Annotated in this window: 45 protein-coding genes and 1 pseudogene (1 of these 46 running past the window's edge); 23 read left to right on the top strand and 23 right to left on the bottom strand. The window is 41.9% G+C overall.

Translation table 11 applies throughout. The annotated features are described in order from the left end of the window. On the top strand, positions 1-2,579 hold the 3' portion of the coding sequence (locus HWQ42_RS25390; protein ID WP_292817001.1) for a chloride channel protein. The gene continues 49 nt to the left of window position 1, outside the view; 2,579 of the gene's 2,628 nt are visible here — the last part of the coding sequence; its start codon lies beyond the left edge, outside the window; its stop codon occupies positions 2,577-2,579. A gap of 78 nt (positions 2,580-2,657) precedes the next feature. Here HWQ42_RS25390 and HWQ42_RS25385 read toward each other — a convergent pair whose 3' ends face one another. The 4 genes from HWQ42_RS25385 to HWQ42_RS25370 all read right to left on the bottom strand — a co-directional run bounded on the left by HWQ42_RS25385 (position 2,658) and on the right by HWQ42_RS25370 (position 8,217). Next, positions 2,658-3,173: an ester cyclase gene (locus tag HWQ42_RS25385; protein WP_292817000.1), complete on the bottom strand. Its 516-nt coding sequence runs from the start codon at positions 3,171-3,173 to the stop codon at positions 2,658-2,660. A 310-nt stretch (positions 3,174-3,483) separates the two neighbouring features. Further along, complete coding sequence (locus tag HWQ42_RS25380; RefSeq protein ID WP_292816999.1) at positions 3,484-4,629, bottom strand: glycosyltransferase family 4 protein; 1,146 nt, start codon at positions 4,627-4,629, stop codon at positions 3,484-3,486. Continuing rightward, positions 4,626-5,888: an O-antigen ligase family protein gene (locus HWQ42_RS25375; protein WP_292816998.1), complete on the bottom strand. Its 1,263-nt coding sequence runs from the start codon at positions 5,886-5,888 to the stop codon at positions 4,626-4,628. The genes HWQ42_RS25380 and HWQ42_RS25375 overlap by 4 nt, the downstream gene beginning before the upstream one ends. Before the next feature lie 256 nt (positions 5,889-6,144). Then, a complete protein-coding gene (locus HWQ42_RS25370) occupies positions 6,145-8,217 on the bottom strand; it encodes a serine/threonine-protein kinase (RefSeq protein WP_292816997.1) in 2,073 nt (690 codons plus the stop codon). 556 nt (positions 8,218-8,773) lie between these two features. Between HWQ42_RS25370 and HWQ42_RS25365 the strand changes: the two genes are divergently transcribed. Further along, positions 8,774-10,012, top strand: a complete 1,239-nt coding sequence (locus HWQ42_RS25365; protein ID WP_292816996.1) for a peptidase — start codon at positions 8,774-8,776, stop codon at positions 10,010-10,012. Positions 10,013-10,124: 112 nt separating this feature from the next. Here HWQ42_RS25365 and HWQ42_RS25360 read toward each other — a convergent pair whose 3' ends face one another. Then, a complete protein-coding gene (locus tag HWQ42_RS25360; protein ID WP_292816995.1) occupies positions 10,125-10,466 on the bottom strand; it encodes a hypothetical protein in 342 nt (113 codons plus the stop codon). Between the two features lie 14 nt (positions 10,467-10,480). Between HWQ42_RS25360 and HWQ42_RS25355 the strand changes: the two genes are divergently transcribed. Next, positions 10,481-10,696, top strand: a complete 216-nt coding sequence (locus HWQ42_RS25355; RefSeq protein ID WP_292816994.1) for a hypothetical protein — start codon at positions 10,481-10,483, stop codon at positions 10,694-10,696. Positions 10,697-10,858: 162 nt separating this feature from the next. Continuing rightward, a complete protein-coding gene (locus HWQ42_RS25350) occupies positions 10,859-11,845 on the top strand; it encodes a methyltransferase domain-containing protein (RefSeq protein WP_292816993.1) in 987 nt (328 codons plus the stop codon). Positions 11,846-11,910: 65 nt separating this feature from the next. On the opposite strand, the pseudogene HWQ42_RS25345 reads toward HWQ42_RS25350, so the two are convergent. The 8 genes and pseudogenes from HWQ42_RS25345 to HWQ42_RS25310 form a co-directional block, all read right to left on the bottom strand. Beyond that, positions 11,911-12,000: pseudogene (locus tag HWQ42_RS25345) on the bottom strand (winged helix-turn-helix domain-containing protein); the annotation flags it as partial. A gap of 143 nt (positions 12,001-12,143) precedes the next feature. Beyond that, positions 12,144-12,353, bottom strand: a complete 210-nt coding sequence (locus HWQ42_RS25340) for a hypothetical protein (protein WP_292816992.1) — start codon at positions 12,351-12,353, stop codon at positions 12,144-12,146. Next, the gene (locus tag HWQ42_RS25335; protein WP_292816991.1) at positions 12,313-14,337 is read right to left on the bottom strand and encodes a serine/threonine-protein kinase; all 2,025 of its coding nucleotides are present in this window, start codon (positions 14,335-14,337) and stop codon (positions 12,313-12,315) included. Before HWQ42_RS25335 ends, HWQ42_RS25340 begins: the two co-directional genes overlap by 41 nt. 539 nt (positions 14,338-14,876) lie before the next feature. Further along, positions 14,877-15,956 (bottom strand): serine/threonine-protein kinase, encoded by a 1,080-nt coding sequence (locus HWQ42_RS25330; protein ID WP_292816990.1) that lies wholly within the window; start codon positions 15,954-15,956, stop codon positions 14,877-14,879. Positions 15,957-16,379: 423 nt separating this feature from the next. After that, positions 16,380-16,940 (bottom strand): hypothetical protein, encoded by a 561-nt coding sequence (locus HWQ42_RS25325; protein ID WP_292816989.1) that lies wholly within the window; start codon positions 16,938-16,940, stop codon positions 16,380-16,382. Positions 16,941-17,061: 121 nt separating this feature from the next. Beyond that, positions 17,062-18,285: a type II secretion system F family protein gene (locus tag HWQ42_RS25320; protein WP_292816988.1), complete on the bottom strand. Its 1,224-nt coding sequence runs from the start codon at positions 18,283-18,285 to the stop codon at positions 17,062-17,064. A 75-nt stretch (positions 18,286-18,360) separates the two neighbouring features. Then, a complete protein-coding gene (locus HWQ42_RS25315) occupies positions 18,361-19,488 on the bottom strand; it encodes a type IV pilus twitching motility protein PilT (RefSeq protein WP_292730152.1) in 1,128 nt (375 codons plus the stop codon). Positions 19,489-19,567: 79 nt separating this feature from the next. Next, positions 19,568-21,574: a type II/IV secretion system protein gene (locus HWQ42_RS25310; RefSeq protein ID WP_292816987.1), complete on the bottom strand. Its 2,007-nt coding sequence runs from the start codon at positions 21,572-21,574 to the stop codon at positions 19,568-19,570. Positions 21,575-21,943: 369 nt separating this feature from the next. Between HWQ42_RS25310 and grpE the strand changes: the two genes are divergently transcribed. Both grpE and dnaK read left to right on the top strand, forming a co-directional pair. Further along, on the top strand, positions 21,944-22,693 hold the full coding sequence (gene grpE, locus HWQ42_RS25305; RefSeq protein ID WP_292816986.1) for a nucleotide exchange factor GrpE: 750 nt from the start codon (positions 21,944-21,946) through the stop codon (positions 22,691-22,693). 227 nt (positions 22,694-22,920) lie between these two features. Next, entirely contained in the window at positions 22,921-24,879 is a 1,959-nt protein-coding gene (gene dnaK, locus HWQ42_RS25300) for a molecular chaperone DnaK (RefSeq protein WP_292730160.1), read from the top strand. 253 nt (positions 24,880-25,132) lie between these two features. Here the strand turns inward: dnaK and HWQ42_RS25295 are convergent, their stop codons facing one another. Further along, positions 25,133-25,411: a hypothetical protein gene (locus tag HWQ42_RS25295; protein ID WP_292816985.1), complete on the bottom strand. Its 279-nt coding sequence runs from the start codon at positions 25,409-25,411 to the stop codon at positions 25,133-25,135. Positions 25,412-25,578: 167 nt separating this feature from the next. On the opposite strand from HWQ42_RS25295, the gene dnaJ reads away from it, so the two are divergent. The 8 genes from dnaJ to HWQ42_RS25255 all read left to right on the top strand — a co-directional run bounded on the left by dnaJ (position 25,579) and on the right by HWQ42_RS25255 (position 32,196). Then, the gene (dnaJ, locus tag HWQ42_RS25290) at positions 25,579-26,709 is read left to right on the top strand and encodes a molecular chaperone DnaJ (protein ID WP_292730165.1); all 1,131 of its coding nucleotides are present in this window, start codon (positions 25,579-25,581) and stop codon (positions 26,707-26,709) included. Then, positions 26,709-26,966, top strand: a complete 258-nt coding sequence (locus tag HWQ42_RS25285; protein ID WP_292730168.1) for a sulfurtransferase TusA family protein — start codon at positions 26,709-26,711, stop codon at positions 26,964-26,966. The genes dnaJ and HWQ42_RS25285 overlap by 1 nt, the downstream gene beginning before the upstream one ends. Then, positions 26,963-28,084 (top strand): small ribosomal subunit biogenesis GTPase RsgA, encoded by a 1,122-nt coding sequence (rsgA, locus tag HWQ42_RS25280; RefSeq protein WP_292816984.1) that lies wholly within the window; start codon positions 26,963-26,965, stop codon positions 28,082-28,084. The genes HWQ42_RS25285 and rsgA overlap by 4 nt, the downstream gene beginning before the upstream one ends. Before the next feature lie 124 nt (positions 28,085-28,208). Further along, entirely contained in the window at positions 28,209-28,949 is a 741-nt protein-coding gene (locus HWQ42_RS25275; RefSeq protein ID WP_292730175.1) for a Uma2 family endonuclease, read from the top strand. Positions 28,950-28,993: 44 nt separating this feature from the next. Beyond that, complete coding sequence (locus HWQ42_RS25270) at positions 28,994-29,563, top strand: Uma2 family endonuclease (RefSeq protein ID WP_292733945.1); 570 nt, start codon at positions 28,994-28,996, stop codon at positions 29,561-29,563. A 601-nt stretch (positions 29,564-30,164) separates the two neighbouring features. Then, positions 30,165-31,754, top strand: a complete 1,590-nt coding sequence (locus HWQ42_RS25265) for a glycoside hydrolase family 57 protein (RefSeq protein WP_292816983.1) — start codon at positions 30,165-30,167, stop codon at positions 31,752-31,754. Positions 31,755-31,871: 117 nt separating this feature from the next. Further along, positions 31,872-32,015, top strand: a complete 144-nt coding sequence (locus tag HWQ42_RS25260; RefSeq protein WP_292697847.1) for a hypothetical protein — start codon at positions 31,872-31,874, stop codon at positions 32,013-32,015. Further along, the gene (locus HWQ42_RS25255) at positions 31,999-32,196 is read left to right on the top strand and encodes a hypothetical protein (RefSeq protein WP_292816982.1); all 198 of its coding nucleotides are present in this window, start codon (positions 31,999-32,001) and stop codon (positions 32,194-32,196) included. The genes HWQ42_RS25260 and HWQ42_RS25255 overlap by 17 nt, the downstream gene beginning before the upstream one ends. A 315-nt stretch (positions 32,197-32,511) precedes the next feature. On the opposite strand, the gene HWQ42_RS25250 is transcribed toward HWQ42_RS25255, so the two are convergent. The 3 genes from HWQ42_RS25250 to petC all read right to left on the bottom strand — a co-directional run bounded on the left by HWQ42_RS25250 (position 32,512) and on the right by petC (position 35,511). Continuing rightward, a complete protein-coding gene (locus tag HWQ42_RS25250; RefSeq protein ID WP_292816981.1) occupies positions 32,512-33,579 on the bottom strand; it encodes an SDR family oxidoreductase in 1,068 nt (355 codons plus the stop codon). Between the two features lie 292 nt (positions 33,580-33,871). Beyond that, positions 33,872-34,873 (bottom strand): cytochrome f, encoded by a 1,002-nt coding sequence (gene petA / locus HWQ42_RS25245; RefSeq protein WP_292817010.1) that lies wholly within the window; start codon positions 34,871-34,873, stop codon positions 33,872-33,874. A 98-nt stretch (positions 34,874-34,971) separates the two neighbouring features. After that, positions 34,972-35,511: a cytochrome b6-f complex iron-sulfur subunit gene (petC, locus tag HWQ42_RS25240; protein ID WP_292816980.1), complete on the bottom strand. Its 540-nt coding sequence runs from the start codon at positions 35,509-35,511 to the stop codon at positions 34,972-34,974. A gap of 229 nt (positions 35,512-35,740) precedes the next feature. On the opposite strand from petC, the gene HWQ42_RS25235 reads away from it, so the two are divergent. From HWQ42_RS25235 to HWQ42_RS25220, 4 genes are all read left to right on the top strand, one after another. After that, positions 35,741-36,049 (top strand): DUF3067 family protein, encoded by a 309-nt coding sequence (locus tag HWQ42_RS25235; protein WP_179063611.1) that lies wholly within the window; start codon positions 35,741-35,743, stop codon positions 36,047-36,049. 130 nt (positions 36,050-36,179) lie between these two features. Continuing rightward, entirely contained in the window at positions 36,180-39,257 is a 3,078-nt protein-coding gene (locus HWQ42_RS25230; RefSeq protein ID WP_292816979.1) for a response regulator, read from the top strand. Positions 39,258-39,310: 53 nt separating this feature from the next. Continuing rightward, entirely contained in the window at positions 39,311-40,099 is a 789-nt protein-coding gene (locus HWQ42_RS25225; RefSeq protein ID WP_292816978.1) for a DUF4058 family protein, read from the top strand. 23 nt (positions 40,100-40,122) lie between these two features. Next, entirely contained in the window at positions 40,123-41,085 is a 963-nt protein-coding gene (locus tag HWQ42_RS25220) for a diguanylate cyclase (RefSeq protein WP_292816977.1), read from the top strand. A 114-nt stretch (positions 41,086-41,199) separates the two neighbouring features. Here the strand turns inward: HWQ42_RS25220 and tatC are convergent, their stop codons facing one another. Next, entirely contained in the window at positions 41,200-41,994 is a 795-nt protein-coding gene (gene tatC / locus HWQ42_RS25215; protein WP_292816976.1) for a twin-arginine translocase subunit TatC, read from the bottom strand. A gap of 525 nt (positions 41,995-42,519) precedes the next feature. Here tatC and HWQ42_RS25210 point away from each other — a divergent pair. From HWQ42_RS25210 to HWQ42_RS25190, 5 genes are all read left to right on the top strand, one after another. Then, positions 42,520-42,750, top strand: a complete 231-nt coding sequence (locus HWQ42_RS25210) for a hypothetical protein (protein ID WP_292816975.1) — start codon at positions 42,520-42,522, stop codon at positions 42,748-42,750. A 50-nt stretch (positions 42,751-42,800) separates the two neighbouring features. Then, on the top strand, positions 42,801-43,658 hold the full coding sequence (locus tag HWQ42_RS25205) for an SDR family NAD(P)-dependent oxidoreductase (RefSeq protein WP_292816974.1): 858 nt from the start codon (positions 42,801-42,803) through the stop codon (positions 43,656-43,658). A 610-nt stretch (positions 43,659-44,268) separates the two neighbouring features. After that, positions 44,269-45,600 (top strand): P-loop NTPase fold protein, encoded by a 1,332-nt coding sequence (locus tag HWQ42_RS25200; RefSeq protein ID WP_292816973.1) that lies wholly within the window; start codon positions 44,269-44,271, stop codon positions 45,598-45,600. Continuing rightward, positions 45,576-50,831 (top strand): hypothetical protein, encoded by a 5,256-nt coding sequence (locus HWQ42_RS25195; protein WP_292816972.1) that lies wholly within the window; start codon positions 45,576-45,578, stop codon positions 50,829-50,831. The genes HWQ42_RS25200 and HWQ42_RS25195 overlap by 25 nt, the downstream gene beginning before the upstream one ends. A 273-nt stretch (positions 50,832-51,104) precedes the next feature. Beyond that, complete coding sequence (locus HWQ42_RS25190; protein WP_292816971.1) at positions 51,105-51,872, top strand: Uma2 family endonuclease; 768 nt, start codon at positions 51,105-51,107, stop codon at positions 51,870-51,872. Positions 51,873-52,005: 133 nt separating this feature from the next. On the opposite strand, the gene HWQ42_RS25185 is transcribed toward HWQ42_RS25190, so the two are convergent. The 5 genes from HWQ42_RS25185 to HWQ42_RS25165 all read right to left on the bottom strand — a co-directional run. Continuing rightward, complete coding sequence (locus HWQ42_RS25185; protein WP_292816970.1) at positions 52,006-54,339, bottom strand: dynamin family protein; 2,334 nt, start codon at positions 54,337-54,339, stop codon at positions 52,006-52,008. Positions 54,340-54,350: 11 nt separating this feature from the next. Beyond that, complete coding sequence (locus HWQ42_RS25180; RefSeq protein ID WP_292816969.1) at positions 54,351-54,551, bottom strand: hypothetical protein; 201 nt, start codon at positions 54,549-54,551, stop codon at positions 54,351-54,353. A 102-nt stretch (positions 54,552-54,653) separates the two neighbouring features. Then, the gene (locus HWQ42_RS25175) at positions 54,654-55,112 is read right to left on the bottom strand and encodes a hypothetical protein (protein WP_292816968.1); all 459 of its coding nucleotides are present in this window, start codon (positions 55,110-55,112) and stop codon (positions 54,654-54,656) included. A gap of 324 nt (positions 55,113-55,436) precedes the next feature. Beyond that, complete coding sequence (locus HWQ42_RS25170) at positions 55,437-56,246, bottom strand: hypothetical protein (RefSeq protein ID WP_292816967.1); 810 nt, start codon at positions 56,244-56,246, stop codon at positions 55,437-55,439. Between the two features lie 621 nt (positions 56,247-56,867). Then, on the bottom strand, positions 56,868-57,671 hold an 804-nt coding region (locus HWQ42_RS25165), incomplete at its 5' end, for a dynamin family protein (RefSeq protein ID WP_292816966.1).

The raw sequence follows: 57,671 nt of genomic DNA, 5'->3' as shown, positions 1-57,671 counted from the left end.
TCGCCGAAGCCTGTATTATCGGTCTGGTTGCTGCCCTCTCTGCGGTTTTCCTGAAAGTCGGATCGGGATGGCTGGGGACATGGCGAGTGCATACTACCCACCTTTTGCCCGCATGGCTGGTACTACCTGCAATTGGTCTTGTTCTGGGATTTCTGGCTGGATGGTTGGTGGATAGATTAGCACCAGAGGCTTCTGGTAGTGGTATTCCGCAAGTCAAAGCTTCTCTAGCTAATGTGCCTGTGAATTTATCTTGGCGGGTAGCAGGTGTGAAGTTATTCAGTGCCATCATCGCCATCGGTTCTGGCATGACTCTGGGACGGCAAGGCCCTACTGTCCAAGTAGGGGCTGGTTTGGCAGCAGGAATGAGTCGTTGGGTTCCCACTTCTCCAGATCATCGACGGCAGATGATTGCAGCTGGTGCGGGTGCGGGTTTGGCTGCTGCTTTCAATGCCCCGATCGCAGGTGTATTATTTATCGTTGAAGAGTTACTCCAAGATTTATCAGGATTGACTCTCGGAACTGCCATTATCGCCTCCTTTATTGGTGGCGTGATCTCCCGACTTTTGGGTGGTGGCTCTCTTGACCTTAACTTGCAATTAGTAAAATCTTCCAGCCAATTCTCCATCCCAGAAATTCCCTTTTTCATCCTGTTAGGTATTTTGGCAGGCTTGTTTGGTGCATTGTTTAATCGCGGCTTAATATTTAGTATTAAATTTTATCAAAGATTACACATCAGCTTACCGTTGCGGGTGGCTTTAGCTGGATTTATCTCTGGTGTTGTCGTCGCCATGCTCCCTCCATCCTTCCGTGATAATACGGGATTACGGGAGTCATTGATTACTGGAGGTTCCCATCCTAGCGTCGCAGCGATCGCCTTTGCGGCCCAGTTTATCCTCACACTGATTGCATTTGGTTCGGGAGCGCCGGGGGGATTATTCGCTCCCAGTCTGATTTTGGGTTCTTGCTTAGGACACATCATCGGTGTATCTGAGTTATATATCACCGGAGTTGGTTCTCCTACGACTTACGCCCTAGCAGGTATGGGTGGATTTTTTAGCGCCGTTTCCAAAGTGCCAATCACAGCCATTGTGATTGTCTTTGAGATGACTACAGATTTCAACCTGGTGCTACCTTTGATGATTGTTTCTGTTGCAGCTTACCTGGTTGCGGATAAGGTAGTGCCTGGTTCGCTTTATGAGAAACTTTTGGAGTTAAAAGGTATTAGTCTCACCAAAGAAGTTGCGATGGAAGGAGCATTAAGCAAGTTAACTGCAAAAGATGTGATGCAAGAACGGGTAGAAACTCTAGATGCAGAGATGAGCTTGGAAGAAGCAATGCAAGCTTTTGCTCATTCCCATCATCGCGGTTTCCCTGTGGTAGAAGATAGCAAGTTAGTGGGGATTGTAACGCAATCAGACTTGTTAAAAATCCGCGAGATTACAAACCACACACTTAGCGATCGCAATTTAGCCGATATTTTCTTAAAAGAAATTATGACATCTGTCCCGATGACAGTATCACCAATTCACACCCTCAGTAATGTACTATATTTACTCGATCGCTATCAAATCAGTCGCTTACCGGTGGTAGATAGACGAAAACTGATTGGGATTATTACCCGTGCAGATATTATTCGGGCAGAAGCAGATCATCTCAATGGTGAAAATGCGACACCGAAACTGCGACCAGAACCTTCATACATAGTTTACCAAACGCGATCGCCTAGCATTGGTAGAGGTAGATTATTAGTACCCGTAGCAAATCCCGAAACAGCAGGTGTTTTATTACTGATGGCAGCAGCTATTGCCCGCGATCGCCATTATGAAATAGATTGCGTGCAAGTGATGCTGATACCCCGCCACAGTTCCCCATCAGAAACACAGGTAAGAACGGCGAAAAGTCGCCGCTTGCTAAGACAGGCAGAAGTCTTAGCAAAAAAGTGGAAAATTCCCTTGCACACGCAGATTCGAGTTACCCACGATGTGGCGCAGGCAATTTTGGAGACAATCAACGAACAACACATCGACCTAATTTTAATGGGATGGAAAGGTAACACATCTACCCCTGGTCGGATTTTTGGCAGCGTTGTTGACACCATAATTCGCCAAGCCACCTGTGAAGTTGTATTAGTCAAATTAGGCACTACTCCCCACTCAGCACTCCCCACTCAGCACTCATTTAACAGTTGGCTAGTCCCAGTGGCTGGTGGCCCCAATTCACCACTGGCAATTAAATTGCTACCAGCTTTAATTACATTGGGAAAGGATCCGAAAATTCGCCTGACACAGGTGTTTAACCCATCTGAACTCAAGCCAGATATGTCAATTTCAGAACAAGCCATCCGCCATTTGATGCGTCGCCGCAAATTGTCGAGTACTGTAATTGCTCTCCCCATACAAGCTAATTCAGTCGCTGAAGGTGTGATTAAGCTAGTGCAAACCGAAGGTTACGACGTTGTAGTTTTGGGAGCTTCCCGCGAGGGATTGCTACAGCAAGCGATTCAAGGTAATATTCCCGAAGCGATCGCTTCGGGTGTCGAAAGTACAGTTATTTTAGTTAGGGGTGCGATTAATAAATAAACTCAGATCAATTGGCATCTTCTTGCGAGCGCTGTTACAAAACTAGTAGTTTCATAACATTGGTGTTAAGAATAAATATCATACTCCTAAGTTATTAATTCCTATTGGCTTGTTCAACAGCTTGGATAAAAGACTTTTAAAAATATGCGGAAAAAGGGCAGGCCCTGGTAAAAAGATAATACCCAACTGTTGCATTAATCCAAATGCATCGCCTTGCCCCCAATGCTCTACAATTTTGCCGTTTTCAACGCGATCAATATGCATGATTGATAACTTAATTTCTTTACCTGTTGAAGGAAGACCTTGAAATTCACCTAGATGCCTAGCTGTAAATGTTCCACAAGTAACAACTTTATCTCCTTTAACAAGCACTTGATCAAATGTATGTTGACTGTTGGTAAAGGCTAAGTAAAAAGCCATACCAAACTGTTTAAAACCTTCACCATCAAGAGGAGCAGGTGTACCAGCGATATGAGCAATAAAATTGGGTGCGAGAAGCGCCAAGGCTTGGCTAATATTCCGGCTATCGAAAGCTCCATAGAACTGAAGAACGATATTTTTATTTTGTTCAGTTGGACTTATTTCTCTACACATACAATCTGACAAATAGCTTATTTAAGTAATTTATTGTCCCATTCATTGTCCATCTATTATGCTGTTTTGCCCAGCGATCGCCCATTTTACCTATGGTAAAATACACCAATAATCAGAGTAAAAATTATTGGTATTAAGATGGGAATAGCAACTATAAGTCCCCACTTACCAAACTTAATTTCCTCACCCTCAGATTTTAGAAACGCAATCCAACCTACAACTCCCATCAAAACCCAAAGAAACCCAAAGGCAAGAAATATCACAAACACTGAATCGTCCATTATTTTTACCAAATTTTCTTAAATTGTAACTAATTTCCACTAAATAACTTTGCTAAACTTGCACAAAACTGGCTAAAATCAAAAGCTTCAATAGTTTTTTTTTGTAAATATTTGGGTTGGTAAATTACTGGATTAGAGCAATTACCTTGCAGGATTTGAATTAGATTATCGGCAATTTCTTCAACATTATCAGGATCGACCAAACATCCCAACTTCCCGTCAGCTAAGGGATCTATAGAACCATCTTGATTACCCGCCAATACAGGTTTACCACAAGCTAAAGCTTCTAGAAAAACAATCCCAAATCCTTCTCCTTTACTAGGCAGAGCAAAAACATCGCAGAGATTGTAATGATCGCACAATTCTTTATCTGGAACAAATCCGGCAATTGTCACACAATCTTGTAGATTTAAGTTGGTAACTAAAGTTTTAATTCGAGGTATATCATCTCCTTTCCCTGCAAGAATGAAGTGAACATTAGGGAGATACAACCGCACCTTAACTAAAGCATGAAGCATTTGGTCATAACCCTTGTATTTTGCCGTGCTTCCTAACCGTGTTACTGTTAAAATTACAGGCTGTTCATCTGTTAAATTATATCGCTTCAGTAAGTAGCTAGGTTTAGAATTAATTGAAAAATTACTCGCATCAAATGTATTAGGTAAAATAACTATTTTTTCGGAATCAATATTTGTATCTTGAAGCAAGCGCTGGCGAGTATAATTACTAACACTAATGATTTTATCTGCTTTTTCTAAAGCTAATTTTGTTGCCTTGTTTTCGATATTCCAAACTTCTAAGCCATGAGCAACTACCCAGTAAGGAATTCCAGTGAAAAGTTTTAAAATATAACAAACAATAGCATAGTTAACATGAGTGGAAATGACTATAATAGGATGTTGAAGAATAGCTAAAATAATTATTTTTGTGGCAAATAAAATTGGTTGTAGTAACTTTGGTAAATCTCCAAAATAATGAAATATTGTCGAACTTAAAAACTGCAATTTACCTGGCTGCTTTAAACTATACTTATCATATTTTAGAAACACATCATAATCGGCTTCAGGATATATATATTGTAAAGCTTGCAGCAAAAATTTTGAGTAAACTTGAATACCTCCCTTGAAATCAAATATATTCGGAAATATTAAGTAAAGACGAGGTTTAGCACTCATAGTTTTTTGGCATTTTCAATAATTTCAGGTTTTAATTGGGTGACAACATCTTTTCGAGAATTGATAGCCGCTGCTATAAAATAAAACTCAATAGTTGTAAAAGTATAGTCTTCAGTAAAAACATCTGGAATTTGAGACACTAAAAACATAATAATTGGAACAGTAATTAAAGGATTAGCATACTTAACTTTCAATGCTATTTTCGCTAAAAAATTAGTAAATAGCAATAATCCAGGAATTCCTTGTTCTGCTGACACATTTAAAAATATATTATGTGCGTGATAACTTTTCTTTCCCCAAACTTTCACTCCTATCTGGTCTGGAAAAACTCCTATACCTATACCAGTAAATGGTCTTTTAATAGTTTCATTAATAGCTGCCTGCCACATTTCAAACCTTGTAACACCTGTTCCTACAAGAGTAATAATCTTTTTACCATGTGGATTTAATAAATTTGAATTTTCTGTAAATACATTAGTTAATGGAAATATTTTACTATCTGCCAAACCAATTCGCCGTGTAGAAACAGGTACAGTTACAATGAATAAAAACAACAAGCTGATTAGATAAATCATTTTTCTAAAACTAATAATTTTATATATCAACAAAAGAAACATACCAATTATGAAAATTACCCAACCATTCCCGCTGGCAGATAAAGCTAAGGGAATTACAAAAATTAATTCGCTTATATGTAATTCAATTTTAGAAATATTATTCTGTTTTTCTAAAATCAGGCTTAAACATAATCCAATGGCGACTATGACCCCAAACTGATTAGGGTTTTGCATAATTGAACCAATCTCAGGATAAAAGCTGGGGAACTTTAATGATTTAAAAATCCAGTTGTTGGGAAGTAAAACCTCTAAAAAACCCAAACCTGCAATTATCTGTAGCAAGTATAATATGCAACGATAATAGAATGTTAGAAATAGTGTTGTTATATTTTTAAAGGTTAATACTAAAAAAGCAAAAAATAATATGTAATAAGTTGAGTATTTTAGACTATAAGTAATAGCAATATTTGGAAACTCGCTCATTAATGAGGACAGGCACATCCACAAATACATGAGACTTATAGATATCAAAATTATTTTATGCTTCTTAACAACTTCTGGTAGAGATTTGAAAGATAAACTAATGATCCCAAAACTAAATGCAGGAAGTAATAAATAATGAATGCCAATATTTATTCCTGGAAATTTAATTCGCCCTAAAAGTGAAGAAAATAATATAAGCAGAAAAAATATATTAATCATAAACTTTTGTTTAAAGATATTTTTTTGACAAAAGAAAACCTATATAAACCTACTTTTGCAGGTTTAGGGATAGATTTTGATATTTTTTTTCAAGTTATAATCCTGAGTACGTAGAGAATATTAGCATAATACAGTCTTCGCCAATATCATCTTTTTAAGCTAGGATTAATTTGAGATTTTTGCACAGCTAAATATTCTTTCTGAGTAGAACCCGAAAAAGTCGCAATCTATTCCGAATGTACATTATCAGATATTTTTAATTAATCATCTGCCAAATTTTGAGAATGTTCTCACCACTTCCACCACCGGCAATGGTTTGTCCATCTGGGCTAATGGCAACGGCATAAATATATCCAGAACCTGTCTCCAAAGTGCGGATTTCCTTTCCTGTGACTGGGTTCCAAAGTTTGATTGTCTTGTCACTACTGCCACTTACAAGGGTGATACCATTTGAACCTACCCTTGGCAAAAAGGCGACAGAATTAACCTTATCATTATGTCCTTTTAAGGTGTGGATTAACTTTCCTGTTTTCAAATTCCACAATTTAATTGTCTTGTCTTTACTACCACTGGCAAGGATGACGCCATCGGGAGCAAAAGCGACTGAAAGAATCGATTCTGGATTTCCCTCTAAGGTGCGGATTAACTTTCCTGTTCCCAGATTCCACAATTTAATTGTTTTATCCCAGCTACCACTGGCAAGGGTTTTACCATCAGGACTGAAAACTACAGATGCAACACCACTCGTATGTCCCTCTAAGGTGCGGATTAACTTTCCTGTCTCCAGATTCCATATTTTGATTTTCATATCCTTACTAGCACAGCCACTGGCAAGGGTTTTGCCATCAGGACTGAAAGCTACAGAAGTAACTCCGTCGCTATTTCCCTCCAAGGTACGGATTAACTTTCCTGTCTCCAGATTCCACAATTTAATTGTCTTGTCCGCACTGCCACTAGCGAGGATTTTGCTATCAGGACTGAAAGCTATAGTCCAAATCCAATTGGAATGTCCTTCTAAAGTGCGGATTTCTTGTCCACCCGTCAGATTCCATAGCTTGATTGTCTTATCATCACTGGCACTGCCAAGGGTTGTACCATCAGGACTGAAAGCTACGGAATTCACGTCACTAGAATGCCCCTTGAAGGGTTTGGGTAGATAAGAATTTTCTGAGACGTTTTTTTGGGGCTGAATAGGCTGAGAAATAGGCTGAGAAATAGGTTCAGGAACCTCGCTGACTGTCTGGGGACGAGACTGAAAATACCAAACTCCCCCTAATCCCAACACTAAAATGCTAGAACCTAACAGCAGTTGACTTTTCAGATTGTTATTTGATTTTGGTGAAACTGGCACCTTGTTTGCTGGGGTAGCTGCAAATGTTGGTGTCAGTATAGTTGGGGGTACTGATGACAATGGTGGTAGTTGAGGTCTCAAGTCATTGATGACTTCATCGGCCGATTGATAACGCTTTTGGATGTCTAGTTGCAACAGCTTATCCAAAACTTCACCCAACTCTACAGATATTGAAATTCCGTCTCTACCTGAACTGGTTAAATGTTGCCGCCAAGATGCAACCCAACCATAACCCTGGTGTATCCACAGTTGAGATGGGCGAACCCCAGTCAGGAGATGAAAACAAGTAGCCCCCAAACTGAATAAATCACTGGCTGGGTAAGCTTTTCCCTCTTGCATCTGTTCAAGTGCAGTGTAACCGTGTGAGCCAATCACAGTGCCCATTTTAGTCTGCACTGTTGCTGTCAGCAGCTTGGAAGCTCCAAAATCAATGAGGATTAATCGCCCATCACTTTGACGACGAATAATATTCTGTGGCTTAATATCCCGGTGAATCACTCCCCGCAGATGGATAAACTTCAGTACCGGCAGTAAATCTAGTAAAAGTTGGCGAATCTCTGTTTCGTTATAGTTTGCCCGCGTTTCCGATTCTTTGAGCAAGTTTTGCCCATCGATAAACTGCTGCACCAAAAAAAGATAACTATTTTGCTCAAAATAAGCCAATAAAGTTGGAATTTGCGGATGTTCTGCCAGTTCTTGCAGTCGGCTCGCTTCTTGTTTAAATAGTTCAACGGCCTTGGTTAGCGGCCCAGTTCCCTGAAGTTTTGGCGCGAATTGCTTAACAACACAGCATTCATTCAGTTTGTGTACATCTTTGGCTAGATAGGTTCTACCAAATCCACCTTCGTCTGATAAAACCTGAGTAGGACGATAGCGACCTCCTAGCAGGGGTATCAATTCCGCTCTACAACTGTGGCAATAGTTGTTTTTATCAGGATTTAAGGGTTTTTCGCAATCGGGATTCACACAACAGAGCATACTGGGAATCCATTTCAGTTGGGGTATATATTCATCTTAAGTCATGCAGTATAATCTCTCTTGTTAGTAAATATCACTGAGACACCATACAAATCCCCAATTTCCTTACCTCATCAGGTATTGAACAATTTAGATAACTTGAGATAACTTGCAAAAAATTGTGTTTGAGCGATGCCTTTTGACTAATTGATGGGCGTCAGGTTTGCTTGTGTATTACATCTGTGTGAGCCACTTAGTCAGGTTTTCAAAAATATCTGGGCAAAAATCCGAAAAGCAGCAATCTAAGTTTGTAGCTCAGTATATACTTACGAAATTGAGATTTTCTTTAGTAGTCTAAATTGAAAATATAATTTTTCCGATTTGATTGTGGCAAACATTTGGGTATGTAGGATATACGAATTCATTTGATTACAGGCGATGCCTTTAGCAAACCGCTAAGGTATATACGCTAAATTCCCCTTTCAATTTAAATAACTGCTGCGGTTAAAACAGCAACTAGTATTAATTTTGTCTTTCAATAATAGACAAAATTATCAGCAAAATTAGGAGCGTAATTATGCTATTAGACAACAAAAACTATCGTCGCAAATTAAGTCATGTTTTAATTGGTTGCGTGAGTAGTAGTTTGTTAATCACAAGTAATGTGCTGCCTATAAGTGCTTTGGTAAAATCTCAAAGTTCTCAAGACTTCATAATTGCTAAATCACCAGATGAGAGACAACCAGAAGCAGTAAAAAAAGGAATTGAGCAAATTCCTCCTTCTCAGGCATCAATATCTCCAAGACGGAAGATATCTATTGAGTCACCAGTACAGCAAACTCCTCGCGTATCGTCTAATACAGAAAATTCTCAGCGAGCTTCCAGCGTTTCAGATAATAGCTCTACTCCTAGATCGTCTAGACGTAGGACTTATAACTCCAATTCTAATCGTTCCAATAGTGGTGGTGCATCTAGATCCTCTGGAACTAGAACTGCAAATTCAAACGCCAATCGTTCTAATGGTGGTTCCAGGAGAGTTCGCAAGCCAAGTTCTAATGTCGCTACAACTGGGAACCAAAATCTCGATAATTCAGCGATTTCTTCACCTGCAACACCAACTTACAAAGAGATTAACTTTGTAGATGTTGCATTAGGGATTTTAAGTAAGAGTGACTTTCAATCTGAAGGTAGATATTTTCATTTCTATGAGTTTGAGGGCAGAGAAAATCAATTAGTTCAAATTAGACTGATTGGCAGTAATGATACACGCAGATATAATAACTTGAGTTTAAAACCCTTGTTGTTTCTGCACGATCCTGATAACAATATTATTGTCAAAAAAGGCGCTTTGGATAAAAGCAGTGGTGGCGATGATGCATTTATTTTTGCGCGACTGCCTAAGAATGGCATTTACAAGATTGCTGTTACTAGTCAAGATCCTGGAGATACAGGCCGCTATAGCTTGGCTCTGAGGAATGATAGAGCTAGCTATACTTTAGATGAATCAGACCAATTAACTGCCAAAAGCTCAACCCTGAAACAAAATGGAGGCGCTTACAATGTTTCTAATTTCCAAGGTAAAAAAAATCAGCTGATAAGTATTCGTGTTGATAGTGTTGATGAAGAGTTTTCTCCTTATGTAGCTTTGCTAAATTCTAAAGGACAGACGATCGCGATTGATAAAGACAAAGACAAAAGTGGTGTCTACAGTGCTTTAATTGACCGAGCTAGGTTGCCTGAAGATGATACATACTATATAGTTATTACTTCCAAAAATCCACAGGAACGCGGTAAATATAGATTGACTATTTTCTGAAGTAATTACCGATTCTGGTATCGAGACTATTGCTATGAGTAGGATATAGCCCGGAATGTTTTTTTATTTACCGTAATAGTCTCGATGCCATTGTACAAAGTTCATTTAAGGGTTATTGGTGTAGATAATTGGTCTTTAAAGACGCGATAAATCGCGTCTCTACATGACGATCCTCTTGGGAATTTACCGCAGATTTCAAGGCATATATTGCGCTGTAACGTCCACTTAAGTGCAGTAATTCTTGATGCGTACCTTGCTCTAAAATCTGTCCGTCTTCGATGTAGAGAATTAAATCGGCTTGTTCTACGGCTCTAAGATTATGAGAAACTACAAAGGTAGTGCATTTTTGAGTCAAGCGATCGCTAATATAGTAATTTAATTTTCTTTCAAGAGCGATCGCTATTTTCTCCAGCCACAGGGGATTTTGCCCACAGGTGAGAACTGAATCGCTCACGCTGCGAAACAATTATGGTTATTTCTGCTTTATTCATGGTTCAAATTCTGTTTTTACAAAATGAATTCCTCTCTTCTCTCTGTGTTCTCTGCGCCTCTGCGGTTAATTATTTATTTAACCGCAGAGACACAGAGGGCGCAGAGAGAGAAAAAAAGAGTTTTGACGTTCTCTATACGAAATATATTTCGCCTAACAAACCTGCATTAGATATCCCTAAGACTCGTTGGTAAACATTCATCCAGTTTTGATATTCCACTGATGAGCTATTTTCAGGTAAATAGACCACGCGGTAGGGGCACAAGGCCTTGCGCCCCTACTTCGGTGAGAAAATTGGACAGCTTGCAGTCTAACAATTGGATAAACTTGTTAGAAAACATTAAGGGTTTATTTCCATGAGTTGGTTTTTTTCGACGTTAGGAGTTTTGCTGGCACTAATAACACTCTTGCTAGGGTTGTATCTAATTACTGCTAGGCCTTATCAATCATCTAACTCTGTAGCCAATTCCTATGACGAATGGACTGAAGACGGTATTTTGGAATTCTACTGGGGTGAACATATCCACTTAGGTCATTATGGTTCGCCACCACAACGAAAGGATTTTCTGACTGCTAAATCTGACTTTGTGCATGAAATGGTACGTTGGGGTGGTTTAGATAAATTACCCCCTGGCACGACTCTCTTAGATGTTGGCTGTGGAATTGGAGGTAGCAGTCGCATCTTGGCACGAGATTACGGTTTTGCAGTCACGGGTATTACCATTAGTCCCCAACAAGTCCAACGCGCCCAGCAGTTAACCCAAGAGGAACTTAATGTGCGGTTTCTTGTGGATGATGCGATGGCACTTTCTTTCCCAGATGCTAGTTTTGATGTAGTTTGGTCGATTGAAGCTGGGCCACACATGCCAGATAAAGCCATTTTTGCTAGAGAGTTGATACGGGTGCTAAAACCGGGTGGAGTGATGGTTTTAGCCGATTGGAATCAGAGAGACGATCGCCAAAAACCGCTCAATTTTTGGGAGAAACGGGTAATGCGGCAACTATTAGATCAGTGGTCGCATCCGGCTTTTTCCAGTATTGAAGGCTTTTCCGAGCTTTTGGCAGCAACGGGATTAGTTGAGGGGGAAGTAATAACGACAGACTGGACGGAACAAACACTTCCTTCTTGGCTAGATTCCATCTGGCAAGGAGTGACTCGACCAGAGGGATTGGTGCGTTTTGGTCTATCTGGTTTCATTAAATCTCTGCGAGAAGTACCTACTCTCCTACTGATGCGGCTAGCATTCAGCGCGGGTCTGTGCCGATTCGGAATGTTCCGCGCAATCAGAGCTAACTCGTTGCAGAAATCAACTAAGCAGTATAGTTTAGTTAGCAATTCCTGATCGCCTCGTTAGTTTTAGAGGTTGCGAATTCATTCGCTAGGGCAAACTAATTGACGCGATTGGTATTAGGTTCGCAAGCGATAACCCATTCCTCTAACGGTTTCAATGATGTTACTGCCTAGTTTCTTGCGGAGATAACCAACATAGACAAGCAAGTACCAGAGCAAAATCCGGGTGCGTGCTTCTCCAAATACTTGCTGCCAACCTGAAAACAGCTTTGTTATTTTAATTCCAAACCTGCGATCGCGGCGATGGTTGGGAATGCTGCTCATTATCACCCCTCCCCATTTGAGACAGTTCATCGTAATTGGGGATCGTGGGCTGGAGACTGGGGAATGGTTTGAGATTCAAAGGTGGATTCATCCAGTCCAAAGGTGGATGAACGAGTATTTGATCTGGATTCATCCAGTCCAAAGGTGGATGAACGAGATTCTAACTCTCCTTCATCCTCAATCCCTAATCCCCACTCACTGAGACAACCGCCAAATCTTAATCGTGTTATCTTCACTACCGCTAACAAGGCTTTTGCCATCAGGAGTGAAGGTAACAGATGTGACGGTGTTGGTGTGCCCCGCCAATGTGAGAATTTCTTCTCCTGTTGCTGTATTCCACAGTTTGATAGTGCGATCGCGGCTACCACTAGCAACAATTTTACCATCGGCACTGAAGGCTACGGATGTGACAGTGTTGCCATGTCCCGCTAGGGTGCGAAGTTCTCTTCCGGTAGCTAAATTCCAAAGTTTGATGGTGCGATCGCGGCTAGCAGTGGCTAAAGTTTTACCATTTGGGCTAATAGCCACAGTTGTCACTGTTTGAGAATTTCCTTCTAGTGTGCGGATTGGGTATCCTTTTGCTAGATTCCAGATTTTGATCGTCTTGTCAAAACTGCCACTGGCCAAAAGCACGCCATTAGGACTGATAGCTACTGACCGCACCCAGAATGTATGCCCTGCTAGTGTCCGAATTTGCTCTCCTGTTGCCAAATCCCAGATTTTAATCGTATTGTCATCACTGCCAGTAACTAGAGTCTCACTATCAGCACTGATGGCTAGGGCATGAACTGAGTCAGAATGCCCTATAAGAGTGCGAATTTGTTTGCGTGTTGCCAGATTCCAGATTTTAATGGTGTTGTCATCACTGGCACTAACCAGAAGTTTGCCATCTGGACTAATTACCACGACATTCACCTGCTGAAAATGCCCGTTGAGTGAAGCGATTAGTTTTCCGGTTGCGAGATTCCAAAGTTTGATTGTGCGATCGCCACTGCTAGCTATGGTTTTACCATCAGGGCTGATGGCGACAGATAAAACTGAGTTTTCGTGTCCTTGAAGGGTGTTATCCAAGGAAACCTTACCCAAGCTAATCTGACTCAAAATCGCGTCATTTTTACCAGGATTATTTTGTTGAATCAACCTAGAAACCAAACTAGTTTGAATCCGGCGAAAATTTTTATACCAAGATTCGCTGAATCCAAACAACAGAATGAAAGCACTTACCAAGATTATAATTCTCAGTAAGGGAGAACTTTTTGGTAAAACTGGTGCTTTAGTTGGTGGTAATTTCCCCGATGACTTACCCGCCGGAGGCAGGGCGAGGAGTTGTTTGGGAGTCAAGTCTCTCAGGACTTCTTCGGCTGACTGGTAACGTTCCTGGATATCTTTTTTCAAAAGCTTGTCGATGACAAAATCCAACTCAGGATTTAATGGACTCCGCAAATATTCCCGCCAATTACTTACCCAGGCGTACCCAGATTCCATCCACAACTGAAACGGGGAATTTCCCGTTAGCAGATGAAAGCAGGTAGCCCCCACACCGAACAAGTCGCTGGCGGGGAAAGCTTTGCCATCTCTAATTTGTTCTAGGGGAGAATAACCATGTGAACCAATGGATGTGCCAGATTTCTGCTGAACTTTGGCGGTAAATTGTTTTGAGGAGCCAAAATCAATCAGGCTTAATCGTCCATCATTTTTATTGCGGATAATATTTTCTGGCTTGATGTCTCGGTGAATAACTTTGCGATCGTGGATAAATTTGAGGATGGGCAGTAAGTCTAGCAAAATAGATTGAATGTCTCTAGCGTTATAAGCCTTGCGCTGTTGCAACTCCTTTAACAAATTATCTCCATTAATAAACTGCTGCACCAAATATAGGCAGCCGTCTTGCTCAAAGTAAGCTATCAAAGTCGGAATTTGGGGATGTTCCCCAAGGTCTTGTAGTCGCTGCGCTTCTTGGGCAAACAACTCCATCGCCTTTTTTTGCGACCAAGTTCCTTGGAATTTTGGAGCTAATTGCTTGATAACACAGCGTTCATGGAGTTTATCTACGTCTTCTGATAGATAGGTTCTGCCAAATCCCCCCTCATCTGAAAGGACTCGGATGACACGAAAGCGATTTCTTAAAAGTGACACCAGCGGGGTGCTACAACTTTGGCAAAACTTCTTTCCATTAGGATTCAGGGGATTTGAGCAATCGGGATTTAAGCAGCAGATCATGATCTGACAGGCGCGACTGCATGACAACTTAGGCTAAGTTTGCCCCGAACTTTCCCTTAAGATAATTGACTCTCGCTTACTTGTGGTAGATAAACCCTGTTCTGGGGATTGGGGAATTACTTATATAGTTAGCTTTTGTAAATAGTAGTCAGTCTTCCTCATCTGTGGAAAACTACGAGAGCCATAAGATTAATTATTCTATCGATTATATAATAATCTAAATAAAAATGTTTTTTGAAACTTTTAAACCTAGTAATTTTGCTTGTATCTTGGCAAGCGATAGCTGACTAAGTATTGAAGATAAACCCTGATTAATGAATCATTACTGACTATCAAATATAGTTAAAATGCTTACTAAATTTGTTTTAACTATTTTAAATTGCCCATAATTAATTATTCATTTGATACTTTAGCTAAAAAAGGCTGCAATAGACAGCAGATTTCAAGTTGTTGAGGTACACAAGCTAAGTATGTTACCCAGGTATAAAGCTTGTTTTACTCCTGAATTCTGAATTCTGAATTCTGAATTCTGCTGTATGTTATCTTGTTTCCTTGAATCTAGCTCTCCATTTCCGAATGGCACTAGCAGTTCTGGCTACAGGTGGCATGTATACATCATAATTTTCGTGTTGTGTAATTTCATGTTGTGTAATTTCGTGTTGTGTAATACTTTTATTATTTAATTTTTGGGTAGTTAGACAGTTAGCCAAAGTAGGCAAATAAGTTTCATTACTTAAAGCTTTCATCACTTCATCGGCATTCTTAAACCGATCCTCTAAGGTGATTTTCACCATTTTTCCTAAAATCTGGGCGAAACTGTTGCTGATATTTACCTGTTTTTGCCAAGATATTTCACCACTATTTGGGTCGTAGTCCAATTCTAAAGGACTTTTAGCAGTCAACATATAAATACAAGTTACACCCAGTGCATAAATATCACTGGCATAAACTGGACGTAGAGAAAACTGTTCTGGTGGTGCAAATCCCCTAGTCCCGATAAAGTTGGTATTTACAGCTTGATTGATTGAGTTTTCACAAGCATCAACTAATTTCTCTTTCACCGCACCAAAATCAATCAGCACTATGCGCCCATCATATTCACACCGCAATAAATTCTGAGGCTTAATATCCCGATGAATTACATGATGTTTATGAAGATACTGTAATACAGGTAATAATTCCTGTAAGAACTGCTTAACTGAGGCTTCACTTTTGGGCCCAGTTTGCCGTACTTCTCGCGCCAAAGTCAAACCCGGCACATATTCTTGAATTAAAAAGAACTCCCCATTCGCCTGAAAGTAGTCTAATAGCATGGGAATTTGCGAATGACTACCGAGTTGCCCCAAAGTTCTGGCTTCTTTTTCAAAGCGCATACATGCCCTTTGCCAACTTTGGGGACTAGTCACTTTTGGGCAAAGCTGTTTAATAACACACAGTGGATTCCCAGGTAATACGGCATTTTTGGCTAAAAATGTCACACCAAAACCACCTCTACCTAAAATTTGTAGTATTTCATAGCGATCGCGAAATAGCCGTTTGGAACCACAAATGTGACTCAACTGAGTTTGTTGTGAAATGCTCTCTTGAGAATTCGTTGTTTTTTGAGGAAAACGATTCATTAGTATAAAGTATCTGCTTTTAAATGTCTCTAATTCTATGACAATTCTTTATTGGCAACAGTAAGATTACTGAATCTTTGCCAAATCCTCATTACTCTTCAAAAAGTAAAAATAAATTTTTGTAGAACTGGCCCTTTTACGGATGTGTCACAAGCTAATTTGTAGTTTGTTAGAGGTGAAAGTCTGTTGCGTGGGTACTTGTAACAATTTTGTATGAAGATGCACATAATAAAACCCCTCTAGTTTAGCAAAAGGGGGACGGCATAGCCGGGGGTAAAAATATGTAGTTTCACACTTAGTACATTTATGATATTTTTTTTGACTATACAGCAGATTTCAAACTAGTGAGGTACACAACGATTCGTCTGTTAGCCGGGTATAAAGCGTATTTTACTTTTGAATTCTGAATTCTGCTGTAAGTACCTAAGCTGGTGGAGTTTGTGAAGAGAAAATATCTGTGAGATTCTCCTCAACCAGCAAATCTGGTGTTTGCATAATAAATGGGAGTTCGGCTCCCACAAGGCCTCTTTGGATGCGTTCTAAAGTCTCACTAAAAACGATAAACAGAGGATATATAGCATTAGCTCCCTCACTCAAAATATGACTGTGACGGAGAGGCATCAACCACTCATAATCATTGTCTAGATAAACTTGGGTTTGTCGCCAACGTCCTAACAAATCAGAAAAGTCTTCGTGAGCGCGATGAATAAAGACTAAAATTTCTGCTCCAGTTTTGATTTTCCACTCTGGATCGCACATCAAAATTGCCACATCACAGGGTAAGCAAATCGTTTGTGGGGCTGTTGTAGCATTATTGCGAAGCCGGACAATTGGCAAAGGTATAGTGATGACACTTTCATCTGGACGGCGCAGACTGGGAATCATCTCCAAGTATGGCCGATATTGCTTTAGTAAGGCGATCGCAGCTAGATGATTGCTGTACTCTGCCAAACTCGCTTCGTACTGAGATTTTTGCACAGTCATAATTTATTAAATAGTGAGGAGTTAAAAGTTAATAATAAAATTAATCAGTTAGGAGCTAAAAGTTAGGAATAAAAAATTTTAATTTCTAACTCATAACTTCTAACTCTTAACTATTAATCCTTTATCCCAGCTTTTCAAATACCGCAAACATCGGTAGATACATTGCTAGCAAAATGGTTCCCACCATTCCTCCTAGAACTACAATCATCACCGGTTCCAAAATACTGGTCATTGCTTTTACTGCTTGCTCGACTTCATCTTCATAGAAATCGGCAACTTTCATCAACATTGCATCTAATTCTCCAGTTTCTTCCCCGATACTAATCATTTGAATTGCCATAGCCGGAAAAACGGCATCTTTTTGTAAAGCAATGCTAATCATGCCTCCTTGTTGAATCTCCATACGGGCTGCGTCTATGGCATTGGCAATCACTTGGTTTCCTGATGTATCTCGGACAATTTCTAAGCAAGTTAAAATTGGTACACCTGAACGAGTCAAAGAACCAAAAGTTCGGCTAAAGCGGGCAACTGAAGATTTTTGAATTAAGTCACCAAACAATGGCATTTTCAGAGATAAACGATCAATTGTGATGCGACCAACAGGAGTTTTACCATATTGTGTAAAGGCAAATTTTAGTCCTATAAGAGCAGCAAGTAGGACGAAAGCACCCGGACTTCTCAAAAACTTACTAGCATCCATCAAGAATTGCGTTAAAGGTGGTAATGAGATTCCAATTTGTGTAAAAATCGTGGCAAAAATGGGAATCAGAAAAATAGTCATGCCCAGAAAAATAGCAACTGCGATAAAACCCACGACCGTTGGATAAGACAGTGCTGATTTAATTTGGTTCTGTAAACGGGCAACATCTTCTAACAACTTGGCTAAACGATTCAATACTTCGTCTAGAACACCACCAACTTCGCCAGCTTGAATCATACTCACATATAATCCATCAAAGCAGTCAGGATGCTTTCGCATTGCCTCTGAAAGATTCATTCCGCTTTGAACATCAGTACTAATCTCCACAAGAGCTTGTTTCAATTTAGTATTACTACACTGTTCGGAAAGCACCCCCAGACTTCTAACGATCGCAACTCCCGCATTCATCAAAACGGCAAATTGGCGCGAAAAAACGGCTTTGTCTTTTACAGAAACCTTAACTAAGGAATTCTGGAATTTTTTAAAGGCAACATCTGGCTGAAATCCCTGAGATTGCTTGAGTTCTTGAACTACAAAACCTTGATCTCTGAGATTAGTACGAGCTTGTACCAAGGATTCAGCAACAATTTTTTCTGTTCGGGATTTTCCTTGTGAATCGCGAACACGGGCAACATAGTTTGGCATAAATAAATTCAAAATTCAAAATTCAAAATACTCAAGGGGATGAAATATTCTTCATCTCCCCTATCCCCAATTCTTTTAATGTGCTTTGGCAGCCGCACCGGGTCTAGCACCGGCGGTAGCTTGCGGTGTAGAATTACCAATTAGACGTTGAATTTCATCTGGCTTAGAAGTCTTAGACATTGCCGCTTCAAAGGAAATCGTTCCTGCTTTATAAAAATCAGCTAAAACCTTCTCCAGAGTTTGCATTCCCAATTTGCCGCCAGTTTGAATCGCTGAGTAAATTTGAGATGTTTTGCCTTCTCGAATCAAGTTGGAAATAGCAGGAGTGACTATCAGAATTTCTTGAGCCATCACCCGACCATATTCACCGGGTTTAGGGTTTTTCTTAGACACCAAGGTTTGGCTAAATACACCCACCAATGAGTTAGACAACTGCACCCGCACTTGGGTTTGTCTTTCATGGGGAAAAACGTCAATAATCCGGTCAACTGTTTGGGCGGCAGAACTAGTGTGTAGCGTGCCAAATACCAAGTGTCCTGTTTCTGCTGCGGAAATCGCCAAAGAAATCGTTTCCAAATCGCGCATTTCCCCCACCAAAATAATATCTGGATCTTCCCGCAAGGCTGCTTTCAAAGCATTAGCAAAGCTCTTAGTATCTTCTCCTAGTTGCCGCTGGTGAACTAAGCTTTTAATTGGTTCATAGACAAATTCAATCGGGTCTTCCACCGTTAAAATATGCTCTGCCTTGGTGCGGTTAATCAAGTCAATCATTGCCGCTAGAGTAGTTGTCTTGCCGGAACCTGTAGGGCCTGTCACCAGAATAAGTCCTCTGGGCTTATCGCACATTTCTCGCACGATATCTGGCAGCCCTAATTTTTCAAAATTAGGAATCTTAGAACTTAATGCTCGTAAGCAAGCAGCATAAGCACCACGCTCTTTATAGACATTGACCCGGAAACGAGCCAAACCTTTGACACCATAAGAACAATCCAACTCCCAAGTCTGCTCTAAGGTTTTACGCTGGGTATTGTTGAGCATACTAAAAATCAGCCTTTGACATTGATCGGCTGTCAATACATGCTCACCGATAGGGGTAAGTTTGCCACTGATACGGAAGTAGGGAGGCAAACCTGCGGATAAATGCAAATCCGAGCCACCCATTTCAATCAACTGCTCCATCAAATCTTCAATCATCATTTCCATAGTTCTGCTTCCTTTTAATGTTTTTTATTTGTCAGTTGTTTAAAGTTATTAAGCATTCACCAATGACCAATGACTAGTCTTAAAACCGAGCTGTCATACAGTAAGGACAATCCAGCCATTCTTGTTTCAATGTGGCATCGCAACTCCGACAGGTAAGACCAGTCTTGCGTTTGGCTTTTAACTCTGCTTCCAAACCAGTATCAGTAAACGTCACTCGTTCTACTTCTTCTAGAGTGGTGGAACCTTCACGCACTAAGTCCAAACTGTAAGCCAGCAAGGTTTTCATACCCTCTTCTATTGCCACTTCCTTGATGCGTTCCGTTGGTGCATCTTCGTTGATCAGAGTTTGCAGGTTTTCGGTGACTCGCATGACTTCATAAACACCACAACGCCCTTTGTAGCCGACCCCATTACATTTTGGGCAAAGCTGATTTTTGGCTTTGGCATCTGCGATCGCATCTAATGTCAAGGTGTTAGCTTTATAGAAGGTGACTCCCACATCAGAGGAAGCTGATAGACCATAACGAGCTAGTTCTTCAGTTGTGGGAGTGTAGGGAATGCGACATTCAGAACATACCCGCCGCACCAAACGTTGAGCTAGAACGCCAATTAGGGAACTAGAAACCATGAAAGGCTCAATCCCCATTTCTCCCAAACGAGCGATCGCTCCTGGGGCATCATTGGTATGTAAAGTAGTTAATACTAAGTGACCGGTCAAGGCAGCTTCAATCGCTGTTTTTGCCGTTTCCTTATCCCGCGTTTCACCCACCAATAGCACATCTGGATCTTGTCGCAAGAAAGCCCGCAGAGCAGTAGCAAAATCCAGCCCTTTTTCCCGAATCACCTGTACTTGCGTAATCCCTGGAAGACTGTACTCAATTGGGTCTTCTACAGTACTGATATTAATTCCGGGATCGTTCTTTTCTGAAAGTGCAGAATACAGCGAGGTTGTTTTCCCGGAACCAGTTGGCCCAGTTACCAAAATTAGCCCAAAGGGACGGCTAACCATATCCTGGACAATATGTAAAGTCTCTGGATCGGTAATTAACTTATCTAATCCCAGTTGGGTGGAGGAGTTATCCAAAATCCGCAGTACCACCTTTTCCCCGTAGCGGCTAGGCAAGGTATTCACCCGGAAGTCCACCTTACGTCCCTCAAACATCCGGCGGATACGTCCATCTTGGGGTAGACGGCGTTCGGCAATGTCTAGATTGGAGATAATTTTAAATCGGGCTGTCACCGCCGGGATGATTTTTTTCGGTAGGGGATCGAAAGCTTCCTTCAGTACGCCATCCTTCCGAAAGCGAATGCGTAAGTTTTCTTCTTGCGGTTCGATATGAATGTCAGAAACGCCCTCATGTAAGGCTTTAGCCAGAATTCTATTAACTAGGTTGATAACTGGGGCATCCTCCGCACCCTTCATCGCTGCCCCTAGATCGGCCTCCATTTCTTCAGGAGCATCCGAAATATCGAGATTTCCGAGGTTTTCTAAATCCTGATTAATATCTGTAAACTTTTCTTGTTCCAGATGCTTCTGCTTAACAGCCATTTCATCCAGATATTGGTTGATTAGCTGCTGGTAATCTTCCTGGGTAATCACCATACGCTGCAAGGCCAAGCCTTGGGGGCGTAAGATGCGGTTCAGGTCATCGGAAGCCTCTAGATTATCTGGAGCAACCATCGCCACTAAAACTGAGGGCGGGGTTTGGTCTTCGTGTTTCGACAGTGGTACTAAACGATGGCGACGGCAGATATCGACTGGGATGAGGGTTTCAATCAGGTTCCCCATCATCGTGTTGCCAACGGAATTGACTTCTGGATCTAGAAATTCAACTCCGTATAGTATTTTCAGTTCAAATAGTTGCTGTTTTTTGTATTGCCTAAGCAACTCAGGCGATAGTTGTTGCCCAGTGATTGACTCTAATACTTCTGTTAACGGTCTGCCAGATTTGCGGCTTTCAATTAATGCCAGCCTCATCTGTTCGGTATTGGCATAGCCAGATTGCACTAGCTTGTTGCCGAAGGGCGAAAACTCTGTTCTAGTAGTTAGAGCGGTACTGCGCCGTTGTGGTGACGAGTAAGTCATAAATGAGCAATTGAGTAGGGGAAACCTCTGCTTAAAGTATTCCCAGGCTGTGAGACAGAATTCTCATTTCCCAAAAAAGTCCTGAATCACGTCGCTTTGCTCCAAATTCAAAATTCAAAATTAAAGATATTTTCAAATAAGATAAGGGGCGAGTCGCATTTGGCGCTATTATTGCAAATTACTCGTTCGGGTTCCCGCCTTAGTAGCGTCTGGGCTAACGTGTTCACCATTTGTCACAATAAGAGGACGGTTATATCACTTCCAGGAACTTGTCGGCAACAAAATCAGCCTCAGAGGCACGTCGTGGATGACGACGGTTGCAAGCTGTGGAGATACACTGCCATAAATAGGATCTGGAATGAATAGACAATGATCGATGAAAATAAACAGATAAACAATACAAGCCAGCAATTGGGTGAACCAACAGAGGTAAAGCAAGCAATGAAGAGTGACTTCCCAGCCCAAGTTAATTTCAATGAATCTGGCAGCGAGGCGACAGAGCAAGTGGCAGCCCAAACAAATATATCAGGCGATACTGCTACTCTCAATTCAGAAAATAGCGTCGCTGCAACTGAGAAAACTGAAGTAGAAAGGGCAGCTTTGGCAGAACTGACTCAACAAATAGAGTCTGTAAAAACGCAACTAGAAGAGCGTAGTACTCAATATATGCGGATTGCCGCTGATTTTGAGAATTACCGGAAACGCACTAGCAAAGAAAAAGAAGACCTAGAGTTACAGGTGAAGCGGAATACGATTTTGGAATTGCTGCCAGTAGTCGATAATTTTGAGCGGGCGCGATCGCACCTCAAACCACAATCTGATGGCGAAATGACCATGCACAAAAGTTACCAAGGCGTTTACAAACAATTAGTAGATAGCCTGAAGCGCTTGGGTGTATCACCAATGCGTCCCGAAGGTCAAGAATTCGATCCTAACCTGCACGAAGCAGTAATGCGGGAACCTACGGATGAACATCCTGAAGGAACAGTGTTAGAAGAGTTAGTGCGCGGATATTACTTGGGCGATCGCGTGCTACGCCATGCAATGGTCAAAGTAGCTGCTCCCAAGGAAGATACACCTTTCGCACCAGAAGATCAGTCGAGTTCAGCCAGCAGTTAAGCTGTAGTTGCTCGCCTCGCTGACCTCAAGTGCCTGGGTTATAGCAAAGACGAGCATCGCGTACCTAAAACTTGGACAAGGCTTTGGATAACTATCTGTGTTTCAACTTCTTGATTGCTACCAGCAACAGGGGTTACATAGAAGTTATCCGCTAGCCTTTGTTTTTAGCAAAAAAGTTAGTCCGCGACATACTACAGCAGAAATATTCAGTAAAAATACTGTCAAATATGGGAAAAGTTATTGGGATCGACTTAGGCACTACTAACAGTTGCGTCGCAGTTTTGGAGGGTGGTCAACCACTAGTGATCTCCAATTCTGAAGGTGGACGAACTACTCCAAGTATTGTGGGATTTGGAAAGAGTGGCGATCGCTTGGTTGGTCAATTGGCAAAGCGCCAAGCCGTAACCAATGCTGAAAACACAATTTACAGTATTAAACGATTCATCGGGCGGCGTTGGGAAGATACTGAAATAGAACGCGATCGCGTCCCCTACAACTGTGTCAAAGGTCGAGACGAGACCGTTGATGTCCAAATTCGCTCAAAAAACTATACGCCACAAGAATTATCCGCAATGATTCTGCAAAAGCTGAAGCAGGATGCGGAAAACTTTTTGGGTGAGGAGGTCACTCAAGCAGTGATCACCGTACCAGCATATTTCACAGATGCCCAAAGACAAGCAACTAAAGATGCTGGCACCATTGCAGGACTAGAAGTCCTGCGAATCATTAATGAACCAACATCTGCGGCTTTAGCTTTTGGATTAGAAAAGCAAGACCAAGAGCAGCTAATCTTAGTATTTGACTTGGGAGGCGGTACCTTCGACGTATCGATCCTGCAACTTGGGGATGGCGTTTTTGAAGTGAAGGCGACTTGTGGTAACAACCACTTGGGTGGAGACGACTTTGATAATGCGATCGTCCTTTGGATGATGGAACGTTTTCAAGAACAAGAGAAAATCGACCTTTCCAAAGACAAGATGGCGCTGCAACGCCTGCGGGAAGCAGCGGAAAAGGCAAAAATTGAACTCTCCAGTATGATGAATACCTCTGTCAATTTGCCATTTATCACAGCGGATGACTCCGGGCCAAAGCATCTGGAGATGGAACTTAGTCGCTCGAAATTTGAAGAACTCGCCGCGAAATTAATTGAAGCGACCATTGAGCCACTGATCCAATCGCTCAAAGATGCGGATCTCAAACCAGAAGCCATAGATCGGATTATTTTGGTAGGTGGTTCTACGCGTATTCCGGCAGTCCAAAACGCGCTAATTAAGTTTTTCAACGGGAAAGCTCCCGATCGCTCCATCAACCCTGACGAAGCCGTAGCATTAGGAGCAGCTATCCAAGCAGGTGTGTTGGGTGGCGAAGTCGATAATCTTTTACTATTGGATGTCACCCCTCTGTCCTTGGGAATTGAAACTTTGGGTGAAGTGTTCACCAAAATCATTGAACGCAACACCACAATTCCTACGAGTCGGTCACAAGTTTTTTCCACTGCCGTTGATGGGCAAACCTCAGTGGAAATTCACATTCTCCAAGGTGAACGGGCGATGTCACGAGATAATAAGAGTCTCGGCAAGTTTTTGCTAGCAGGAATTCCCCCATCTCCCCGTGGTGTACCGCAAATTGAAGTATCCTTTGAAATCGATGTCAACGGCATCCTGAAGGTTTCTGCCCAAGATAAAGGTACAGGTAGAGAACAGAGTATCAGGATTACCAATACAGGTGGTTTGAATAGCAACGAAGTCGAACGGATGCGCCAAGAAGCCGAACTGTTTTCCGAAGAAGATAGAAGACGTAAAGAACTGGTTGAACTCAAAAACCAAGCAGATAATTTGTTGTTCAGCTATGAATCCACCATCAAGGATAATAGCAACTTTATTGGCGAGCAGATGAAAACCTTGGCCAGTGAAAAAGTTGAACAACTTCAAGCTGCAATGATTGACTCCAGCATTTCCATAGTGGAATTTAAGCAGCGCTTAGACGACTTCCAACAAACCTTGTTTGCAATTGGTGCTGATGTTTACAATCGAGCTAACAGCCAAACTGATGAGATTGAGGAGGGTTCATCTGGTCACTTTACCCCAGAAGTAGACTCACCAATGAATGGCACGCTGATACCACAATTCAACTTTGATTTTGACGAAGAAAGTACCGCTCAAGCTGATTATGAGGCGATAGATTAGGGGTTGGGCAGGGGCATTGGGCATTGGGCATTGGGCATGGGGCATTGGGCATGGGGCATTGGGCATGGGGCACTGGGCATGGGGCATTGGGCATTGAGCATTGGTTATTCTCCTTGTCCCCTTGTCTCTTTCATCTTCCCCACTCTCCTAAGTTGCAAATTTTTATTAAGACATTTTAATATATCTAAATATTTAGCGAAGTTTCACAAGACCCCAGCGGTTTGCTAGATTGTAGAAGCAATATTACTTTGGGCTAGGCAATGTGCAAGTTCAGAGCCACTTTCATTGCATAAGGGTGGTTTTCCACACCTAATGGTGCGGCTAGCCCCTCTGGTTGATGGGCGAGGTTTTCCTCTCCTAAGTAGCACAATTGTAAAAGAGACAGCCGACTCGGCAGTGAGAAGTCTGAGCAGAGGCTTCCCCTGTTCCTAACTTCTATAGCTTTTGTCGTCTCCCACGAGGAAAGCACCTGTTGCTCAAGATTTGTCGGTGATTTTTGTAAAAGGTAAAGGGTAAAATCAGTTATTAACAAAAATTAATTTTATCTTCTGCCTGCCCTCCGGCAAGCCGCCCTCTAAAGGATAATGTGTTGCTCTTGCATATCTGTAGGCAAAACACTTAATCCATAGGGTAGCAAGTGACCGTGAATGACATTCTACTGACTTTTGCTTTCTTCCTTCTAACTTTTACCTTTGCTATATGGCCCGCGACTACTATGAAATCCTGGGTGTCTCTCGTGACACTGACAAAGAAGAAATTAAACAAGCCTATCGCCGTCTAGCCCGGAAGTATCACCCAGATGTGAACAAAGAACCGGGGGCGGAGGATCGCTTTAAAGAAATTAACCGCGCTTATGAGGTACTCTCAGAACCCGAAACCCGCGCTCGTTACGATCGCTTTGGCCCAGAGGGTGTCTCAGGTGCTGCTGGCGCGGGCTTTCAAGATGTCGGCGATATGGGTGGTTTTGCCGATATCTTTGAAAGCATTTTTAGTGGCTTTGCTGGCGGTATGGGTAATCCCACGCAACAAAGACGGCGCAATGGACCTGCGAGGGGTGATGACCTGCGGCTAGACCTGAAGTTAGACTTTCGGGAAGCGATATTTGGCGGCGAAAAAGAAATTCGCATTTCCCATCTAGAAAATTGTGAAGTTTGTAGCGGTTCTGGTGCTAAACCTGGAACCCGCCCTCGGACTTGTTCGACTTGTGGCGGATCGGCTCAAGTACGCCGTGTGACTAGAACACCCTTTGGCAGTTTCACCCAAGTATCAACTTGTCCCACCTGTAATGGAACAGGGATGGTAATTGAAGATAAGTGTGATGCGTGTGATGGTAAGGGCGCAAATCAAGTCACAAAGAAACTCAAAATTACCATTCCAGCAGGGGTGGATAATGGCACACGTTTACGCATTTCTAGTGAAGGAGATGCCGGTCAACGTAGTGGCCCTCCTGGAGATTTATACGTTTACTTGTTCGTAAATGAGGACGAGGAATTCCAACGGGATGGGATTAATATTCTCTCGGAAATCAAAGTTAGCTACCTGCAAGCGATTTTAGGTTGTCGGTTAGAGGTAGATACAGTAGATGGGCCGGTAGAACTAATTATTCCACCTGGAACTCAGCCGAATACAGTGATGAAGTTGGAAAATCGTGGCGTACCCCGTTTGGGTAATCCCGTAAGTCGTGGGGATCACATGCTGAACGTGTTAATTGATATTCCCAATAAAGTCACCCCAGAGGAGAGGGAACTGCTGGAGAAGCTAGCTAAAATTAAGGGGGATCGGACTGGTAAAGGCGGTCTAGAAGGATTCTTGGGAAATTTATTTAAGTGATGATGCCCTCTTCTGTTTTAACTCCCGATGCTCAACTTGATTTACGCGGCACCCCTTGCCCGATTAATTTCGTCCGGACAAAACTACGTCTAGAGAAAATGCCATTAGGAGGTTTGCTAGAAGTCTGGCTAGACCCTGGTGAGCCGATTGAGCAGGTTCCTGATAGTTTGACAATGGCAGGTTATCAGGTGGAACAAATTACAGACTGCACTAATTATTTTTCTCTGTTAGTGCGCCGTCCAGTTGCTGGCCAATGACAGGGGAAATTTTTGACGTAACTGGACATTTATTGGGTACGGTGGTGGCTGTACAGGCTAATTTTTACCGAGTACAGATGGATCAAGAGGCAGGGGAGCAGGGGAGCAGGGGAGCAGAGGAGAAACTGGATTTAAATGCCTCTTTGCCCTCGCCTCCTCTGCTGCTTTGTACTCGAAGAACACGTCTGAAAAAAATTGGACAACAGGTGATGGTAGGCGATCGCGTTGTGGTAGAAGAGCCAGATTGGGCTGGAGGGAGGGGAGCGATCGCTGAGGTTTTACCCCGCCAAAGTGAGTTAGATCGTCCGGCGATCGCCAATGTCAACCAAATCCTCTTGGTATTTGCCGTTGCCGATCCACCTTTGGAACCTTATCAGCTGAGTCGATTTCTGATTAAGGCTGAGTCTACTGGCTTGGATGTGCTTTTATGCTTGAATAAAAGTGATTTAATTTCACCACAAGAACAGCAAAAAGTTAGCGATCGCTTGCTCCGTTGGGGCTATCAGCCGATATTTATCAGTGTTAAAGATGGCATAAATACTGAACAAGCAGCCAGATATTTGAGCAATAAAATAACTGTAATCGCTGGGCCTTCTGGTGTAGGTAAATCCAGCCTGATTAATACACTAATTGACACGGCGAAGTTGCGAGTTGGAGAAGTTTCTGGCAAACTAGCTCGTGGTCGTCATACCACTCGCCATACAGAATTATTTGAGTTACCTAGCGGTGGAATGCTTGCAGACACTCCCGGCTTTAATCAGCCGGACATGGATTGTGTCCCAGAAGAATTAATCCATTATTTCCCAGAAGCAAGAAAACGGTTAGCAGTTGCTAGCTGTCGGTTTAGTGATTGTCTGCACCGAGACGAGCCTGAATGTGTTGTGCGGGGAGACTGGGAACGATATGAACATTATTTAGAATTTTTGGACGCTGCGATCGCTCATCAAACACAGCTACACCAACAAGCCGATCCAGAATCCACCATGAAGTTAAAAAGCAAAAGTAAAGGCAAAGGGCAGAGTCAATACGAACCCAAGCTAGAAAGTAAAAAATATCGCCGAATTTCTCGCAAGACTCAGTTACAGGACTTGCAGGAATTATATCGAGATGAGGAATAAGGAGTGCGATGTCTACGACGGGCTGTGACGCTCGCGGACTCGCTACCGCTACGCTATCGGTGTCGCATTCATAATGCAAAGGTTGGTCACGATAGCATAGATACAAACATAAAAACTATCTTGTATGTTTCAGCCCCTTGTCACCACCCCTAGTTTACAAGCTGTCACTGAGAGTATAATTTTCCCACCAGGTGATATCTATAGTGACGAACCCCCCTTGGAATCTGACTTACACCGCGAACAAATTGATTTACTCATCCGCCTGATTAAATGGTGGTGGCGCGATCGTCAGGATTTTTATGCTACTGGCAACCTGACAATCTATTTCAGTCCCAATCAGAAAAAGTCAGAAGAATTTCGAGGGCCGGATTTCTTTGTGGTTTTAGATACAGAAAAAAAAGACCGCAAAAGCTGGGTTGTGTGGCAAGAAGATGGCAAATACCCCAATGTGATTATTGAGCTATTATCTAATTCCACTGCCTCAGTTGATAAAGGTTTAAAAAAGCAAATTTACCAGAATACATTTCGCACTCCAGATTACTTTTGGTTTGACCCAAACAACCTAGAATTACAGGGATTTCACATAGTTGATGGGCAATATCAACAACTTGTAGCCACTGAGTCGGGTTGGTTGTGGAGTCAGCAATTAGGGCTGTATTTGGCAGTATATTTGGGCAAATTACGCTTTTTTACACCAGATGGACAGCTGGTGATGTTGCCAGAGGAAGAATCAAACCAACAGTTACAGCAGGTAAACCAACAGTTAGAGCAAACAAATCAACAACTAGAAGAAGAACGTCAACGGGCTGCAATATTGGCAGAACACTTGCGAACCGCAGGTATTGATCCTGAGCAAATATTCTGAAAAATAGAATTTTATCTCTAAACTAGGCATAGAAAAATAGTGCTATGAACCAAACAATATCTGATAAAGTCCGTTGGACAACCTCAGACTTAGAATTACTTGCAACTGACGAATGGAAGCGCTATGAGATTATTGACGGAGAGCTATTTGTGACTAGAGCGCCTCACTGGAAACATCAAGGCACTGCGGGTAATATATGCTTAGAATTACAAATTTGGTCTCGCTCTAGTGGGCTAGGGGAAACCCGTCAAACTCCCGGCATAATTTTTACAGATGCCGATAATGTCATACCCGATCTAGTTTGGATTAGTCATGAGCGTTTAGCACAACTGCTAGATGACGAAGGGCATTTGAGAGGAGCGCCAGAACTCATTGTGGAAGTGCTTTCTCCTGGGACAACTAACGAACGTCGAGATCGAGAAGCCAAGCTAAAACTATACTCATCCACAGGAGTCCAAGAATATTGGATTGCAAATTGGCAATTACAGCAGCTAGAAGTATATCGCCGAGAAGCTGCCCAATTAAAACTGATCGCAACCTTGTTGGCTGATGACGAAATCACATCACCATTGTTACCAGGTTTCGGCGTTCCAGTTCAGCGTTTTTTTGTATAATTCTGGCGTAGGCGTAGCCCGCTGTAGGCATCGCTCATCAAACTCAGCTGCACCAACAAACTAGGCAAAAGGCAGAGCCAGTACGAACCCAAGTTAGAAAGTAAAAAATACTGCCAGATTTCTCAGAACACTCAGTTATAAATGACGTTTTTTTAAACCAAAGTGAGTCTCCCACAGAAATGCACGTTAACCCAGAATATTGCCGGGAGAAGAAGCAAACCCGCAATTGAGTAAGTCGGCGATCAAAATTCAATGCATGTGAAGAAATATAAACTTGAAGTAGGGTGTGTTACGCCGTAGGCTAATGCACCTTGAATTGTTGAGGTTCGTTAGGTGAAAAATTAACAGAACGCTTACAAGCCAAAGGTCTTGAACCGGAGTAAATATTTTCAGTGTAGGATTATACAATAAACAAATAGGCAGATTTTACAACTAGTTAACAACAAAAGGCGATGGAAGTACAACAATTGTTGTGTCCTCACAAGTACTGTAATTAACTCAATTGAAAACTATTCTTACGATCCCCATAAAGTCTTAAAATATTGTTAATTTCAGGCAAACCTCTCGACCTTCAACTTACAAGTATCACCCCAAAATCACTATGGCTATCGGCTACGTCGCGCTTGTACTCCACGCACATCTGCCCTTCGTTCGTCACCCAGAAAGTGACTACGTGCTGGAGGAAGAATGGCTCTATGAAGCCATCACAGAAACCTACATCCCCTTATTGAAAGTATTTGAAGGCTTAAAGCGAGACGGTATCGACTTTAAAATCACGATGAGTATGACACCCCCTTTAGTGTCGATGCTTCGCGATCCTCTGCTTCAAGAACGCTACGAAGCACACTTAGCTCAACTAGAAGAACTTATAGCACTAGAAGCAGAACATAATGTTAACAACGGGCATCTTCGTTATTTAGCCGAACATTACGCGACTGAATTTAGCGAAGCGCGTCAGCTATGGGAACGCTACGGCGGGGACTTGGTGACAGCTTTTAAGAAGTTCCAAGACAGTAACAACCTGGAAATCATCACTTGCGGCGCTACACACGGCTATTTACCGTTGATGAAAATGTATCCGCAAGCAGTGTGGGCGCAAATTCAGGTAGCCTGCGAACATTATGAGCAAACCTTTGGACAAGCACCCAGAGGCATTTGGTTGCCGGAATGTGCCTACTATGAAGGTTTAGACCGGATGCTAGCCGATGCTGGGTTACGCTATTTCCTCACTGATGGACATGGCATTCTTTACGCCCGTCCCCGGCCGCGTTTTGGCACTTATGCGCCAATTTATACAGAAACTGGTGTTGCTGTCTTTGGTCGAGATCATGAATCTTCCCAACAGGTATGGTCTTCTGAGGTGGGCTATCCTGGGGCGGCGGAATATCGAGAATTTTACAAAGATTTGGGCTGGGAAGCAGAATATGAGTACATCAAGCCCTACATTATGCCCAATGGTCAGCGGAAAAATACGGGCATTAAGTATCACAAAATTACGGGTCGTGGCTTAGGTCTATCAGATAAGACGCTCTATGATCCTTATTGGGCTAAAGAAAAGGCAGCAGAACACGCTGATAACTTTATGTATAACCGAGAGCGGCAATCTGAGCATCTCTATGGTATAATGCAACGCCCGCCAATTATCGTTTCGCCTTATGATGCAGAGTTATTTGGACATTGGTGGTATGAAGGCCCTTGGTTCATCGATTACCTATTCCGCAAATCGTGGTATGACCAAAAAACATATCAAATGACCCATTTAGCAGACTATTTGCGAGATCAGCCAACTCAGCAAGTGTGTCGTCCTTCGCAGTCTAGTTGGGGTTTCAAGGGTTTCCACGAATATTGGTTGAATGAAACAAATGCGTGGATTTATCCACATTTGCACAAAGCTGCTGAACGGATGATTGAAATTTCGCACCTAGAACCAGAGGATGAGTTGGGAGAAAAAGCATTGAACCAAGCAGCGCGGGAATTGTTATTAGCACAATCTTCCGACTGGGCATTTATTATGCGGACGGGAACGATGGTACCCTATGCAGTTAGACGGACGCGATCGCACCTAATGCGGTTCAATAAGCTCTATGAAGACGTTAAAGTTGGCAAAATTGATAGTGGTTGGCTGGAAAAAGTCGAGTTAATGGATAATATCTTCCCCGAAATCAACTATCGCGTTTACCGTCCGCTATAGTCTCACAAAAAATAATCAATAGTAGTAAGGTGGGCGTTGCCCACCTTATATTAGTAGTGAGGAGCGTTTATTTTACCAACAACAGAGCAAGCCTTAGCCTGTGTAAGGGTTTGTCAAATGCTATCAAATCTTTACAAAGATATCCGCTTATTTCGATTTGACGACAAAATCGGAGAAGTTTACATTCTATCTGCGGATGAACTGCAAATCATTGTTTATCGCAATGGCGAATGGGAGTTTGTCAATGAACCCGAATTATGAGCAAATGAGTTTTACAGAATTGAGAGCTTATGTCGTAGAAAACCGTGAAGACATTGAAGCTATACGTTTTTTGATGAGCAAACGTGACCCTAATTCTCCAAAGTATCCTATGCCTGTGACAGAAGCAGATATGCAAGCCCAGATGGAAATCATCAGGCGTAAGATTAATGGAGAACTTTGAGATTATTGTCTAATTCAGTAAGCATAAATTAGGGTGGGTAAATCATACTCACCCTATTATTTTATTAACACTATGGGATTTAGCTAAAGGCTTCAAAATTCTATCGCCATGACTGGGAGGCTGAGAAATCACGATAAATTCCAGATTGCAACCGCTGCTTATACCGTTTCACTTAAAAAATGATACACATGGGCAAGCAGAGGAAGCAGAGGAGCAGAGGAAGTGATGTGTATCAATAATTTCGTGAAATGTTATTAGTCCGAGTTCCTGTCCTTCAGCACCCATAAAACGCTACCAGTGCCATCCACCGAGGTTCTACGGAATCAACCGATCTGCGCGTAGTTGCTCGAACAGGTCAAAAAACGACTCGTCCGTTTTCTGGTATATGGAGAAGCCGAGTTTCCGGCTCTTCGACATGTCGGTCATAACCTCAATCGGACGCCCAAGATCAAGATCAGTGTGCCATGCAGACGATAGACGGCTCAGATCCGGCTCGGCGAGGTCATGCTGCTTTGCGATCTCGCGCCAGACAGCACCTTCATTCGCCATTTCGGCTTCGAGCGGGTGGGTTGTGCCGTCGAAGCCGATGGGATCGATGCCGAACCAGTCAGCCAGGCGCCCCCACAACCATATCCAGCGGAAGATGTCGCCATTGACGACGTTAAACGCCTCGTTATGGGCCACTTCGGTCTTCGCCGCCCAGACTAGGTGCTTCGCCAGCACCCGCGCGTCGGTCATGTCAGAGATGCCCTTCCACTGCGCTTCAGAACCTGGCCAACGGAATGGGCGCCCGGTTTCCTTGCAGATCGCGGCATACACGGCCAGTGTCGTGCCGAGGTTCATCAAATTGCCGACCGCCTTTCCAATGACAGTGTGAGGGCGATGAATGCTCCAGGTGAAACCGTCACGGGCGGCGGCGGCATAGACCTCATCTTCCTGAGCATAATAAAAATTTTCGACGTCGAGCCGGGGATGCTCCTCGCGCAATGGAGTTTCTGGCAGCGATCCGCCCCTGGCGTATGCATCGAATGGCCCAAGATAGTGCTTGAGTCCGGTGACGAGGGCGACGTGCTGCACTGAGTCCTTCGGTGACAGAACATCCAGTATATTGCGAACCATCGTGCCGTTGACCCTGATGTTCTCGGCCTCGGTCGCATTACGCATCCACGTCGTGATGAAGATGTGCGTCGGGGCGATGTCTGACAGCGCAGTTTTCAGGCTAGCTAGATCGAGCAGATCGGCAGCAACAGGGCGTAACCCTTCCACCCCTTTTTTAAGATTTCGGGCCAATCCATAGGTCGTCCATCCATTCGCGATCAGTTCTCTCGTAAGATTGCTGCCAATGATGCCGCTCGCGCCTACAACTAAGGCTGTTCCATCCATGTCGTTTCTCCAGTACGGAAATTTTCTATAGCAATCCTAAGAGGATGTTTGAAAAGTTCTATTGGCGGTATCAAAAGTTTTAGATCCCCCTAAATCCCCCAATAAATTGGGGGACTTTGATTCCGGTTCCCCCCTTAAAAAGGGGGGTTAGGGGGGATCTAAAAGTGCCTAAAGTCACAGCAAAACACTTTTCAAACAACCTCTAAGCCCCAAATTTCTAGGCTTAGTATAAATAACATATAAAAAAGACAGGCAAAATGCCTGTCCTATAAGTAATGATTTAGCAAAGAATTTAGAAATTCATCTCAGCAGCTTGGACTTTTTCAACCTGCTTCTTCTTCAGCACGAGCATAACTTGGGCTAACATTACAAGAGCGATGAACGCAATCATCCATTTAACTCTAGAAGCGTCTTGAAGTACGATTTCTCCATCTGCTTGACCGAACCCACCGACGTTAGGGTTGCTGGTCAAAGCATCACCAGTCTTAACTGCTTGCCCTTCGGAAACAAGCAGGTCTGGCCCTAAAGGAATCGTATCAACAACAACATCACCCGATTCAGGTTGGATGTTGACTAGATATTTGACGTTACCATCTCCATCTTCCTCTTTGGCAATCTTGGTAATTGTGCCAGTAGCGGAAGCGTTGTAAACAGCGTTATTGCTCTTTTCGCCTGTGGGATAAACTTGTCCGCGTCCCCGATTACCACCTACGTGAACTGAATATTTACCGAAGTGGATGTTTTTGTCGGTTGCGGGGTTGGGAGAAAGAACTGGGAAGACGATTTCCTGATACTGTTCGCCAGGTAAAGGGCCGACGATGACGACGTTATCTTTGTCTTCGCTGTAGGGTTGGTAGAATGTGTCGCCAACTTCTTCTTTAAGTTCTTCGGAAAGACGGTCTTCAGGAGCAATCTTAAAGCCTTCAGGTAGCATCAGTACTGCACCGACGTTCAAGCCAACCTTAGAACCATCAGCACCAACTTGCTGGGCACTTAGATCGTAGGGGATTTTCACCACAGCTTTGAATACAGTGTCAGGTAGCACTGATTGGGGAACTTCCACTTCTGTAACCTTGGCGGCTAGGTGACAGTTGGCACAAACAATTCGCCCTGTTGGTTCGCGGGGGGTTTCGGGATAGGTTTGCTGTGCCCAAAAGGGATAGGCGGCAGCTGATTGGGGAAGGGCTAGATCGCTGGTGAAGTAAAATGTCACAGTAGCGATCGCTATGAGCAATGTTTTTACAATCGCTCTAGCACTGCGAGTTAACCTCGCTGTTAGGAAAACATTTCTCATCTCTATAAGGGCGACAATTGAATTAGTCATTAGTCATCGGTCATTAGTCATTAGTCATTCAGCCCTGAACAAAGGACAAATGACTAAGGACAAAATTATTAACCCCACCAAGGTGCATCACCTGTGCGGAAGTCGGTTTCAGTCCAAGGAGTTAAAACGATTTTGTCGTCGTTGACGCTGGTATGGGCTAAAGCCAGAGACAGAGGTGCTGGGCCCCGAACAACTTTACCAGTTTCGTCATACTGGGAACCATGACAAGGACACTTGAATTTGTTCTCAGCAACGTTCCAGGGGACGACACAACCTAAGTGAGTGCAGATGGCGTTAATGCCATAATCTTTGATCGCCTCTTTGCTGTCTACCACAATATAGGTAGGATCTCCCTTTAGTCCTTGGACTAGGTTGCGATCGCCTGCATTCCGGTTTTCGAGAAATTTAGTGACGCTAACATCGTTACCTAGCTCATCTTTTGCCGTTACACCGCCACCTGCGCCACCTGCTGCTGGTGGAATAAAGTACTTGACAACGGGATACAATGCACCCAGAGCTACTCCAGTGACAGTCCCAAAAGTGAGCAGATTCATGAACTGACGACGCCCCATATCGGGCACGTCTGCTGATTCAGAAAATTGAGCCATAATCTACGCGCTCTTTGTGTATTTTGTTAAGCATTTTGACAAAAGTACTAGTACTTGAGCAACTCTTGTCTAAGTCGAAATGCTAGCGCTCACAACGATGCCATAATTCTTTGTTCCAAGATATATTTAGCATCTTTTCTGTTAGCATTACATTTCTTTATATCCTTATCATACTGGAGTCACGGAACTTAACATCATAACTAAATGTAAAATCTGATTGAGAAAAGCTATGACAGGACAGGAATTACGTCAGATATTGCTTGATAAGTGGGGATATTCTTATGATGTCCAGTTCCGGCGGGCACAGGGAAAGATATTTTTGCAAGTAATGTGGAAATATCTGGAGCAAGCTTCTTTTCCCTTGAGCGAGGCGGAGTACCAAGAGCATCTCGATAGCATTGCTAATTATCTTCATGCCTTGGGTGGCTCAACACAGGTACAAACATTTATTGCCCAGACACGCGATCGCCCCCGACTCGGCAAAGCTGTTAGCATTCCTCTAGATTTAGGCGAACGCTCTTCGGAATGGATATTATAACTAGATTATTTCTTCCTTTTCCCTTTCTCTCTGGTAATAGCTAATTAAACTAATTCCAGGCAATTCTCCTTGTCTGAACTTTTAACTTATATTCACAACTTTTTGATTTCCAAAACCGCTTACCTCAGCTATGCAATCACCAAATCCGATCTCGCTCTCTTCACTCATTCCTATACTTACGGCTTTAGAAGTGTGTAGTGATGAATCGGTGTATGCTCCCGGTTATATTCAGCCACATGGAATATTGCTGATGCTGCAAGAGCCACAGCTAATAATCTTGCAGATTAGTGAAAATGTGGAACAGTTTTTTGGGATTTCGGCAGAAGCATTGCTCGGTCAACCCTTACAACGGTTGTTTTCTGGCGCTCAAGTGCAGCGACTTGTTGGCTATTTAGCCGAAGATAACCTGGAGCTTTGCAATCCGTTTGAGCTAAAAACGCGGCGGGTTGCCCAGACTAATTGGCAACGGAAAAATCAGACATTTAGAGGTGTGATGCACCGAATGCTAGATGGGTTGATCCTGGAACTAGAACCTGTGCGATCGCTCAAAAGCACCAATTTAATCCCGTCATATCACCGCCTGCAAGCCGTGATCGCCAATTTCCGTAATGCCACTAGCCTTAAGAATCTGGCTCAAACCCTTGCCAGAGAGGTGAAAGCAATGACTGGGTTTGATCGAGTTATGATCTACCGCTTTCAGGCAGACGACAGTGGTGTGGTGATTGCGGAGGAGAAACAGAGCCATCTAGAAAACTACTTGGGACTGCACTATTTGGGGATAGACATTCCCGCGCCAGCCCGCAAGTTGTTTTGCCGCAAATGGGTGCGATTGATTCCCGATATCAATTACATCCCTGTCTTCCTGATTCCCACTAACCATCCTCTGATGGATACACCCCTTGATTTGAGTAATTCTGTGTTACGAGGAGTGTCTCATTTTCACATTGAATATCTACAGAATATGGGGGTTGCTGGGTCGATGACGATTTCATTGATCAACGACAAAGGACTTTGGGGATTAATTGCCTGTCACCACTACAGCCCTAAACTAGTGGATTATGAAACTCGCAAAGCCTGTGAATTTTTAGGACAGTTTGCCTCGATTGAACTGGTGCATCAGCAAGAACGAGAATTGGATGTTTACCGAACGCAGGTGAAAGCAATTCAGGATGCATTGCAACAGACGTTATTGCAGGAGTCCAATTTGATTGAGCAAGTATTGATCCGAAATACTTCTCAATTGCTGGATCTAGTTCATGCTCAAGGAGCCGCGATTTTACTTGACGGTCATCTGACATTAGTTGGTCAAACGCCATCGGCTACCCAGGTGCAGGAACTGGTGACGTGGTTGGTGCAACACAATCAGGAACGAGTGTTTGCTACCGATTCCTTCTCACGTTTATATCCAGATGCGAAAGCATTTAAAGATCAAGCTAGCGGCATCTTGGCAATTTCAATTTTATTCAATCATGTCAAACAAAAGTCTTACCACATTATCTGGTTTCGACCGGAGCAAATTCAGACGGTGAATTGGGCGGGCAACCCCCAGGATGCGTTAACAATCAATGAAATTGGAGAAATGCAATTGTGCCCCCGAAAGTCGTTTGAAATGTGGAAGGAAACTGTACGCGAAACTTCCTTGCCTTGGGAGATTGCGGAAGTGGAAGCCGCTACAGAGATGCGAAATACGCTGATGTTGGCAGTGCTGGAGTTTTCCCAGATAGCTCTAGAACAAGCCGCAGAACAAGCCGCGATCGCCAGCCGCGCCAAAAGCCAGTTCCTCGCTAAAATGAGCCACGAACTGCGGACTCCCCTCAATGCCATTTTGGGATTTACTCAGTTAATGAACCGCAGCGAAAAGATTCCATCTGAGTTTCAAGAGGATTTAGGCATCATCAGCCTCAGTGGAAAACACTTACTAACTCTGATCAACGATGTGCTGGAAATGTCCAAAATTGAAGCGGATCAGTTACAGTTAACAGAAAACTCTTTCGATTTGCATCAGCTAATCCACTCGATCAGAGATATGGTTGTTCTGAAAGCTTTAGAGAAAGGAATTGATCTGATAACAGAACAGCATCCCAGCGTTCCTCGCTATGTGTATGGTGACGAATCAAAACTGCTCCAAATTCTGCTCAACCTATTAAGCAATGCGATCAAATTTACGACAACAGGCAGTGTCACCCTGCGATTCCGAGCTTTTACCGGGAGAGTGGGTAACGTCTACTCCCTTGATTCAATTTCTCCCAATGATTCCAAAATAATTATCACCCTTCATCTGGAAGTTGAAGACACTGGATGTGGTATCGCTCAGTCCGATATCGAGACTGTGTTTGAAGCCTTCACGCAAACAGAACCAGGTCGCCATATTCAAGGTACAGGCTTAGGCTTATCGATTAGCCGTCAGTTTGCCCGTTTAATGGGTGGTGATATTACAGCGCGAAGCACCCTGAATCAGAAGTCAACGTTCATTTGTGATGTTTTACTGAGTCTGGTAAGCTCAGTGGATATCATCGCCCCGGAAACGACTCGCACTGTTATTGGTCTGGAACCGGGACAGCCCACTTATCGGATTCTGGTGGCGGAAGACTTGAGAGAAAATCGTCTGTTGCTCGTCAAGCTATTGGAATTAGTTGGGTTCGAGGTCTGTGCAGTTGAGAATGGAAATGAGGCGATCGCTCTTTGGTCAGAATGGCACCCCCACCTGGTTTTGATGGACATTCAAATGCCCGTGATGGATGGCTACGAAACTACCCGGCAAATTCGAGGGAGGGAGGCAGGTAAAGATGTCGTGATTATTGCGGTGACAGCCTATGCCTTTGAAGAAGATTACACCGCCAGCATTCAAGCAGGCTGCAACGACCACATCACCAAACCATTTATAGAAGCTATCCTATTTGATAAGATTGCACACTATTTGGGAGTCCGCTACTGCTACAAAGAAGAAGCTTTACCGGCGTTAGACCAGCAAACCTTACTTCACAAATCCCTAACCGCCAAAGATTTACAGGTAATGTCGCCAGAGTGGATTATTTTGGCAAATCAAGCAGCTCTGGATCTCAACGATGCCAAACTCTATAATCTCATCGCCCAAATCCCCAACCAGGAGCAAGTTCTTGCCAATGCTCTGAAATATCTGGTGGAGAACTTCCAGTTGGAAGCGATCGCAAATCTAACCCAAACTCCGGGAAGCGATAAAGGAATGTAAAAGAAGCGTTAATTTAGAATCATCCTAATTTCTCATTTCAGGATAGTAAAACTATGAATTATCCATTTCCCGGAATGAATCTTTATTTAGAAAATACTGTGTTTTGGTCAGAAGTAAATCATCGATTGATTACAGCTATAGCAGATAATATTGAGCAAAATATTCCTCCACAGTATCGAGTTGCAATTGAACAACGTACTTATTTAAGTGATGACTCCGATTCTGTATTAGTTGCTACACCTGATGTTTCTGTTTTTTCTCAACGAAAATTACCGCAGCAATACTCATCAACTACTACCCAAACAGAAACGTCAGAAGGCATAACGGTGATGATCCCGTTACCTGAGCATATTACGGAAAATTACTTAGAAATTCGAGAAGTTTCTACAGGTTTTGTGGTGACATCTATCGAAATTTTATTGCCTAAAAATAAACGCCCAGGCGAAGACAGAAAAGCATATCAACTGAAACGCAAACAAGTTTTAGCTAGTCTTTCTCACTTAGTCGAAATTGATTTACTCAGAACTGGAAAACCCATGTCAATTTTAGGGAAAATTCCTGTAACAAATTATCAAATTATTGTTAGCAGAAGTGAAACACGTCCTCAAGCTAAATTATACGGATTTAGCATCAGAGAAACGATTCCCATATTTCCATTACCTTTACAGTCAGAAGATACAGAAACGATTGTAGATTTGCAATCTTTATTGTATGGCATATACAATCGTGGCAGATATTACTTAGCAATTGATTGTAATCAAGAACCAGTACCACCTCTAAAATCGGAAGATGCTGTATGGTCTGATATCCTTTTACGCAAACAAGGGTTAAGAAATAATTAGTTTTTACTATTCCCCATTCCCCTATGGCTAATTTACTCAAATCCGCTTCGGAAACGAATATCCTCATCGTGGACGATACCCCTGACAGTCTACGATTGTTAACCAAAATATTTGAGTCGCAGGGTTATATCACCCGTAAATCCCTAAACGGGAGAATGGCATTACAAGCTGCTTATCGACATCCACCGGATCTGATTCTGCTTGACATCAATATGCCGGAAATGAATGGGTATGAGGTTTGTCAACAGTTGAAAGCATCAAAAACAACAGATCAAATTCCGATTATTTTTATTAGTGGCTTTGACCAAATCAATGATAAAGTGCACGCATTTGAACTAGGTGGACAAGACTATATCACCAAGCCCTTTGAAGAACTTGAAGTGCTAATGCGAGTCAAAAATCAGCTACTCATCAAACAGCAACGCCAACAACTTCTTGAACAAAATCAACATCTAGAGGATGAAATTCAGGAACGCCTGAAGGCTGAAGCAGAGGTAAGGCAGCTATCCCTAACTGATGAGTTGACAGGACTACATAATCGACGTGGTTTCTTTTGGCTGGCAAATCATCAATTCAAAATTGCCCGACGCACACAAATATTTTGCTGTCTTTTGTTTGTTGATTTAGATGGTTTAAAGCAGATTAATGATTCTCTAGGGCATGAAATAGGAGACAGAATAATCATTGACACAGCCCAATTACTAAAGAAAACCTTCCGTGAATCAGATATTGTTGCCCGTATAGGAGGAGATGAGTTTGTAGTATTTGTTTCTACCTGCTCCCCAGAGAATACAGATGAATTTCGTCCCCGATTGCAAGTAAATATTGATCGCTTTAATAAAGAGCATAATTACTCATATCAACTATCTATAAGTATTGGTGCCACCCAATGTGCTTTAAATGAAAACGTTTCACTAGAACAATTGCTAGAAGAGGCTGACAAGCTAATGTATGAACATAAACGTGCTAAACGTCTCGTAACTTAATAAAACATAAATATTGGCATCAGTTGCCAGAATTCAGAATTGAATTCTGTATAACTGGTGAGCCAACTCTTGGATTAAAATTGTTTACCTATTCTTTATTACTTATTCCAGATGTTATTTACCTGTGAGTTTCACCAGTCCAACACCGCCGAAATAAAGCGCTAAAACTGCTCCAGCTAAAAGACTTTGAGTCAAGGGGTCAGTAGAAGGCGTGAGGACGGCTCCTAAAACCACTGATCCCATAATCACGTAACGCCAACCAGAAACCATCCGTTCTGACGAGACAATGTTCAAATTACCGAGCAACAGTTGGATGATCGGAATTTGAAATGCTAAACCAGTGCTGAATAACAGTAGCAGCACAAATTCAAAATATTTATCAATTGACCAAAGTTGTTCGACTACATCTGCTCCGTAGCTAATGAAAAATTTCAACGCTGCGGGAATCAGGAGTAAATAGGCAAATACCAACCCCGCCCCAAACAGCACACTCGAACCCAAAACCACAGGCCCCAGTAAACGGCGTTCGCGGCGAGTCAATCCTGGAAGTACAAACTGGATAATCTGGTAAAGAATGAAAGGACTAGTAAGTACGAAGCCAGTGTAGGCTGCAACTTTCAGGGAGACAAAGAAATATTCTCCAGGTGCAAGTTGAAGAAATTTTACTCCTTGTGCTGGAACCTCAAGTAACTGGACAATAGGCTTAACGGCAAAGAAACAGCCAATAATGCCTACTGCTACGGCAATCAACGAATAGAAAATCCGTTGCCGCAACTCTTCTAGGTGGTCAAAAAGGGACATTTCGACTTCACCAGGCAACTCATCAAGAGGATCGGTGTCTGAGTTGCCATATTCTTCTGGGTCGATGTTAAGAACGTTTACAGTATCTACGTCTTGTGAAGGCGTCACGTCGCTTCGCTCCGAATTCAAAATTCAAAATTCACGCATTACAATCCCATAAATAAATTTAGGGGTTTGTATCTTTTTTTGTTGGTCATCGACCATTTTGGTGACTCAGCACCTTCATTATTTTATCTGGGGAATGCAGCTACTAAGATATGTTTTTGGGTGCTGTGGGTTTTTTGTCCTGTTTTTTGGGTTTGCATCTGCATAAGTTACTAGGAAGACATCTTGTAGGCAATGCCTAACCTAAAATAAAAAAGGGTGGAACCGATAAATTAGAAATCATGTCTCTGCGGCTAGTAGTCTGTCCGATTAATTCTGATGAGTTTGTAAGTAAGCACTTCAGTGTTTAGAAAATGAAGGACTAAAGTCCTTACTAGGAACTGGCTTACCCATCAATTTAAACTTGATAGACCACTGCGCTGAGTAAATTAGCACAATATCAACATTTAATACTCAGTTTTAAAAATCCGGTTCATCAGGCTGGCATCTATACAGATGGTAATCGGAAATTGTTAACTGAGGTTGGGTATGAACCGGATAATTTGCATTGCCCTCATGGCATTGCCTGTTTATTTATACAATGTTGAGCTAGGCAATACTTATAGTAGTGATGTGACAATTGTTAAAAACCAGTTACCCACAATAGCTGCTCTAATTGCTTACAGTACAAATGCTCAGTTACGCATCTTGCCGTGGCAAATATCGGCTAGAGATGACCAAACTGAAGATTGCCTTCGTTTTGGCACTTGCAAAGATTGATACTAATTCGTAATTCGTAATTACGGCGGCCCCATCATCAAAGAAAATAAATGGTTGTAGAAAATCAACGTACAGTAGTGGTTACAGGAGCCTCAACAGGAATTGGTCAAGCGTGTGCTTTGCTGTTAGACCAATTGGGCTTCTCTGTTTTTGCTGGAGTGCGTCAAGATATTGATGCTCAAACACTTAAACAGAAAGGGTCACAAAGGCTGATTCCAATTTTTTTGGATGTTACTGACGCTGAATCGATTGCAGCTGCGGTTGATACGGTAACAAATGCAGTTGGTGGTACGGGAATTTTAGGTTTAGTGAATAATGCCGGAATTGCTGTTCCTGGGCCGTTAGAATTATTAGCGATCGCTGAATTTCAACACCAGATGCAGGTTAATGTCACTGGACAATTAGCTGTGACACAAGCATTTCTGGGTCTTTTACGCCAAAGTCGGGGTCGAATTGTCAATATGGGTTCCATTGCTGGTAGGAGTCCTACGCCATTTTTGGGTGCTTATAATGCTTCTAAATTTGCTTTGGAAGCACTCACCGATGTGATGCGGATGGAATTACGACCTTGGGGAATCTCGGTTTCAATTATTGAACCTGGTTCTATTTCTACCCCAATCTGGGAAAAGTCTCTTAGTCAATCGGAAATAGCACAGTACGATTTACCACAATCGGCACAAAATCTCTACGGTCAAGCGATGAATATTGTCCGCAAGAAAATGCAGATTTTCGCATCTAAGGGAATTTCTGCGGATATTGTGGCTCAGGTTGTTGTTCATGCGCTGACTGCAAAGCAACCCAAGACACGCTATCTTGTTGGACAGGATGCCAAAATTGGAGCGCTGATTAAGCATATTTTGCCTGACAAGCTACATGACAAGATAATTTTATACTCAATGGGATTGTAGATTACTGATTGTCAATACTTCAGAGGTGGTCACTCTGAATGCGAAGGCTGTCATTAAGAAAATCATGGTTTTCATAACAAAATCATGATTTTCATCAACAAAGTTATGGTTTTCATCAAAAAAATCATATTTTCATCAATAAAATCGTGCTGATTTCAGAATGAGAAGCAAAATCTAGTCAAAAAGTGACTCTAAACTCAAGTTGACTTAACCAATATTTTTGTTAAAAGCCTTATGCTACAAGGATTGTAGATTATGGTTTTGTAAAATTGACGAAAGCTCGTTAATAAATCAAGCTGATAATGAGTTCAAGAGAGCAACAAAACTGTACTTAACAGTACCTTTTTTTGTGTTGGATATTTTTAATATTTATAAGAGTACCTTATTTAAGATTAAACATTTTTGTATTTGTACTTATATTTTATCTCTGCTTGCTTTAACGAAAACATCGCCATTAATATGTGCTATATCGAACATAGATATAAACAATTATCCTGAATGCTGCTAGTTTAGTTAGTAGTTTGATTAAAATAATACATAAATTACTTAAAATCAATATATTTATCTAGTAAATTTTTGCATCCCCATTCCTGAGTGAACTTGATTAGTTATGCTCCTAGATTTAGAAAGATTTTATCAGGCTTGCAATCCGAGCAGACCTCTAATTATAGGAAACGCTAGCGATCGCAGGTACTATATTGATTTTGCTGCGGTGCGGGGTGGCAAAATTATCGAAGCTTTGCAGCGGACGATCGCTAGAATTTCGCCAGATATCCCAACCTGTCAGCTATTTACCGGACATCTCGGTTGTGGAAAATCAACGGAGTTGTTGCGCCTCAAAGCTGAGTTAGAAGTGCAGCAGTTTCATGTAGTTTACTTTGAGTCTACCCATGTCTTAGAAATGGCCGATGTGGATGTGACTGATATTTTGTTAGCGATCGCTGGACAGGTCAGTGAAAGTCTAGAAGCGATGAAAATTAGGCTCAAGCCTCGCTACTTTACCAAGTTGTTTGGTGAAGTTGTGGATTTCTTGCAGACGCCAATTGACGTTGGGGTAGAAGCAGAGTTGTCTGTAGGGATTGCCAAAATTACAGCTAAAACAAAAGAAAGTCCCCAATTACGGCGGCGGTTAAGAGATTATCTAGAACCACGAACCGCAAATATTTTACAGTCAATTAATCAAGAATTACTAGAACCTGCCACTAAGGAACTGAAAGCCAGGGGTAAAAAAGGATTGGTGGTAATTGTTGATAACTTGGATCGAGTCGCAATTCGACCTTTACCATCAGGGCGATCGCTGCCAGAATATTTATTTATTCAACGAGGCGAACAGTTACGAAAACTGAATTGTCATGTAGTCTACACTATTCCTTTAGCACTGACTTTCTCCAACGATAGCGCCGAACTTCAGCATCGTTTGGGGGGTGGAGTCGCACCAAAAGTTTTACCGATGATACCTGTACGTCTGCGCTCTGGCGAGATTTTTCCCCAAGGGCTAGCAATGATGCGGCAAATGGTGCTAGCTAGAGCTTTTCCAGACATTTTACCTAGCGATCGGTTAGGCTTAATTACAGAGGTGTTTGATAGTTTAGAAACCTTAGATCGATTATGCCTGATGAGTGGTGGTCATGTCCGCGACTTATTAGGTTTACTGTTTGACTGTCTACGAGAACAAGATCCACCCTTTGAGCGGGAATGTGTCGAACTGGTAATTCAAAGACAGCGGGATTACCGAGCCAACGCTATCGACCCCCATGAGTGGGAACTAATCTTTCAGGTGGTGCAACAGCAACGAGTTAGAGGTGATATAGAATACCACACCCTCTTGCGAAGTCTATTTGTATTTGAATACCGCGATCATCAGGGAGCTTGGTTTGCCGTCAACCCAGTTTTAGCAGAGACGGAAAAATTTAAATCATGGTTGAACGACACGCACAAGTAGATATCAGAGCAGCTAATGAGCGTGCTTTGCGGAGTTTGGGGAGAGCAATTGCCCTTTCTAGCGGTCAATTTTCTCTGGTTTTGGTGTGCTGCAATTATCGAGTTTTGCAAGAACTTATGCTGCAACGACTCGAAGAAATCTCTTCAGGAGTACACCACATTCAAAAGGTAATTCTGCCGCATAATGCCAGAAGTCTTTACACAAGTATTCATTTACAACTGCTAACCGAAGCTAATCCGCCATCGGCGTTGATGATTTTGGGTTTAGAGTCAGTAGATGGACTCGACGATTTATTGAGGTCTATCAATCATATTCGGGATGAATTTCGCAAACGCCACTCATTTCCGATGATTGTATGGGTGAACGAGGAAGTATTGCAAAAGGTAGTCCGTTTAGCACCAGATTTTGCTAGTTGGGCGGCGACACCGATTCGGTTTGAAATGACAACTCAATCACTGCTGCAATTTCTGCAACAGGAAACTGACTCTTTATTTGCCACAGTGTTAGCAAACGATGCTGCACAACACCAACCTCCTCAAGTTGCAAAGCATTATTCCACTGTCGAGCAAGTCTGGGAACATAGTTATGAACTCCACTTTGCCATTAGAGAGTTGCATAATCGTGGTATTACCTTAGAGCCAGAACTACACGCTAGTTTAGAATTTGTTTTTGGTCTAGATGATTATATTAGCGATCGCATCAATACAGGTTTAAGCCATTTTCAGCAAAGCTTGCAAGTTTGGCAAAAGTTGGCTGAGGCAGGGGAAGCAGGGGAGCAGGGGAGCAGGGGAGATGAGGGGGTATTTTCTTCGTCTACGCCTCCTAATCGCCCATCTCCTCTACTGCTGCGACAGGGAATTTTGCTGTTTTATATTGGGCTGTGTTATTGCCGTTTTGCAGAGCAAAATCAAATAGAAAACCGCCGCCATTGGTACACTGCTAAATCTTATTTTCAGCAATGCTTGAATATCTTACAGGTAGCTGGGCGTTTGGATATAGTTGCTGGATTTATTAATCAACTCGCTGAGGTTTTGCAATATCTGCAAGAGTGGGAAGAATTGCAGACAGTTGCTCAAAAGTCTCTGGAGTTACATCAAACTTATGGTAGTCAAATCCAATTAGCTTGTGACTACGGTTTTCTGGCGCAAGTGGCTGTGCAGCAGTCACGGTGGGTACAGGCGAGTATCTTAGCACACGTATCACTGCTGAAATTAGGTGAGGCGCAAAAGCAGAACGACCCTTATAACTGCTTATTTCCATTATTATTGGCGCAGATTTACTATTTAGTATTGGCAAAAGCACAGCGAAATGTCGGTGAGCTAGGAGTTGCTCGTGAATACTTAGATAAGGCAACAAAAGAATTGCCAGCAGCCTTAGAAAGCAGTGCCCATCAATACGATGCCCATCGTTATATTCGCTTATTGCGGAGACTGCGATCGCTCTACTTTGAAGAAGGACGATATTTAGAAGCCTATTACATTCGACAGAAACGGCGTTCTGTTGAGCAGCAGTACGGTTTTCGGGCTTTTATTGGTGCAGGGCGCTTGCAACCTCAAAGACAGGCGACAAACCCAGCATTAATGTCACCTTCTGGAAGTAGTAGCGTTGCTTTAGAAATTGCGGCTTCTGGTCGAGAGCGTGATATTAATAACTTAATTGGCAGAATTAGCCGCGCCGATCAAAAGTTGACGGTGATTCACGGTCAATCGGGGGTGGGTAAGAGTTCCACTGTAACGGCGGGTTTAGTTCCAGCACTGCAAAATCGAGCCATTGGCGATCAAATAGCCGTGCCTGTGGTACTGCAAGTTTATACAGATTGGGCACGGGAATTAGGGAAATCTTTAAGTGAGGCGATGTCTAGTGACGCATCCCTGGCGATTTATGCTGAGATTAAGCTAGAACCAGCGATTGAAGCGGAGGCTTTGCCTTACTCTGGCACACCGTTCACCATTGGTAGCATTTTACAACAACTCCAAGAAAATGCCGATCGCCATTTAATCACAGTTTTAATTTTTGACCAATTTGAAGAATTTTTCTTTGGTTCTAGCGATCGCAATCAAAAACAAGAGTTTGATAAATTTATTAGCGATTGTCTCAATATACCTTTTGTTAAAGTCATCCTTTCCTTGCGAGAAGATTATTTACATCGGTTATTAGATTTTAAACATCTCTCGGCACTGGAAGCGATTAATAATAATATTCTCGACAAGCATATTCGTTATCAGTTAAATAATTTTTCGCCGGAATATGCCAAAGCAATTATCCAAAAATTGACCGAGCGATCGCAGTTTAATTTAGAACCCGCTTTAATTGATGCTTTAATCGAAGATTTATCCACAGAATTTGGAGAAGTCCGCCCCATTGAATTGCAAGTTGTCGGGGCGCAAATTCAAGATGAGCGCATTACTACACTAGAAGAATATCAACCATATAGACCGAACAAACTCATCGAACGATATATTAAGGAACTGATTAAAGACTGCGGCCCAGAAAATGAACGAGCCGCGTTACTTGTCTTATACTTATTAACAGATGAAAGCAACAATCGACCTTTTAAAACTCGTGCTGAGTTAGCGGCGCAGCTAGCAGAGTTAGAAGATGCTGACAAATTAGAGTTAGTCTTAGAAATTTTAGTGCGCTCCGGTTTAGTGGTACTATTCCCTGATGTACCAGAACGCTATCAACTCATTCACGATTATTTAGTAGACTTGATTCGCTACCTACAACAACAAGAATCCAGCTTACAGGTACAACTAAATCAGTTACGCTACAAAGTAGAACAAAGTAAAGCTGAGATTGAGCGGCTGAAAAGCGAACTTAGTCAAAATAAGCAGCGTTCCAAATTGGTAGCTCCTCATCCCCAACAGGGAGTAGACTTATTAACAGAATTGCGAGAATTACACAAACGGGAAGAATTAAGTCAGTTAGAAATTGAGCAATTACGAGCTGAACTTAAAGAAAAAGAGTTAACAGCTAAACTTGCCGAAAGTCAAAAGAAACAAAGACTTAGTGAAGCTCAATTAAATCGTTCACTGAAAATTGCCTTAACTGCTTCCGTTCTCGCCATATTGGGATTAAGTGTTTCCATAGTTACAGCGGTAGATAGCGAAATTAAAACCCTCAGTGCATCTAGTGAAGCCCTCTTTGCGTCGCAAAAAGGTATTGATGCCTTAAAAGAAAGTTTAAAGGCAGGGAGAAAATTACAACAAACAGTCTGTGTAGATTCCTATACAAGAGAGCAAGTACAGACGGCGCTCTATCAAGCAGTTTCAGGGGTCAGAGAATATGACCGCTTGGACGGGCATATATCTGGGGTAAATAGTGCTACATTCAGCCTCGATCGCTCTTTAATTGCCTCAGCCAGTGCGGATACTACAATCAAACTCTGGCTTCCCGATGGTAGCTTAGTTAAAACCTTGTCGGGGCATGAGGATGTAGTTAATAGCGTCAGCTTCAGTCCAGATAGTCAAATCATTGCTTCCGCCAGTCAAGACAAGACGATAAAAATTTGGAGTCGAGAAGGTCAACTGCTTGCTACCTTATTAGGACATCAGGGTGTGGTGAATAGTGTGAGTTTCAGCCCAGATGGCCAGATTATTGCTTCAGCAAGTACAGACAAAACAGTGAAACTGTGGAGTCGCGATGGTAAGCTGCTCAAAACCTTGCAGGGACATGATGGTGCAGTGTTAAGTGTCGCTTGGTCAAATGATGGTCAAACCTTAGCTTCTGGGAGTGCTGATAAAACGGCGAAACTGTGGAGTCGCGATGGTAAACTGCTCAAAACCTTACAAGGGCATGATGATGCAGTTAAAAGTGTCGCTTGGTCGCCCGATGGAAAAGCGATCGCCTCTGCTAGTTTAGACCAGACAATCAAGCTGTGGAATCTGGAAGGGAAGCTAATGCGAACCTTATCGGGGCATAGTGCTGGAGTTACCAGCGTCAGTTTTAGCCGCGATGGTAACACGATCGCTTCTGCAAGTACTGATGAGACAATCAAACTTTGGAGTTCTGAAGGTGTGTTGCTGGGAACCCTGAAGGGACATAATAATTGGGTTAACAGTGTCAGCTTCAGCCCAGATGGTCGCACCCTTGCTTCCGCCAGTCGAGACAAAACTATTAAACTTTGGCATTGGGACGATGTATTACTGCGAAAGCCCAAAGCCGATAATGATGACTGGATAACTAGCATCAGTTTTAGCCCAGGCGATCGCACCTTGGCAGCAGCAAGCCGAGATAAAACTGTAAAACTTTTCAGTCGGGACGGTCAGCTACTGCGTATATTAACGGGGCATCAGGGTCAAGTTTGGGGTGTAGCTTGGTCGCCCGATGGTCAAGTAATTGCCTCTGCTAGTAAAGATAAAACAGTAAAACTTTGGAGTAGTGACGGTCAACTGCTCAACACCTTACAGGGTCATAATGATGCCATCTTGAGTGTAGCTTGGTCGCCCGATGGTCAAGTAATTGCCTCTGCTAGTAAAGATAAAACAGTAAAACTTTGGAGTAGTGACGGTCAACTGCTCAACACCTTACAGGGTCATAATGATGCCATCTTGAGTGTAGCTTGGTCGCCCGATGGTCAAGTAATTGCCTCTGCTAGTAAAGATAAAACAGTAAAACTTTGGAGTAGCAACGGTAAACTACTTAATACCTTACAGGGACATCAAGAAGCGGTGAATTGGGTAAGCTTTAGCCCAGATGGCAAGTTGTTAGCCTCAGCCAGCGATGACAAAACCGTAAAAGTCTGGAGTGTAGAGGGTAAATTACTATACACATTAACTGGTCACAGCCGCCGGGTAAATGGGGTTGCTTGGTCGCCTGATGGTCAAAGCATTGCCTCAGTGAGTATTGATAGCACAGTGAAGATTTGGAATCGAGACGGTAATTTGCTAAATAATCTTACGGGCGATGGCGACAGTTTTATCAGCGTCAGTTTTAGCCCCGATGGCAAGACTCTGGCAGCTAGCAGTGATGACAAAGTGAGGATTTGGAACCGAGAAGGAACGTTGCTGATTGCTTTGAAAGGCGATAAAGATGAGTTAACCAGCGTCAGTTTCAGCCATGACGGCAAGACTCTGGCTGCGGGTAGTGGCAATGGCACAGTAATTTTCCGAGATTTGGCAGATATCCAACTGGATAAATTACTGGCGCGGGGTTGCGATTTGCTACATGATTATTTGCAGACTAACCAGAAGGTAATTAAGAGCGATCGCGCCTTGTGTTCTGGTAGGTGATTGAGAAGAATGTTGAAAGGCAATATCGAGCAATAATCACAGAAAATCCTAGCTGTAATGAGTCAATATCACAGTTTTAAAGTAACTAACTTAGGACTTACGCAAAAACCCTCTCAAAATCTCATTTCTCTGTTACCTCTGCGTCCTCTGTGGTTCGTTTTCCGTTACCTATGCGTAAGTCCTATAACTATTGGACAGTAAACTACCCACTACCAACCCTTTCCTTGGAGCAGTGCTAAGATAAATAAGCCGATTAACTCGCGCCAAAGTTCAATGACTATTGCCAAACTGTCCGAACTAGGCATTACTCATCTTCCCGACCATACTGAGTTACCAGAGTCGGATGGAACTTTTGTGTTCGCGGAGCGTGCCGGAGGCAAAAATTTTCAAGAACACCCGCAAAGTATACTCCTAACTGACTCCGTTCAAGGTATATTACAGCAAATTCACCCAGATAATCAGTATTGTATTGGTCAAGATTGTGGCATTTACTGGCGTTTAACCGAACCACCTGAACGCGGTGCCGAAGCACCTGATTGGTTTTACGTCCCGAATGTTGCACCTATGTTAAATGGTCAGTTTCGACGTTCGTATGTGTTGTGGCAAGAATATGTCGCTCCCTTAATTGTACTGGAATTTGCTTCTGGGGATGGTTCAGAAGAAAGAGATAATACTCCAATTACTGGTAAATTCTGGGTATACGAACAAGCAATCCGCGTACCTTTTTATGGCATTTACGAATTTAGCAAAGCTGCGATTGAGATTTATCACTTAGTTGATGGTAGGTATCAGCAACTCACAGCTAACGAACGTGGACACTATGAGATTTCTTTGATGGGTGTCGAATTGGGCATTTGGGAAGGACAGTATGGAAATACTACAGCGCCCTGGTTACGTTGGTGGGATGCACAGGGAAATTTATTACTAACTGGTGAGGAAAAATCGCAGTTATTAACATCTCAATTAGAACAAGAACAGCAAAAAGCCCAGCGTTTAGCAGAACGCTTGAGACAGCTTGGAATAAACCCTGACGAAGTTTAATACAGCAGAATTCAGAATTTAGAAGTCAAACACTCTTTATTACTGGCTTTGAGACGAATCGTTGTATATTTCACTTTCCTTGAAAGCTGCTGTAGTGATTAGAGATGGATTCAACAATCACAGGATGCGATGTCTACGACGGGCTACGCCTACGCATTTCTTCCATCGGAGTATTTTTTAATGCAGTAGATAATTGGCGCAAGCGATCGCTAACTTCTAAGTTAGACTCTTGCGATCGTAATTCTGGTGGTATCTCTGCCAACAAAAGCGGATTTTCTTGCAACCATTCATTATGGGCAATCCCCGTCCATGTGCCTTCCTTTTCCCTAAAACTATCAATTAATCCCTTTAGTTCTTGAATGCAGTAAGATTCAAAACCTGATGCTTCAAAAATTGCAGCACGCAAGTACTCTTCAAAAGCATTAATATCATTTTCAACTTCAAACATTACATCATCTTGAGAAGATGGAAATTTGCTAGAAACATCAATAGCAATTTGTGTGGCAATATTAATAATAGGTGCTGCAACTCCTGTTACTCCTAAAACCTGTTGCCTTATTTCAGGATTATAGAGTAATTTATAACCATATTTTGCGTATCTTTTGAGGACTTTAAAAGCGGCTTCTTCTCCCGTGTAGTAGTTATCAACTATTTCAATATCTACACCAAGGCTCTTAGCAATTTTATCGCGGACATCGGTATCAAGCGGAGCGCGAATTAATACTTCTGCTACTGGACGGGCAAAACGTAAAAATAGAACGCTTAAGCTATTTTCTAATTTGGATAAAAAGTATTCTTCGGATTTCTCAATTAATCTTTCTTTGACTTGCTTACTGCCCCACAATAAGCTTGTCATATATTCGACTAATTTTAATGCCTCATCTTTCAATTCTATAGCGAGTTGTCGGGCTATGGAAGATAAAAGCTTCCTAATGTCGCCGTATAAATTTTCACGCAAAGCGAAGTTAGCTTTCATGCTAGCAAACTGTGGGAATGAGTTAGCAGCAAAGATAGTATCTTTTTTTATAACTACTTCTGCTTTCAGCTTTTGGATTTCACTGTCAACAATTTGTAGATATCTCTCTTTAAATTTTGCGAGGCTAGTTGCAGAATTTGCGGTTAAATTATCGAGAGAGTTATTGGCAACCGAAGAGTCATAAAACTTTTGGAGATCAGCTTTCTTCTCTTCCCATCTATGATTCCACCATTCACTAAACAAAACTTGTCTACGTTCTTCTTCAAATCGTTTTGCGTCTTCAGGGTTTTCAGGATAACGTTGGCTAACTAATTTATAAATTTCTTCCGAAGTAGTTAAGATTGTATTTATGGAAGCCTCGCATCTCTTTTTTAAGATAAATACACGTTCAGTATTAATATAATTAAATATTTTATCTTTTATTTCTGGAATTCCAGTACCTTTCTTATTTAAAATTTCCTCATCAATAATTCCAGTTAATTTTTTTAACTGGGCTTGGATATGACTTGCTTCACCAACATCTAACCTTGTCTGTTCTCCAGCTAATCCATTCAAAACTAGATATGCTCCAGCAGAACCATATATAATACGTTCCCGTGGAAGTTTGGCACGTCTAAACCAACCTTGAGATGCTTCTTCAATATGAGTTTTAAGTGTTTCTGGAGTAGCGAATGAGTCAATATGACTTAAAAATACAAAAAGTTTATCAGCAACGGTAACGTTTCTGTCACCAAGTTCTGTGAATTTGATGATTTGTAGTTCCCTCTCTTTCAGGCTAGTAAAACGCTGTACTAATATTACGGCATCGCAATCTGACAGCATTTCCTTGGCTTCGTCAACGTGCTTTGCAAAACCTGAATCTAAACCAGGAACATCATAAAATACAATACCTTCAGCTTGGGCAAGTTTGTTAGTATAAAGTCTCGCTTCTAAAACAGCATGAGCATACTTTTCATCTGCTACATACTTCTTGAGCGATTCTCTAATGTCGTCTAAACGAGTAAATGGAAAAGTACGATTACCTTCTCTTCTTACTTGCTGTAAAGAAATTTCATTTTGTCGTATAGTTCTGATATCTTCTTGGGCGTTTTCTTTTTCTGTTTCAAGCTCGTTTAATAAATTGATAAATTGTTCTTCTGTTTTCGCTTGTACTTCAAGCTTTTGCTCGGTGTCATTTTCAACCGAATAAATTTGCGTTGTTGTAAATGTACATCTTGCTCCCTTGGCTGGAAGTAAATCGCATTCTAACCAGGCATTAATAAAAGTACTTTTTCCCGCTTTTTCTAAACCGACAACTGCAATGCGAAACTCTCGCTTTTTCAGTCTTTCAAGTTGACGACGGGCTGGTTCTGCGTCTTGTAAGAGTATTGCTTTTAGTTGAGAGGGAATTTCGGTTTGAGGTAAATTAGCTAAATTAAGCGCGTGTCGCTGTACGTTTAGGGCTTCGCTTAAACGAGCCTCATAATAAGAAGATGCTGTTTTCCAATCCATTTGAATGCTCCTTAAATACGGTTAAATGCTTCTAAATCAGATAAATCTCCAAGACAAGCTAATTTTTCAACCACTTCTTGACGGTGAGATGGTAGATTTGTCTTTAAAATATATGGAACTGTTTTATCAAGCATTTCTTTCCCATCAGCAATATGAATTCTGACGTAAACTTCTCTTCGTTCGCCAACAGTTAAAATATTTTCATCTGTCAAATCTAGACGCTGTTGTACTAATTCGGCATCAGCAAGTTTTGTGCAGATAAAATAAGATGAATTATCTATGAGCTTTTCTATCTCATCAGCATCTATTGAACATTATTCTTTTAAAGTATTTACTATATGAGCGGGTACAATAAGACATAAGACTACGGTAAGCGATTGTCGAGTAGGTGCTGAAGGTTGTAGAGATATAGCAACGGGTTGTTGTACTTTTCTGGCATTACCTCCTCTTTGTTTATTTTTTCGTCTTTGAATAAATTGAATACATCCAATTGCTCCAACAAGTATACAAGCCACTGCTACAATCCAAAATAGTTCTCTTTTGTTACTCTCGAAAATGCTTATTGGATTAGAGAGCGTTCTAGTTGTATTATTTATTAAACTATCAATAATTTGTTCGTCATCATATTTTGTTCCTGATTCTGCAATGCCGAAAATATTGCAAAGAGATTTAGCTTGTTGGTGTTCAGTATCAAGTATAATGTACAAAACTTTATGTAGAATACCGAATCTAAAATCTTTTATATCAGGATATATATAAGCAAAGATTTCCATATACAAATTATCTAAATTATAATTTACCACTTTTAATTTAAATCTCCTCTTTTAAGGATTTTCCTAAACTGTTAAAATCTTCCATAAGACTTATAGCTTTTTGTTGCATAGGTTGCCAAACATTTTTTTGCATTTCATAATCTGTAGTAATTTCTTTGTTTGCAGTATAAAGTCTATCTTCATAACGGTTGATAACATCATTCTGGATTTTTTCTACATTTTTTTTTAAAGAATCAATTTGTTCTAGGAGCCAACATGAGATTTTTTTTACTATTTCTTTATCTTCTGCTTTAATCTGAAATTGCCAATTCTCAAGTAACTGTTCTATGCTGGGAATTTCTGCATTATCGCTAGAACGAGTTTTATATTCTGTCTCGTAATACGTTTTTTACCAAGCCACAAGGTATACCAAGTTCTTTTAATTCTCTCTACTTGTACAGCCTCTTGCCAATTTCCTGATGTAATTGCAAAACCGGCTTTAAAACATAAAGTAAATGTGAGTTTATTATCAACTCTGATAAGTTGAGAATCAGGAAATCTAATTGCAATATTAGGTGCAATATCGTTTGTACCTTTTTCTATATGCGATAAATGACATTTAAAAAGCTCAACTACAGCCTGATACATTCTATCTATCTCTTGACTACAAATTTGCTTTAATACGTCTTCCATCACGAGATTTAAATGAATTGCCAGTTCGTTGAGTTCCTCATTCAATTGCTTAAGTTTCTTCTTATCATTCTCTGTTCTTGCTTCCATCTTTTTACCAGATTTGGCAACTGAAGATGTATAGCCCAAGTTAACTAGTCTTTTTAAACAGTTACCTAACAAATTAACATTTAAAGCATTCGCTTTTTTCAAATTTGGAGTATCTAAAATTACTCTTCCATTTTCTAGAGACTTGGCTACTGATTCTAATACCTGGTTTATTCCTTTACCAATTCCTCGTCGCCATTCATAAAGTGAACATAATTTGTCTCCTAATTCATTATATGCTTCAATATTATTAAGATTTCTTATATTGTTTTCTAAATAGAGTACTAGGTCATCTTCTGAATCGTCTGCTAAAACTTGCTTAATTTTGTTATCTATTTTTTCAAAAGGTTCTCTTAAGTTGTTGTCGCTAATTTGCAAGAAACTATCAAGTGTTGATCTAATCCACGAGATTTTTTCACATTCTTCTTGATAGCGTTCTTCTGAACTATTAAGAATGGCTGTTGTTGTCTGTAAAGCCCACTCTGTAATAGCATTCCCAGCAGCAACATTAAAACGTTCTATTGCTTGAGGAATAACTAACCGGGGGAAATGTTGACTAATATGCTCTCTTAAGGATTGCTGAAAATCTTCTGCATAAGACTTTTGCCATAACGCATCAGCAACCCTATTTCGGTCATGTCTAGACCATCTTTCTGTTTTAAATGGAAGGTCTTTTAATATACTTTCATCAATTAATCCTAAAAAATTGTTTCGTGCTTTCTTAGATGCTTCTGCACTATATATCTCATCATTGTTTTTGATTTGTAGTGCCAGTAAAGCAGCCCATGTGCTCAGTTTTATAACCTGTAATGTGTCAATCTCTTCTGTATACTCTTTTAGCTGTTCGGAGAGTTAGTACTTGATTTTACTTATCGCATCTTCAACAAAGCGAGTCTCTGTTTCTGGCCAGTTTCTATCTGCTCGGAAAACGTCAATACGATTGAGAATAAATAGCATACGTGCAGGAGAACCACCTAAATCTTTTACCTGCTCAACTACTTATTGCAGCAAGCTTCTAACTTTTTCTTTGTCGGTTTCTGCACTGTTATATGTTACCAAGCACAATGCCTCACGACACTGTTTAATCACACTTGCGTTACCCTCATCGCCCACATACGCTAAACCAGGTAAATCCATAATTCTTACCTTTACACCTCTGGGTAATTCCAGTTTCGATTCTTTGATGAGTCTGAAAGGGTAATATATGGTCGATTGGGGGCAAGCTAAATTAGCTTGTTTCTCTCTGTTATCGATGTAACTTATCATTACATCGTATAAGCGTTGATAAATTCGCTCATCATTAATACCTGTCCATTCTCCACACTCCCATAATGCCCCTGGAGTTTCATGAATTATTAAAGATTTTGTTTCGCTGTATTCTATAGTTACTGCTCCGGCGCTCATTTCGCTGACAGCGACAGGAACAATTTCTGCTCCACATAATAGATTTACTAAAGTGCTTTTACCACTACTGGTAGTTCCTGTTGTCGCAAGGGTAAGAGTAGGATTTTGAAGCTCATCTACTAAATTATTAATAGCGATCTCTAACGTGTCAGAAAGTTCTTGTAGTTCGGCGTGATATGTATCTGGCAAATGCTCAGATATTTCGGTAGAAAAATTATGCCAATATTTAGAGAGAAGCTGGGCATTTTGTTCTACTTCTTCAAATACTTTGTATAACTTATTGCTCATTTTAAAACCTATTGCTAATTTTTTATAAGGGACTTCCAGAAAATAAACTATTCCACCAACAGTAATGATAATCATTTTAAAGGGGGGATGAAGGGGCTGCCGACGGCAGCC

The sequence above is a fragment of the Nostoc sp. JL23 genome (assembly GCF_017115065.1).
In the GTDB taxonomy this organism is placed as follows: Bacteria; Cyanobacteriota; Cyanobacteriia; order Cyanobacteriales; family Nostocaceae; genus Nostoc; species Nostoc punctiforme_A.
The sequence above is the reverse complement of the archived record's forward strand: the minus strand, read 5'-3'. Positions and strand labels throughout refer to the sequence as shown.

Excerpts from the sequence above, each read along its gene's own strand:
- HWQ42_RS25275 (WP_292730175.1), top strand. The coding sequence starts at position 28,209 with ATGTTTCAGCCCCTTGTCACCACCCCTAGTTTACAAGCTGTCACTGAG.
- HWQ42_RS25175 (WP_292816968.1), bottom strand. The coding sequence starts at position 55,112 with ATGGAAATCTTTGCTTATATATATCCTGATATAAAAGATTTTAGATTC.
- HWQ42_RS25330 (WP_292816990.1), bottom strand. The coding sequence starts at position 15,956 with ATGAATCGTTTTCCTCAAAAAACAACGAATTCTCAAGAGAGCATTTCA.
- HWQ42_RS25190 (WP_292816971.1), top strand. The coding sequence starts at position 51,105 with ATGACTATTGCCAAACTGTCCGAACTAGGCATTACTCATCTTCCCGAC.
- HWQ42_RS25250 (WP_292816981.1), bottom strand. The coding sequence starts at position 33,579 with ATGGATGGAACAGCCTTAGTTGTAGGCGCGAGCGGCATCATTGGCAGC.
- HWQ42_RS25235 (WP_179063611.1), top strand. The coding sequence starts at position 35,741 with ATGACAGGACAGGAATTACGTCAGATATTGCTTGATAAGTGGGGATAT.
- HWQ42_RS25265 (WP_292816983.1), top strand. The coding sequence starts at position 30,165 with ATGGCTATCGGCTACGTCGCGCTTGTACTCCACGCACATCTGCCCTTC.
- dnaJ (WP_292730165.1), top strand. The coding sequence starts at position 25,579 with ATGGCCCGCGACTACTATGAAATCCTGGGTGTCTCTCGTGACACTGAC.
- HWQ42_RS25185 (WP_292816970.1), bottom strand. The coding sequence starts at position 54,339 with ATGGATTGGAAAACAGCATCTTCTTATTATGAGGCTCGTTTAAGCGAA.
- HWQ42_RS25315 (WP_292730152.1), bottom strand. The coding sequence starts at position 19,488 with ATGGAAATGATGATTGAAGATTTGATGGAGCAGTTGATTGAAATGGGT.
- HWQ42_RS25375 (WP_292816998.1), bottom strand. The coding sequence starts at position 5,888 with ATGATTAATATATTTTTTCTGCTTATATTATTTTCTTCACTTTTAGGG.
- HWQ42_RS25200 (WP_292816973.1), top strand. The coding sequence starts at position 44,269 with ATGCTCCTAGATTTAGAAAGATTTTATCAGGCTTGCAATCCGAGCAGA.
- HWQ42_RS25270 (WP_292733945.1), top strand. The coding sequence starts at position 28,994 with ATGAACCAAACAATATCTGATAAAGTCCGTTGGACAACCTCAGACTTA.
- HWQ42_RS25210 (WP_292816975.1), top strand. The coding sequence starts at position 42,520 with ATGAACCGGATAATTTGCATTGCCCTCATGGCATTGCCTGTTTATTTA.
- HWQ42_RS25230 (WP_292816979.1), top strand. The coding sequence starts at position 36,180 with ATGCAATCACCAAATCCGATCTCGCTCTCTTCACTCATTCCTATACTT.
- HWQ42_RS25335 (WP_292816991.1), bottom strand. The coding sequence starts at position 14,337 with ATGATCTGCTGCTTAAATCCCGATTGCTCAAATCCCCTGAATCCTAAT.
- HWQ42_RS25285 (WP_292730168.1), top strand. The coding sequence starts at position 26,709 with ATGATGCCCTCTTCTGTTTTAACTCCCGATGCTCAACTTGATTTACGC.
- HWQ42_RS25225 (WP_292816978.1), top strand. The coding sequence starts at position 39,311 with ATGAATTATCCATTTCCCGGAATGAATCTTTATTTAGAAAATACTGTG.
- HWQ42_RS25350 (WP_292816993.1), top strand. The coding sequence starts at position 10,859 with ATGAGTTGGTTTTTTTCGACGTTAGGAGTTTTGCTGGCACTAATAACA.
- HWQ42_RS25365 (WP_292816996.1), top strand. The coding sequence starts at position 8,774 with ATGCTATTAGACAACAAAAACTATCGTCGCAAATTAAGTCATGTTTTA.
- HWQ42_RS25260 (WP_292697847.1), top strand. The coding sequence starts at position 31,872 with ATGCTATCAAATCTTTACAAAGATATCCGCTTATTTCGATTTGACGAC.
- HWQ42_RS25320 (WP_292816988.1), bottom strand. The coding sequence starts at position 18,285 with ATGCCAAACTATGTTGCCCGTGTTCGCGATTCACAAGGAAAATCCCGA.
- HWQ42_RS25255 (WP_292816982.1), top strand. The coding sequence starts at position 31,999 with ATGAACCCGAATTATGAGCAAATGAGTTTTACAGAATTGAGAGCTTAT.
- HWQ42_RS25385 (WP_292817000.1), bottom strand. The coding sequence starts at position 3,173 with ATGTGTAGAGAAATAAGTCCAACTGAACAAAATAAAAATATCGTTCTT.
- HWQ42_RS25220 (WP_292816977.1), top strand. The coding sequence starts at position 40,123 with ATGGCTAATTTACTCAAATCCGCTTCGGAAACGAATATCCTCATCGTG.
- HWQ42_RS25355 (WP_292816994.1), top strand. The coding sequence starts at position 10,481 with ATGGTTATTTCTGCTTTATTCATGGTTCAAATTCTGTTTTTACAAAAT.
- HWQ42_RS25325 (WP_292816989.1), bottom strand. The coding sequence starts at position 16,940 with ATGACTGTGCAAAAATCTCAGTACGAAGCGAGTTTGGCAGAGTACAGC.
- HWQ42_RS25310 (WP_292816987.1), bottom strand. The coding sequence starts at position 21,574 with ATGACTTACTCGTCACCACAACGGCGCAGTACCGCTCTAACTACTAGA.
- petA (WP_292817010.1), bottom strand. The coding sequence starts at position 34,873 with ATGAGAAATGTTTTCCTAACAGCGAGGTTAACTCGCAGTGCTAGAGCG.
- petC (WP_292816980.1), bottom strand. The coding sequence starts at position 35,511 with ATGGCTCAATTTTCTGAATCAGCAGACGTGCCCGATATGGGGCGTCGT.
- HWQ42_RS25370 (WP_292816997.1), bottom strand. The coding sequence starts at position 8,217 with ATGCTCTGTTGTGTGAATCCCGATTGCGAAAAACCCTTAAATCCTGAT.
- HWQ42_RS25205 (WP_292816974.1), top strand. The coding sequence starts at position 42,801 with ATGGTTGTAGAAAATCAACGTACAGTAGTGGTTACAGGAGCCTCAACA.
- grpE (WP_292816986.1), top strand. The coding sequence starts at position 21,944 with ATGATCGATGAAAATAAACAGATAAACAATACAAGCCAGCAATTGGGT.
- HWQ42_RS25380 (WP_292816999.1), bottom strand. The coding sequence starts at position 4,629 with ATGAGTGCTAAACCTCGTCTTTACTTAATATTTCCGAATATATTTGAT.
- HWQ42_RS25195 (WP_292816972.1), top strand. The coding sequence starts at position 45,576 with ATGGTTGAACGACACGCACAAGTAGATATCAGAGCAGCTAATGAGCGT.
- dnaK (WP_292730160.1), top strand. The coding sequence starts at position 22,921 with ATGGGAAAAGTTATTGGGATCGACTTAGGCACTACTAACAGTTGCGTC.
- rsgA (WP_292816984.1), top strand. The coding sequence starts at position 26,963 with ATGACAGGGGAAATTTTTGACGTAACTGGACATTTATTGGGTACGGTG.